The organism is Bacteroidales bacterium (genome assembly GCA_017521245.1).
Lineage (GTDB): Bacteria > Bacteroidota > Bacteroidia > Bacteroidales > G3-4614 > Caccoplasma_A.
Window position 1 is genome coordinate 1 of the sequence record JAFXDI010000023.1, and the last position, 57,671, is coordinate 57,671.

Here is a 57,671-nt window from a genome sequence, read left to right on the forward strand (position 1 = left end):
CGCAACTTGTGCAAACGTATTGGCTTCTCGCGAAGTAGCAAGCGAAGTTGTATTAATCGATATCAAAGAGGGTCTTTCAGAGGGTAAAATGCTTGATATGTACCAAGCATCAGTTACTACTGATTTCAAAACTAAACTTACTGGTTGTACAAACGACTATGAGAAAACAGCTAACTCAGATGTTATTGTTGTAACTTCAGGTATTCCTCGTAAACCAGGTATGACTCGCGAAGAGTTAATTGGAACTAACGCAAACATTGTTAAGAGCGTTGTTTCTCAAGCATTAGCACAATCTCCTAACGCTATCTTCATCATCGTATCTAACCCAATGGATACTATGGCTTACTTAACTTTAAAATCAACAGGTCTTCCTAAAAACCGCGTAATTGGTATGGGTGGAGCATTAGACTCTTCTCGTTTCCGTTGCTACTTAGCAAAAGCGGCTGACGCAAACATTCACGATGTTGATGGTATGGTTATTGGTGGACACGGAGATACTACAATGATTCCTTTAACATCAAAAGCAACTATTAAAGGTGTTCCTGCTTCACAATTCCTTTCTAAAGAGGAACTTGAGAAAGTTGCTGCTGATACAATGGTTGGTGGTGCAACATTAACAGGACTTCTTGGAACTTCTGCATGGTATGCTCCCGGAGCTGCAGCAGCATCAGTTGTTGAGGCTATCTTGGGCGACCAAAAACGTATCATTCCTTGCGGATGCTACCTTGAAGGAGAGTACGGACAAGAGGATATTATGATTGGTGTTCCTGTTGTTATTGGTCGCAATGGTATTGAGAAAATCGTTGAGATTGAACTTACAGAAGATGAGAAAGCTAAATTTGTTGCTTCTGCTGACGCTGTTCGCAAAGTTAACCAAATCCTTACAGATACTGGCGCTATCTAATAGAAGATATTTAGCAAATTTTATATACAAGAGAACGGCAGTCGATCGACTACCGTTCTCTTTCTTTTGATTACACCCACCTCCCAAATATCTTCAAAGACAATAACTAATTGATACCATTTACTATTTTGCCAATCCTCAACAGAGGGATTATCAGGTAATGGTCCTACAACATTGATTCTCATGATAATATCCTCGCACATATTTAAAGAGATAATATTGCTATCATGAAACTCACATCTCTGTCTCCCCAAATCTCCCTAATCTTATCAAATCCTCTAATCTTTAACTTTGCTCCTTCAGAAAAGCCATTACTTATATAATCTTTTCGATTCTCAAGAATAATAATTCTATATAAAAAAATGGCAAACCTTCAGAGATTTGCCATTTGAAGTTAGTTAATATTTAAACTCTTAGAAATTTCTAAATCCCATTATCTTACGCACCTCTGCAAGTGTTTTTGCTGCACTCTCACGAGCCTTCTCTGCACCCATTTTCACAACCTTACGCATATACTCCTCATCTTTTATAATCTCATTGTAGCGTTCACGCATAGGAGTTGTTACTTTTAATATATCCTCTGCTATCTGTTTCTTTAAATCTCCGTAACGGATTGAACAATCGGCATACGCTGCTTTAAATTGTTCAACAACTTCAGGTTCTGACACAAGACTCATTACTGTAAATAGGTTCTCTATTGGTTGAGAGAGTGGAGAGTTTGGTGCTTGTGGACCTTCATCTGTTACCGCTTTCATAACCTTTTTACGTAGGGGTTTATCCTCATCTATCAAGTAGATGCAGTTACCCTCTGATTTTCCCATCTTACCGCTACCGTCAAGACCAGGAACTTTTATTGACTCTGAACCGAAGTTATAACTCTCAGGCTCTGGGAAGAACTCTACTCCATATATATTATTGAAACGGCGTGCAAAACGGCGAGTCAACTCCAAGTGTTGCTCCTGATCTTTACCCACAGGCACTTTTGTCGCTTTGTGAATAAGTATATCCACAGCCATTAGTGATGGATAGGTTAATAGTCCAGCATTTACGTTTTCGGGTTGTTTGCGAACTTTATCTTTAAACGATGCAGTACGCTCCAACTCTCCAATATATACGTGCATATTCAACAATAGGTACATTTCCGAAATCTCGGGAACATCGCTTTGGATGAATATTGTCGACTTCTCAGGATCAAGTCCCGCTGCAAGATATTGAGCCAATATACTCTTAACATTATCGTGCAATTGAGCAGGATCTGGGTGTGTTGTTAATGCGTGAAGGTCTGCAATAAAAAAGAAACAATCGTTCTCATTCTGCATCTTCACAAAGTTACGCAACGCTCCATAGTAGTTTCCCAAATGGAGGTTTCCTGTTGAGCGAATACCGCTCACAACTATATCTTTCATAATTCTTTCTCTACTCTTTTTTAATTAATGAGGAACGACTTGCATCGCTCCTCTTTTATATATGTTATTATTTTATATTGACAAATCTTCAATTGGGAGTGGTTGACGGAACGCCTCTTTAAACGAGATTATTGACTCGGTACGAGCCAACCCCAATGGTTGTAATTTATCGTGAATTATATCCAATAGGTGAGCATTATCACGTGCATATAGTTTAATAAACATATCGTATTGTCCTGTTGTATAGTGACACTCAACCACCTCGGGTATCTCTCTTAGTTTTGCAACCACATCTTCAAATTGATCAGGTGTTTGAAGATATAAACCCATATAGGCACATGTTCCAAAACCAACCTTTGCAGGATCAACAAAATAGTCAGTTCCTTTTATTATACCTAAATTCACCAATCTTTGTACTCTTTGATGAATTGCTGCACCAGATACTCCACATTCACGAGCCACTTCAAGAAATGGAACTCTGGCATTTGCTGAAATTAATCGTAAGATTTTATAGTCCAACGAGTCTAATTGTTGTCTTGCCATATCTTTTATTTTTTAATTACAATTTAATAGTACAAATATATAATATTTTTGAATATAAATGTATCTTTAATTAATAATTTTTGAAATTTTGAGTATGAAATTATAATTTTCAAACAATTTATATGAATTTAACACCTATATTATTATAATTTATAAGTAACAATTTAATTTTATGCAATTAGCAAATAGTCCTAATCTCAGGGATTTATAGATTTGATAATATGTTTTTACAGATTCAGTTTTGTAGAATAAAAATATTTGATTACCTTTGCACCCGATTCAGACAAGATTCGGGATGTAGCTCAGCCCGGTTAGAGTACACGTCTGGGGGGCGTGTTGTCGCTGGTTCGAATCCAGTCATCCCGACAAAATAGAAATGCTAATTGGTTAAAACCGATTAGCATTTTTTGTTTTACCTGCTATCTTTAATTTCTTATAATTTAAAGAGTAAGCGTATAAAGCAATATTCCCATTACTAATAACAAGAATAGCAATAATATAGGATATATTATGCAAGCAAAGATTTTTTTTAGTACTGAAAAATCCAATGGATTCTCAATCCATTCCTTTATAAGTTTCTTGTATAAAAAAAACATATACACAAAAAACAGCATTAACGGGAAAACCATTAATACAAAAAATAATATTTTACCCATCATATTGCTAAACTAAATTGACAATCCAAGTTTCTGCATAAACTTTTGGATATTAACAATATAGCGAATATGTATTCCCTCGCCTATTGTTTTATTATCTTCTGTTGCCAGAACAGAGAATGTTAGTTTTCTGCCCTCCTGTTGCAAGAGAGTTGCGGTTGCTTTTATGTTTGCTCCTATTGGAGAGGGCGAAAGGTGTTTAATATTTAACTCCGAGCCAACGGTGGTTTCTCCCTCTGATAGTATTTTCTCTGCCGCTTTCATTGCTGCGTTCTCCATAAGAGCTGCCATTGACGGAGTAGCAAATACAGGAAGCGTTCCCGAGCCTACAAACTCGGCGGTATTCTCTTTTTGAACTTGAACTTCTGAAGTGCTACTTATCTTATCCATTATTGTTTTTTAGAAAAGTGATAAAATTGTGGGAACGGAACCGTCCTCATCATCCTCTTTAATATTCTCAATTTCAATATCTTCCTCTAACAAATCATCTATTTTTGGTTCCTCTGCAATAATAGGTTCCTCTTCAACCGTACTATATGTTTGAGGCTCCTCTTTCTCCATCTTCTTTGAAGCCTTTTTCGATAAAGTCTCATTCTCCTTCGCTTCAAGAAATTCTATATAGTTGCGTATTGCCATAAGTTCAGCTCTGACATCTTTTAGACGATTCACAACCTCTATTGTGGTGTTCTCTAAATCAGGGTTATCTTTGAGACGTTTTTTTGCACCATCAAGAGTTAAACCTTTCTCTTTTACAAGATGATATATTAGTTTTACAACCTCTAAATCAGAGTTGCTATAAAGGCGAACTCCTCGCGATGCTCTACGAGGTTTTATCTCTTTAAATTCTCGCTCCCAGAAACGAAGTGTCGATTCATTTGTGCCTACAATTTCGGCAACCTCACTTATTGAGTAAAACTGTTTTTTTGGGTATTCTGAACGTTCGCCTGCCATATTTTGAGTTTATTTTATATAAAACTGCTATTTTTTGATAGATATTATCAACTTATTTGTTCATAATTTACGCAAAATTAATATTTTGAATTATTTTTGCAAATTGTTTGAGGACTTTTTATATGGAACATATAACTTGCCACTTAAACTTTCATTTTTTTGAATAAAATAAACTAAACAAATATGCTTACATCAAAAGAAATTCGCGAATCGTTTAAAGAATTTTTCAGATCAAAGGGACACGAGATTGTTCCTTCGGCTCCTATGGTTATAAAAGGAGATCCCACTCTAATGTTTACAAATGCAGGTATGAACCAATTTAAAGATATTATTCTTGGTAATGCCCCTATCAAATACCCCAGAGTTGCAGACTCTCAAAAGTGTTTGCGTGTAAGTGGTAAACATAACGACCTTGAAGAGGTTGGTTTGGATACTTATCACCACACTATGTTTGAAATGTTAGGTAACTGGTCGTTTGGTGATTACTTCAAAAAAGAGGCTATCGATTGGGCTTGGGAATACCTTACTGAGGTTCTTAAACTTGACAAGAATCGTTTGTATGCTACCGTTTTTGAGGGTTATGCACCCGAAGGTTTGGAGCGTGATGATGAGGCTGCTGGTTATTGGGAGAAACACTTACCTGCTTCACACATCATAAACGGAAACCGTAAAGACAACTTCTGGGAGATGGGCGATACAGGACCATGCGGACCTTGCTCTGAGATTCACATTGACCTCCGCTCTGATGCTGAACGTGCAGAGAAAGATGGTCGTGAACTTGTTAACGAGAGTCACCCACAAGTTATTGAGATATGGAACTTGGTATTTATGCAATACAACCGCAAAGCAGATGGTTCATTAGAGGGACTTCCTGCTAAGGTTATCGACACAGGTATGGGATTTGAGCGTTTGTGTATGGCTATACAAGGCAAGACTTCGAACTACGACACTGATGTTTTCCAACCTATCATTCTTGCAATTGGTCAACTTTGCGGTAAAAAATATGGCGAAGATGCTCAAGCAGATATTGCAATGCGTGTTATTGCCGACCACGTTCGTACAATCTCATTTGCTATTACTGATGGTCAATTACCTTCAAATGCAAAAGCAGGTTATGTAATACGCCGTATCTTACGCCGTGCTGTACGTTACGGATACACCTTCTTAGGACGTCAATCGGCATTTATATACTCACTTATTCCTACTCTTGCCGACCTTATGGGAGATGCTTATCCCGAACTTGTTTCTCAAAAGGAACTTATTATGAAGGTGGTTAAAGAGGAAGAGGAGGCATTCCTTCGTACTCTTGCTACTGGTATTAAACTTTTAGATAAGGTTATGGCAGATGCTAAAGAGGCTGGTAAAGATAAAATTGGCGGTAAAGAGGCATTTACTCTTTACGACACATACGGATTCCCATTAGACTTAACCGAACTTATTCTTAAAGAGAACAATTTAGGAGTTGACATTGAGGAGTTCAACAAAAATATGCAGGCTCAAAAAGAGCGCGCTCGTAACGCTGCCGCTACTGAAACTGGCGACTGGGTTATTGTTAAAGAGGGAGATCAAGAGTTTGTTGGTTACGACTTTACAGAGTGCGATGTTGAGATTTTACGCTATCGTAAAATGAAACAAAAAGATAAAGAGTTTTATCAAATCATATTAGACAAAACTCCTTTCTATGCCGAAATGGGAGGTCAAGTTGGTGATACTGGTACTCTTACTGCCGACAATGGCGAGGTGGTAAAAATCATAAACACTGTATCGGAAAACAACTTGGGTATGCAAATTACCGAGAAACTTCCCGAAGACCTTACTTGTGGCTACGTTGCAAAAATTGATGTAGAGAAACGTTTGGCTACTGCATGCAACCACACAGCAACCCACCTGCTTCACGAGGCACTACGCGAGGTATTAGGCTCTCACGTTGAGCAAAAAGGTTCGTATGTAAACCCAAAAACTTTACGTTTCGACTTCTCTCACTTCCAAAAGGTTACTCAAGAGGAGTTACGTGAGGCAGAGAAACTTGCAAACAAAAAAGTTCGCCAATGTATAGCTCTTGATGAGCGTAGAAATATGCCAATTGCAGAGGCTAAAGCAATGGGTGCAATGGCATTGTTCGGCGAGAAGTATGGCGATGCTGTTCGTGTTATCAAATATGGCTCATCAGTTGAACTTTGTGGAGGTACTCACGTTGCCAACACAGGTATGATTGGTCAAATAAGAATTATCTCAGAGAGTTCAGTTGCAGCAGGCATCCGCCGTATTGAGGCTATCACTGCTGAGGTTTGCGAAAAATCACTTTACGATCTTGAGGACCTATTGAGCGGACTAAGAGAGATGATGAACAACGCTCCCGATATTAAGACCTCTATTAAAAAGATGATGGAGGATAACAGCTCTCTACGTCAGCAAGCACAAGAGTTTGCAAAAGAGCGTGGAAAACGTTTGAAAGATGATATTATCAAAAACATTGATGAGCGTTCAGGCATAAAAGTAGCATCAATTGTCAACGTTGTTGCTCCCGAAACTATTAAAGATATTGCATTCCAATTAAGAGGAGAGTTTACAGAGAACTTTGCATTTGTTGCAGGAACAATCTCTGGCGAAGACAAGCCTTTGCTTACTGTTATGTTAAGTGAGGATTTGGTCAACAAGGGATTAAATGCTTCGGCTCTTGTTCGTGAAGGTGCAAAACTTATTCAAGGAGGCGGTGGCGGACAACCTCACTTTGCTCAAGCAGGAGGAAAGAACAAAGAGGGTATAAGCCAAGCAGTAGAGGCTATTATTAATGCTATTGTTGGATAATAACTAACAGTTATCAGCAGTCAGGTTTGAGAACAAAACCATAAAATAATAATCAACCAAAATAAAAGTAAAATATAGATGAGAAGATGGCGTATTGAAGACTCTATGGAGTTGTATAATATCAACGGCTGGGGCCTTAAATATTTCACTATTAACGACAAAGGGCATGTAGCAGTTACTCCCAAAGAGGGAGGTGCGAGTGTCGATTTAAAAGAATTGATGGATGAACTTCAGGTGCGTGACGTTACTGCTCCTGTATTGGTTCGTTTCCCTGATATTCTTGATAATCGTATCGAAAAGATATCGAACTGCTTCAAGAGAGCAGCAGATGAGTATGGTTATACTGCACAAAACTTTGTGATTTACCCTATAAAGGTAAACCAAATGCGACAAGTGGTTGAGGAGATTGTCAGTCATGGTAAAAAGTTCAACATAGGTTTGGAGGCAGGCTCTAAGCCCGAACTACATGCTGTGTTGGCTACAAATGCAGGTAAGGATTCATTGATTATCTGTAACGGTTATAAAGATGAGAACTATATTGAGTTGGCTCTTCTTGCTCAAAAGATGGGACGCAGAATATTCCTTGTTGTTGAGAAGATGAACGAACTTGTTCTTATTGCCGACATTGCCAAACGTTTGAACATACGCCCAAATATTGGTATCCGCATTAAACTTGCAAGTAGCGGTAGCGGTAAATGGGAAGAGTCGGGAGGCGATGTAAGTAAGTTCGGATTAAACTCGAGCGAACTTTTAGACGCCCTTGATTTTATAGACAAAAAACAACTTCGCGACTGCGTACGCCTAATTCACTTTCATATAGGTAGTCAAGTAACAAAGATACGCCGTATCAAGAATGCTCTTAAAGAGGCATCACAATTCTACGTTCAATTGCGTAAGTTAGGATTCAATGTAGATTTTGTTGATATTGGCGGAGGTCTTGGCGTTGATTACGATGGTACACGCTCATCGGCAAGTGAGAGTAGTATGAACTACTCTATACAAGAGTATGTAAATGACTCTATCTGGGCATTGGTTGATGCCTCAAACAAGAACAATGTACCCCACCCCAATATCATCACCGAATCGGGACGTTCACTTACAGCCCACCACTCGGTATTAGTTTTTGAGGTATTGGAGACTGCTTGCCTTCCCAAATGGGAACGCGATGATGAGATGCCTGATGATGCTCATGAGTTAGTTAAGGAGTTATACCACCTACGCGACAAAGTATCATCTTCGCAACTTATTGAGACTTGGCACGATGCCCTTCAAATCAGAGAAGAGGCACTTGACCTGTTCAGTATGGGACTTTTAGACCTTCCAAACCGAGCTTTGGTTGAGCGTCTGTTCTGGAGTGTGGCAAGAGATGTTTATGCCGAATCGGCTTCACTTAAACACGTCCCAGAAGAGTTGAAGAAAATCTCCAGAATGTTACCAGATAAATATTTCTGTAACTTCTCATTATTCCAATCTCTTCCAGACCTTTGGGCTATTGATCAAGTATTCCCAATTATGCCTATCGCTCGTTTGGATGAGAAACCCGATTGCAATGCAACTCTACAAGATATTACTTGCGACTCTGATGGTAAGATTACAAACTTTATATCATACCAAAGTTTGAGTAACAGTCTGCCTGTTCACTCAATCAAGAACAAGAAGGAGTCATATTATATAGGCGTATTCCTTGTGGGTGCATATCAAGAGATTTTGGGAGACCTACACAACCTGTTTGGCGACACCAATGCAGTTCATGTCAGCGTGTATGACGACCACTATGAGATTGACCAGATCATAGATGGCGAGACTGTTGCCGAAGTATTGGATTACGTTCAATATAATCCTAAGAAGATGGTACGCTCGTTAGAGACTTGGGTTACATCTTCAATGAAGGCTGGTATAATAACTCCCGAAGAGGGACGCGAGTTCTTATCGAACTACCGTTCGGGACTTTATGGATATACATATCTCGAAAGAGATTAAACTATATAAAAGAGTATGCGATATTTCCTCGAGATTGCTTATGACGGCAGTGCCTACCATGGTTGGCAGGTGCAACCAAATGCCATAAGCGTACAACAGGTTATTGAGGAGATATTGCATAAACTTTTGGGTACCCCTACCCCCGTTGTTGGTGCTGGAAGAACAGATGCTGGTGTTCACGCCAAAAGAATGTTCCTGCACTTTGACACAGAGAAAGAGATATGCTCCGATGATTTTGTGCGTAGATTAAACTCTATTCTACCACAAGACATATCGGTATATGCCATACACCGAGTCAAGGATGATGCTCACGCACGTTTTGACGCAACATACCGCACCTACAACTACTATATAACAAATGTAAAGAGCCCTTTCACAAGACACTATTTTCACAGATACTTTGGCACTCTCGATTTTGATGCTATGAACCAAGCTGCAGAGAGGTTGAAGAGTTTTACCGACTTTACAAGTTTCAGCAAACTGCACACCGATACAGTTACCAATAACTGTTGTGTAATGGATGCCCATTGGGAGGAGTGCGAGGGAGGACACCGATTTGTCATAACTGCCGACCGTTTTTTACGCAATATGGTGCGTTCAATTGTTGGTACTCTTATTGAAGTTGGCAGAGGCAAACTTACAATAGAGGAGTTTTGTAAAATTATTGAGGCCAAAGACCGTTGCAAAGCAGGAACATCAATGCCCGGCAATGCACTATTCTTGGTTGATGTGGGATACCCAGAAGAGGTTGTTAGTTGTCAACTTCGTTACCCCTATGGGGTAGTTGTTAGTTAAAGTAGGAACGTAGTATGCTACGTACACTAAAATACAAAAGTAGAGAATGAAAAAAGTTACAATACAAGGAGTTACAGGCTGTTTTCACGAAGCAGCAGCAAGAAACTATTTTGCAGGAGAGGAGATTGAGACCGTACCCTGTCAAACATTTAAGGAGTTGTTCAATACAATGGCTTGTGAGAGCGACTACTATGGTATTGTTGCAATAGAGAATACCATTGCAGGCTCGTTGTTGCAAAACTATGAACTATTACGAGCAAGTGAGTTGCAAATCATAGGAGAGTATAAACTCCGCATATCGCACGTTTTAGCGGCTCTTAAAGGGCAAACTATTGAAGATATTACTGAGGTAAACTCTCACCCCATCGCTCTTGCTCAATGCGACAACTTCTTGGATGCTCACCCACGTCTGAAAATTGTTGAGAAAGATGATACCGCAGGCTCGGCAAAGGAGATTGCAGAGAAAAATCTCACAGGACATGCTGCCATTTGTGCCGATATTGCCGCTGAGTATTACGGACTAAATATACTTGAAAGAGGAATTGAGACTAACAAACGTAACTTTACCCGCTTCTTAATATTGGCAAATGCCAACAAAACAGAGAACAGTGCCAACATTCCCGGCATCAACAAAGCATCGTTAGTATTCAGTCTTCCTCACGCACACGGAAGTTTATCAAAGATATTGACAATCTTCTCGTTCTACGATATAAACCTAACAAAGATTGAGTCAATGCCAATTATCGGTTGCGAATGGGAGTATCGTTTTTATGTAGATGTTACATTTAACAACTATGTTCGTTACCGCCAATCACTAACCGCTATCACCCCACTCACTAAATCGTTTAGAATATTGGGAGAGTATAAGGAGTTTTAGTAATTAGGAATGAGTAATTAGGAATTGTAGCAAAGCCCTGTACTAATTCCTAACTACTCTCTTCTAACTACTAATTATTTACCTTCCCGTATGTGAAAAGAAGTGCCACTTACGTTTATGACAATCTTTTTTATCTGTTGCTATACGCGACTCGGTTGGGTATTCCAACTTCTCCAAATCGGCAATGTAGGTTTTAATATCGGCAAGTAGCATATCTGCCATATCGCGAGAGAAGCCTTGACGTACTACTATTCGCATTACGGTCATATCCTCAATATCCTTTGGCATTGTATAGGCAGGTACCATCCAACCACTCTGTTTTAGTCGGTCTTGCAGGTCAAATAGTGTCCATTTTGCTTTTTTTGCATAATCATCTTTGAGAGACCAAATGAACAACGGATTTTCAAGTGTTGTACTATATGCGTGGAATTGTGGCATTTTGGCAATCTCAGCGTGTAGATACTCTGCTACCGCCATACTGCTCTGCTGAATGGCTTTATATCCTTCAAATCCCAATCGGATGAATTGGTAGTATTGTCCTAAGATTTGTGCCGCAGGGCGAGAGAAGTTTAATCCTACTTGCGTTATATTTGCTCCAAGATAGTTTACACTGAACGACATCTCTTCGGGTAGATACGATTTATCTTTCCATACCACCCAACCCAATCCGGGATATACAAGACCATATTTGTGACCTGAGGTGCTTATTGAGAGTACCCACTTCAAACGGAAATCCCAACGCTTTTCGGGTTGTAGGAATGGTAATATAAACCCGCCCGATGCTGCATCAACGTGAATTGGCACGTTATGCCCTGTTGAGGCATTATACTTTTCGAGTGCTTGATTGAGTGCCTCCACATCATCATTTAGTCCTGTCCATGTTACTCCTTGAATTGGCACAACGCATATTGTATTCTCATCACACATTGATATGGCTTTCTCAATATCAAGTGTTATATGTTCGTGTGTTAGGGGTACAGTACGCATCTCAATTTGCCACAACTGTGCAAACTTTTCCCATACTACCTGATAGCCCGATGATATTACAAAGTTTGGTTTGTCGCATGGCTTTCCTGCTGCTTTTCGGCGTGCTTTCCAGCGTAACCACGCTGCCACTCCTCCCAACATACACGCCTCTGATGAGCCTATTGCTATTGCTCCCGTTTTCCATTTGTTCTGTTCAGGAGAGTTCCAAAGGTTTGCCATAATGTTAATGCATTTGGCATTCATCACCGCTACACGAGGATATTCTGTTTCATCAATGTAGTTAACCGCTATTGCCTCGTTCATAAGTCGGGTTGCATACTTATCCATATAGGTTGTTACAAAGGTGGCAAGATTTAGACGTGGCTGAGTTTGTGCAAAGGTCTCATCTTTTACCATCTGGTAGGCAATCTCGGGTGAGGTTGGATGACATGGGATTGTTTCACATGGTGCTGATTGCAACATTCGCTCCGATCCAAAGATTGGAGTTGTGCATCCACAACTGTCGGTGTGGCAACTGTTATTTTCTTTCATAATTAAAGTTTTTATTGTTTACCTCTTATAAACACCTTGTATTATAAAAGAGTTTTACAAATGCTCCTGATATCCTCTTATTTAACTTATTTATATAGAAAATAAGCGATGTCAAGTTTTTTTGACATCGCTTATTGATTGTTAGTTTTATAGAAAAATTCTACAAAGCGTTTATTGCACTATCTAATGCTATTATACGATTGTCTATTGCCTGTTTCATCCTCTCAACTGCTGAATCAAAATCCATTAACTCATCGCCATTAGGATAGTTGTGGCGCGAATCTATTGGCCACATTTCATGGTTTACCGCCTCCGACTCACGAATTAAATCGGCTTGTTCATCAATGAATGTATCAATATTTTCAAATATGGGTTTTATCTCTGCCCAACGTGCTTTTATGGCTGTTCGGAACTCAGCAGAGTTCATTAACTGTCCATACCATAGAGAGTTTGTTAGCAACAATCCTGTTTTGTTTGGATCAAATGTTCCCCAGTCAAAATCCCAGATAGGTCCTGCACACAACTTACCTCCGGCATCTTTATACATATAGCAACTTTTGGGATGCTTGGGCTCTTCGTTTGAAGTAACCTCATGTATCAACAAATAATCGATATAGGTTGAGTAATCAATTTTGCTGAATACGGTCTCAAAATCATTATCTACAAGAGCATTCTCAACATCTCCTATATAGTTGTCAATATATGTAAAATATGGATGTGTCCACTCTGTTATTATCTCCTCATCGGGATCTTTTATAGTTACAGGGTAGCCATAGACTTGCGACATAAAATAGTTTATCTCTGCTTGATAGTTGGTGTCAAATTCCAATAGATAACCTCCATCTTCGCCTGTTGCTGTACCATCCTCAAACTCGGTGATATTTACTCTGTTTTTGTCAATCTTTATCTGCTCACACAGGTAGTAGTTTCCTTGATGAGAACCATTTAAATAGAACTCCACAAACTCACCTCTTGGTGCCCAATCCATTATCTGACGTGCCATCTCAAATGCTACTGCATTACGCATTAGGGTGCGGTCCATCCAGTTTGCCAACAATACCCAACGTTTATGTTTTGGCATACCTAAAACCTCTGCTTTACTATCAAGTTTAATGGCGTATGGCTTTTTAGGGTAGTTCCATGTTGAGTTTCCACGTCCTCGGAAGTTAGTTGTGGTATTCATAACCTCCTCGCCAAATTCATCTTCAATGCGGATTATGCACTCCTCTGTCCACACATCTTTACTTGTAATTGCTACTCCATTAGGTGTTTCAACATATACTTTTGGAAGAGTTTTTTTTATCTCTTTAAAGTTGGCTTTCACCTCTGTTGTTGAAGTTACGACCAACTCCATAGGATTTTCGTTTCCAGCATCTGCGCCGTCAATAGTCCAATTTACAAATTTGCAACCCTCCGCCGGTGTTGCTGTAAGGGTAACTGTATCATTTGCATTTACTGTTGTTTTAGAAACCGATACCGTTCCCAATGTGCTGTTTGAAGATGTGGCTAATACTGAATATAGTGTCTCTGTCATCTCAAATTGAGAGTCAAGGTATGCAATACGATCTCGTACATACTCTTTTAGGAATTCAACCTCTGCCTCGTACGAGCCACGTGCTGCAAGTTCGTTGTAAACTATTGTATTTAATATATTCCAAACCTCAAAGTTATTCTTTTGCGAAGCATCAAGATAGGAGGCAGTAGTTGTGATATAGTTTGTCATAAATGCCTCTAATCCTGCGGCTCTCAACTCTGCCCAACGTGTTTTTACTGCCGATACAAAACCAGCATCTTGCCACCAACGAGAAATCCACGTTTTGGGTTCGTGTGCGTATGTTCGCATCATAAGGGTTGTTGCATCGCCCAAACGATTATCGTTGTTGAAGGCTATATCAAAGTCCCATAGTGGTCCAAATTTAAATACGTCATCTCGCTCTTTATACATATAGGTACTCCACCATGCGTCAGAGTTTCCGAATAATTCACATGCTATGTACCAATCTACCATTGAGGCTTCATCTATGTATTTTCGCCATCCTAATTCTGCATCGGTAAAGTTGGTGCTGAACAGTGCATCCTCCATCTGTTGGGTGTAGTTACTAATATAGTAACTTTGGTCAGAGTTTATCTCATCATCTTTGGGGTATTTAATTGTTACCTTCATTCCTCGTGTGGTTTGGAACCATGAGATTTCACTATCGGCAAAGCCGTCAACTTCAATTAGGTATCCGCCTGTTATTTCTGCATCACTCATTGTGGTTGTGGTCTCTTGCTCAGTTACTGGTACACGTTTTTTCTTTACCTCTACTTGGTCGGTTAGCATATAACTTCCCAAATTCTCACCATTCAACACTACATCAACAAATGTTACCGATGGGGTAAAACCAAAGTTCATCATATTTCGTGCGGTCTCAAAGGCAAGGGCGTTACGCATTAGTGTTTTATCAGCATAGTTGGCTAACAATACCCAGTTTTTCTCTTTGGCTTCGTTACCCAAGAATTTGATTTTTTCATCAAATTTCAAGCGGTATGGTTTCTTTGCCATTCCCCATGTTGAGTTTCCTCGTCCTTTTATCTCAGTGAGAACCTCTGTTATATTATCCTCTTCATTCTCTGCTCCACGTACTGTTACGTATGCGTTTACATAATCTTCTTTACTTGTTACTCCTACTCCACCCTCTGTATTGATATAGATTGTGGGAACGGTTGTGAGTTGAGAGTACATATCTGTAAAGGTTGCTACATACTCAGCGTTACCTCTTGCTGTTATAGTGTAGGGATTTTCGGTTGATACTACCTCGCCATTTAGTGACCAACTCTCAAATTGAAAACCTGCATTGGCTGTTGCGGTAAGTGTTACTTCCGTTCCTTCAAGAGGATTTGGATTAGATACTTCAACACTTCCTCCTTTAGCAACTGTTGCTGATACGGTTACGGTCTCTGCTTGACGGAAACATACCTCAATCTCTGTGTTGGCAGATATAGTTGCTACGTAAGGGTTATCTGTTGATATTTGCAATCCGTTTATTTTCCAACACTCAAATACATATCCTGCATTGGCTGTTGCCAACAAGGTTGCTTTGTCAACGTTTTCATCTACAACTGATGCTGTTCCTGCCAATTGAGGTGTTGATTTAAATGTTACATCGTATAATAAATCGGTTGCTCCAACCCGAAGCGTTAAATCACATACAACTCCACCATTGTTTTGTATTGAGTTTTTAGAGTCGGTTGAGCCACAAGGATCGAGCGATTCCCAGTCAATTTTAAAACGCATACGATATTCGCCCGATTCGAGATTTTCAGGTAATGTCCACGATGGAATATTGTTTGCATATACTCCACATGAGTTTGAAACAACATTTCCTTTACTGTCAGTACCAACATTACTATCATCGGCAGAATAGAAGTTATAACTTACCAACTCTCCATCGTTGTTTCCGTAGGGATTTGATGTAGTATTAAAAACGCCATCTCTGTTATAGTCAATATATACAAATGCATGCATCCAAGCTCCTGTCCAATCCATTTCCGAGAAGTTTAGTGTCTCGCCCTGTTGGGTGTGTAGATAAAATTCTGTTTTGTCTTTATATACTGCATCACGAGTTGAAGATTGGATATTTGAGAGTGATAAACTATTTGTTCCATCAGTAAGAGTAAATGAGTTCAACTGACGACTACTTAACATAGTTCCTTCTGGAGTACAATATTGCAACTGACTCTCTTCAAAGTTTGCAACGTATGTTACCGCTCCGTTTACCACTACTGAGCAACTATTGTTTGTTGAAACAACACTTCCATTAAGTGTCCAGTTTACAAATTGGTATCCACTATTTGCCACCGCTTTTAGGGTAATTGACTCTCCCTCTTTAAAGAGGTCTGATGTTGTTTTATCATTGATTAAGACATATCCTGCTTCAGAGTTGTTTGCAGTTACTCCAACTTGGTAAAGTGCAACCTTATCGAATTTTATACTATCTACTTCAGAGATAAGATAACTATTTAATATCTCTCCATCTTTATAAATTTTTACAACTCGTTCATATTGCTGAGCAAGTATAACAGTTGCAAATGTTGCCAAAGCAACAATTAATGTGATAAATTTTGTTTTCATATTTCTTTTTTTGAGTTGTTTGTTGTTAGAGTCTTTATTTGCTAAAAACAAAGGTACTAAGTACCGTACAACTAAAAACTAACAAATCTGCGATTAAGCAAGAGCAGAAGCATACTTGTTTGAGTTATGCCAAGCGGTAAGCAGATTCAACAAACGAATGTTTGTTAACTTATTTTAAAATCTTCTCTGTTACTATTTGCCCGTTTGCTTGTACTACTACAACATATATACCTCTTGGATATGCACTTATATTGTACGACACACTATTTTCATTGGGTATTTGTGCCATCATTTGCACTCCTTGCATATTATATACCTGCACCATTGATATTGGCTCTGGGGCTACAATTTGCAGTTCTTCTACTCCTGACAGATATTTTATCTCTATCTCTGCACTCTCAATTTCGTTCTCCTCTATTGAAGTTATATCAGTATCTCCAAAGGTTATAACTTCAATATCATCAATTAGCATTGGGCTTGCAACACCTTTCATAGTTAATAGAACTTCATCTTCTGAAGGAAAGGTAATTTTATCTATCTCATCAATAGATATTGAGGTTGCCTTGCCTGTTGAATTTAGATAGATATTCATATAACTATCCTCCGATGCTATTACTGATAAAGTAATTGTCATCATCATTGTTGTTATTAAAATTTTTAATCTCTTCATAATATATAGAATTTATCAATTTACTAAAACATTACCGATGTTGATACTCCTGTAAAAAGTTCGTGCTGCATCTGTTGTGGTGCAAGTCGTGATGAAGATAGGAGATTGTAATCGCAGTCTAATGAGAATCGCATATTCTCTGTTGCAAGATATGAAAGCGAAACTCCCGTTACAAAGCCAAAACTTCCGTCATTTTTTTCGATACCTCGCTCTTGCCACGATGCACAACCTGAATAGAAGTTATAACCAAATAGAGTTTTTGAGCCTATTGCCCATCGTGATGAGAGTTGTGTTTCGTAATATGCTCCTACATATAGCGACAACTCTCCCATCCAATCTTCCATTATCTCTTCATTAACCGCAAACATATTATTGCTTACGGCAACTCTTCCTCCTACTCCGATGTTTTTGTGAGGGAAATATACCCCCTCAAAACCTACACGATTGCCAACCTTAATATCAATCTTTTCACCATTTGAGGCTGTATAGTTGCCAAACACTGTTGACACCCCTATCATTGAGGAGAAACGAGAAGGTTTTCTGCCATACTCCCATTTTGGGGGTACTGCTTTATATAGCAACCCCTTATCTTTGAATATAAGATCGGCAAAATAGTATCCAAGTTCGGCCGATACTATTCCTATCCCTGCTCCTACAAAAAGGTCGCTTACCCAATGTTCAGAATTAAATTGACGTCCCATTGCGGTAAGTGATGCTACTGTATATGATGCAACTGGTATCCATGGCGAAAGATGGCCATACTCTTTATTTAAAAGTGTAGCTGACATAAATGCTGTTGCTGTGTGTCCTGATGGAAACGAATGGTTATCCTCTCCGTTTGGGCGAGGAGAGTCTATTGTATGTTTTAATAACTCAACCGAGCCTACCATAAGAGCAACAGAGAAGAGATCGGATGTTATCATTCTGCCCCACGATGAACGACCTTTTACCCCTGCCACCTTCATTATATATTTAGTTGCAATGGAAAGGTATTGGATGTAATCATCAAATGGGCATTTTGTTCCTCGTGTTTTGGTCATTTGGTATGTTGCAAAACGATTATCTTCGGGCTTAGTTGCCACACCTGCCACTACCATTGGGAGCGCTAATGCTGTTATCTCAAATGCTTTTGATGATGTGATATGGTCAAATTTTGTAACTTCATAGATATTTAAACTCTCTTTCTCCTCTCCATCTTTTGGAATGGTTGATAATTCTTGAGGAGTTGTGTAGATTGTTATTCTGTTTAATGCACACAGAGGAGTTGCTTCTATAAAAAGCAATAGCAAAAATATTAAAATAGATACCCCTCTCATTAAACCTTATATTTGACACCCAAATATAATTATTTATATTTGACCTACAAATAAATCATATATAGTTTATTATCCTTTAATAGGAAATAGAACTATTTTTTAACAGAAGGAACTATTTACTCTCTTTTTTTAACGGAGATAGTTGTTGTTCGTTGGGTGTATATACCTTTTTTGTTTTCTTTCGGGGTGTTCGTTTTTTTTCTTTGACGGTATCCGTTGGGACAACTCTATTTTTGAACTCCTCTATCTCTGTTCTATAATCTTTTGCGACAACTTCACTTTCTCTCTTAGAGTAAAACTTCACTGCCAATAGCAACGCTATGATAATTGTTAATGCTATTGCCGCTATACGCTCTGCCTTTGTAAAGTTCCAGAATTTGTCCGACATACACCTATATTTTAAACACACCTGTTAATGAAAGGAATATGAATATTATAGCAATAGGAGCTATAAATTTTATACTAAAGAGTATTAGTTTATATATTAGTGATGGATGTTTTCCTCCGCCCAACTCAGCAAGAAAATCTCTCTTCTTCATTACCCATCCTACATATATTGCCAACAAAAATCCTCCTATGGGAAGCAATATATTTGCTGAGAAGTAATCAGATAGTTCAAAGAAATTCATATCGAATAGTTTTATTTCTCTTAGTAAACTAAACGATAGTGATGATAACACACTCAACACGGCTACAATAAAAAGTATTACTATTGATGCTTTTTTACGTCCAACTTTAAATTCTTCTGATATATATGCTATTGCTACCTCAAGTAGTGATATAGTTGATGTTAATGCCGCCACCGCAGCAAAGATAAAGAACAATACTGCCCACAGGTCTGGCATAAACATCTGCTTAAACACATTGGGCAGGGTTACAAATATTAAATCAGGGCCTTGAGTTGGACTTATTCCAAACGATGCCATAATTGGGAATATCATAACCCCTGCGAGTATAGCAACTAACATATCCAATAGAGCAACTGTTAATCCTGTTTTGGGCAATGATACGTTTCGTTTAAAATAGGAGCCGTATGTTATTAGTATTCCAAGACCTATACTTAACGAGAAGAATGCCTGTCCCATCGCAGCCAACACCACTCCTCCGTCTATTTTAGAGAAATCGGGATTGAAAAGATAGTTTAATCCCTTTGCTGCGCCCGGTAATGTGAGCGCATACCCACAAAATACAAGCAATATCAAAAATAGTAGTGGCATCATTATATTTGATGCTTTCTCTATACCCTTAGTTACTCCTCGCGATATAATCAGATAGTTTATAACAAGTAATGCTCCCATCCAAACAAGAGGTCTCCATATATTGGTTTTAAAAGCATTAAAACTATCTGATATCTCAGTTGCCGACAATGCAAAAAGTTCCCCTTTAAATGCTTGATAGACATACTCAACTACCCACCCTGCAATAACCATATAGTAACCAAGTATGAGTGTTGAGGCAAGAATACCTATATACCCTATAACGTGCCATTGCGACTTTGGTGCCAATACTTTTAATGCTCCCGCTGCATTGGTACGAGATTTACGTCCAATTGCAAACTCGGCACACATTAGGGGTATTCCTAATACCAAAACACAACATATATATACCACAAGAAAGGCTCCTCCTCCATTCTCAGCTGTCATATAGGGAAATCGCCATATATTACCTAACCCAACAGCTGATCCTACTGTTGCCGCTATAACTCCTATTTTTGTCGCAAATTGCGCTCTTTCGCTCATATTTTTTTATTTTACTAACGGCAAAGTTAATTATTTTAAGTTATAAACACAATTGTATTATATATATTTAATTAGGGAATAAAATAGGAGAAAGAGTTTTAGACTTTTATTGTATATTCTACTACTACAATATTTTTAAACTTTTTGCCGTACAACACGCCTGTAATGAATTTTTTGCTTGTAGTTTCTCCAAAATATTTTGACGATGACGGCTAACGGTAAATATACTTATATTTAAATTTGCTGAGATCTCCTTGCTTGAGAAGCCGAGATCTATCATTTTAAGGATCTCTTTCTCTCTGTCAGACAAGATATTATCAGAGTCAATATCATCAATATAGATAGTTTTTGAGGTAACCGGATTTACTATAACAGAGCGTTCATTACCAATAGCTGGGGTATATAGACACATAGCATAACGTATAGCTTTACTCTCTTTAAAATAAAATATTCGATGTGTTACCTCTACTAACACTCCAACTCGGTTTCTCATCCTGATTATATTCTGCATAAAGCAATCACTCTCTTTACTATTACGCTTCATATAATCAAAAAACTTTAACTCTTCAAGATGTTTTCGCTCTAAATCATTTGGCATTATTCGACAAAAGACCTCATTTTCCCATATTGAGTTTATGCTTTTAGCCTCACCCTTTTTTCCTATGCCTAAGTACTCTGCATAACCGCCATAAAAGATATGACTCTCCACTCTTTTCAAATCACTCAATACAACAAGTGCATTTTCTGCAACTGAATATGCTTTTGCAATTGCAAGATAATTTGAAATATCACAATTGCAACTTTTCTCAAATTCTTGATATAATAATTTCTTGTCTAAAACTACATTCATTATGGTTATTTTTTACCATTGTATTGTATTAAATAGATATGTACATTTGCAAATGTAATAATTTTAATGGTTATTTTATGAAAAGTAAAATTTTAATTCTTCTGCTATTGAGTATGAGTTTTGGTGTATCGGCTCAAACTCTTGAAAAGATGCAATGGTTTAACGAGCCCGAAAGTTGGAGTATAAACAGTGAAACAATTACAATGGATGTGACTCCTCATAGTGATTACTGGAGAATATCGCACTACGGATTTACGGTTGATGATGCTCCATTTTTTTACACAACAAGGGGTGGAGAGTTTGAAGTTAAGGTGAGAATATGGGGCGACTACAAAGTTAGATTTGATCAGGCTGGTTTAATGCTTAGGATTGACCATGAGAACTATATTAAGACAGGTATTGAATTTGTTGATGGTAAATTTAATATTAGCACAGTTGTTACTCACAATACAAGCGACTGGAGTGTTATTGAGCTGGATAAACCTATTGAATATATTTGGATTAAGGCTGTTAGAAGATTGGATGCTGTTGAGATATTCTACTCTTTTGATGATAAAGAGTACACTATGATGCGTAATTGCTGGCTACAAGACAACACTCCCGTTATGGTTGGCGTTATGGCTGCAAGTCCCGATGGAGAAGGATTTAAAGCCTCATTTGATAATTTTAAAATTAAACACCTACCCGACCAAAGACGTATGGAGTGGTTAGAGAAGAACTAATTTTATATAGATTAAAACTAAATTTAAGATTATGAAAGTGACGCAGATATTATGCGTCACTTTTTATATAGTAAATTGGCAATATTGAGAGGGTACAAGAACAAAAAATAAGGGTTACCGTTTGGTAACCCTTATTACTCTATTGATGTTTAATCAATTAACAGCACTCGCATTTACCTGCACTACCAAGAACGTTCTCAATTTTGTGCATGTATTGTTTTTTCATATTCTCGCGAGCAGGTCCAAGATATTTTCTTGGGTCAAACTCAGCTGGTTTGTTAGCGAATACCTCGCGGATTGCTGCTGTCATTGCAAGACGGCTGTCAGAGTCGATATTGATTTTACATACTGCTGACTCAGCTGCTTTACGCAACCACTCTTCTGGAATACCGATTGCATCTTTCAATGCACCGCCGTATTTGTTGATAGTTGCAACCTCTTCTTGAGGTACTGATGATGATCCGTGAAGCACGATAGGGAATCCCGGAAGTTCTTTCTCAACACCCTCTAATACGTCGAAACGTAGTGGAGGAGGAACTAAACGTCCGTTCTCATCTTTTGTACATTGCTCAGGTTTGAATTTGTTTGCTCCGTGTGAAGTACCGATTGAAATTGCCAAGCTATCGCATCCTGTTTTAGTTACGAAGTCAACAACCTCCTCAGGACGAGTGTAAGTGTGGTGTTCTGCACATACCTCATCTTCAACTCCTGCTAATACTCCAAGTTCTCCCTCAACTGTTACGTCAAATTGATGAGCGTACTCTACTACTTTTTTAGTTAGAGCAACGTTCTCTTCGTATGGAAGGTGTGATCCGTCAATCATTACTGAAGAGAATCCCATATCGATACATGATTTACAAGTCTCGAATGAATCACCATGGTCAAGGTGAAGAACTATTTGAGGTTTCTCACATCCTAACTCTTTTGCATACTCAACTGCACCTTCTGCCATATAACGCAAAAGTGTTTGATTTGCGTATTGACGTGCTCCTTTTGATACTTGTAGGATAACTGGAGATTTTGTTTCAACTGCTGCTTGAATAATTGCTTGTAGTTGCTCCATGTTGTTGAAGTTGAATGCGGGGATTGCATATCCGCCTTTGATGGCTTTTGCAAACATCTCTTTGGTGTTTACCAAACCAAGGTCTTTGTAGCTAATCATTTTGTTTAATTTTTATAATGTTAGTAAAAAAATTGATCTAATTGGTGTACTATTTTCAAATACTTTACAAAGTTACTATTTTTTTATGAATTATAGCCTATGTGAAGTTTAAAAATATATACTATTCTATCTGTTTTTACTTATTGATAACATTCTCTCCAATGCTTGTGTTGTTATATTGCGAGATATTTTTCCATTCTTGGCGAACGATATTTCTCCTCGCTCCTCTGACACTATCACTGCTACTGCATCTGTCTCTTGCGTTATTCCTAATGCCGAACGGTGTCTTAAGCCTAACTCTCGCGGGATATTGGGTGCATGCGATACTGGCAATATACAACTTGCAGCGATTATCTTTCCGTCTCCTATAATTATGGCTCCATCGTGAAGCGGAGTTCCTTTATAGAATATTGTCTCTATTAATCGAGACTCTATCTCGGCATTTATCTTCTCTCCTGTTGCCTCATATTTTACCAATGGCATATCTTGTTTTACCACTATTAATGCTCCTGTTTTTGTTTGAGACATATTTTTACAGGCATATACTATATGCATTACATATTCCGGAACTTCATTAGTCTCGTTCTTTTTGGCCTTAAAGAAATTAGTAAAGCGTTTCCAACTCTTGTGCGAACCTAGTTCACTCAAGAATATACGTATGTCATCCTGAAAAAGAATAACCAATATTATCACTCCTACATTTACCAACTTGTCCATTATTGAACCAAGGAGTTGCATCTCAAATATGCGAGAGACTAATATCCATATTACTATGAAGGCTATTATTCCTCCAAATATCTTTATTGTTCCTGATACTCGCATTACTCTATATACATAGTAGAGTATTATTGATACCAAGAATATATCTATTATATCTTTTATTCCAATAGAGGTAAACATATATTATTTTGATAGTTCAAATATTCGTACTGTCTCTACGCACTCGCTTACATCGTGTACCCTAAGAATGTTCGCACCCTTAGTTAATGCCATAGTGTTTAACGCTATCGTACCGGGCAATGCCTCTTGAGGTGTTGTATTAAATAGTTTGTATATCATCGACTTCCGAGATACTCCCACCAACAAAGGTAGTTTAAATTGTGCAAAATCTGCAAGATTTTTTATGATATTATAGTTTTGTTCTAAACTTTTTGCAAATCCTATTCCGGGATCTAATATGATATCGTTTACTCCCAATAGATGCAACTCTGTTACTTTTCTTGAAAAATACTCAATAATATCAACAATAATATTATGGTACGAGGTCTCATTCTGCATTGTTTGGGGAGTTCCTCGCATATGCATTAATATGTAAGGCACCTTTAGTTGTGCTACTGTCTTAAACATATCAGCATCACCTTCTCCTCCTGTTATATCGTTTACTATATCAACACCACACTCTTCAACGGCATATCTTGCAACTCCGCTACGGAATGTATCTACCGATATTATTGTTTTTGGGTATCTCTCTCTTATCTGTGGCAGAACTGATTTCAACCTCTTGATCTCCTCCTCTTCTGATATATCATCTGCTCCCGGACGCGATGAGTATGCTCCCACATCTATAATATCTGCACCTTCTCCTATAATCTGGTCAGCTCTACGAAGAGCATCATTATATTCAAGATTTCTGCTCGACTCATAGAATGAATCAGGTGTAATATTCAATATACCCATAACAAGAGGTCGTTCCAACGACACTAACTCTCCTCGTATATTAATAGTTTGGGGCATTGTATTGTTTATCTATAATAAAGTTCCACTACAAAAAAGGAGTTTTTAACTCTCCATTGCGAAGATAATATTTTGATTTGAATTACGTAACATAAAACGAGAGGAGATTGATCTTTAGAACAAATCTCCTCTCGTTTTGACTATTTATTTAACTCTATTATAATTGACTCATTGCCTCTTTGATGCTGTGCTCAGGATTTATCTCTAAGATTTTACCCCACCATTTGCGAGTCTCAATATATTTTGCTCCTTGTGGATTCTCAGCATACTCTTTTAGGTAGTTGTAGTATCCAAGATATTGATAAGCCTCAATGATAGTGTTGCTCTTATCTCCTTTAGCCTCTAACATTTCAACTACTTTCTCGTAGAATGGTTTTGCCAATCCTAACTCAGTCTCAGGGTCCATTCCTGAGTGAGCACGTGCTCTCCACATATTTCCACGATAATCCTCTGGTGCGCGCTCTGCAACTACTGCAAATGCATTATCTGCTTTTTTGAACAACTCAACTTTTGTCTCCATTACTGTGTCTGCTTGCGCAGCAGAGTAGTATGCACGTCCTAAGTTGAAGAAGTCCATAGTTTTAACCTCGTCTCCTGCTAAATCCATATATTTTGCCATAGCATCAGCACTCTTAACCATCTCGTCTGCTGCTTTGTAAGCATCGCTTAGGTCTTTTATCAAAGTTGCATCCTCAGGATTTTTAGCAACTGCTTTCTCTAACAATGCAACATACTCTTTTGGACGATTTACTTTTTTAAGTGCATTTCCGTAAATTGAGTAGTCTTGAGCAGTTAGAAGATCAGCATTTGCCTCATCGTTCATATATCTTGCTCCACACTCTGCTGCTTGCTCAAAGTTCTCTAGTGCATTGTTGTTGTACATTGCAAAACGATTTAACAAAATATCGTTGGGATTTTCAACCAAAGCCTCCTCAATAATTGTTAATGACTCTTCATATTTTTTATCGAAGAACAATAATGCTGCGTGACGTGAAAGGTCTGATGCAAAGTGGTTAGGATTTGACATATATGTTGCATATGCCTTAACTGCCTGAGTAAAACGTCCTGCGTTGAACAATGCCTCAGCATACTCGCGTTGCGCAATTGCCGATGCTTGGTTAAGGTTCAATAGAGCCTCCAATTTTGAGATAGCAAATTTTGGGTTAATAGGATAGTGCATCTTTGCATATTTTACGTACGCCTCAACACAATTTTGGTCAAAATAGATTGCATTCTCATACTCACCTGCTGCTAATCCTGTATCACCATTCTTCAATGCAATATCTCCTTGTAATACATACAAAGGTGCATACTCTGGATTTGTACGGTTTGCCACATCGACATACTTTTTATATTGTGGCATTCCTGCTTCAAAGTATGCTCTTGCAATGTTTGTGTTAACTCCTGCTTTTTCAGTTTTTGATAATTTAACTGCTTTTTTAAAGTTTGCCTCAGCCTCTTTGTCATTTACACCTAAAAGCAATTTTCCTAATCCAATGTAGTTGTAAGGATATGCAGCATCTTGTTTAACACCTTCGTTGAAACATTTTGATGCCACCTCTTTGTTTCCTAAAGCAAACTCTGCCTCTCCTAAATAGTAAAGGGCTGCTGCCTTGTCTGTTGCCGACAATCCTGGCAATGTATTGTCAAGGATTATTTTTGCACGATCAGGTTGTCCTGCTTTGAAATACTCAACTCCATCTGCATAGTTTTGAGCAACTACTGTGCTAACTAAACTTGCACTAAATAGAAGTGCTACGAATAAAATTGATTTCTTTAACATAATCTTCTTTCTTATTTGTGTTATTACTTATATTTCTTTTTTAAGTCTCTTCCCTAATATTAGTCCGATATTTTAACAGGTTTTATTACGACCTGTTGTGTTGTTGGCATCATTCCTGCCTTTAAGATAATAAGTTGACCTTTATCTGAAGCAAGGAAGTTTGAAAATCCTCTTACCAAGCCTGTTCGTGATGATGTATTCAGTGCATACACATGACGAGTAAACGGATAGTAATCAAGTGCTATATATGCTTGATATGGTTGGTACGAGTTTATTGGTGTTGCGACTCCATCTCTACTCATTGCAACTACTCGCACCTTATCAGAGAAACTCATATTGGTTGAATCCTTCTCGTTTCCAATCCAACTTGCACCAATTACCCCTATTGCTCCCGGTGTTGCAGCCACATAGTCAATAACTTTCTCATTTGTACCTTGTGCATATATATTTTTACTTGCTAAAGGCTCGCCCTTACATATTGAATCAAGAGCATATCGCACTGTACTTGAGTTCTTATTATCAAATGTCAGAGACAACTCTTTTAACCTTGACTTTGGATTTATCTCTTTCCACGATGTTATTTTTCCTGTAAGAATATCTTTTACCTGCTTTACAGTCAACATTGAATCGGGATTACTCTTATTAATTATAAGTGCTATCGCATCTTTTGCTATACAGAAAGATACTGGTATCATCTTTTTACTTCTGATTAAATTTTTCTCTTCCATTGAGAAATCTCTTGTTGTTATGGCAAATCTAACACTATCGGTCAATAGCAGATCCATAACTTCAACTTCAGAAGTGTATATGGGAATGATACTTGCTTTGGGGTAGGTAAACTCAAACAGGTCAATCTCCTCCTCAATAATGGGAGCAAATGACTCATCTGCCGACATTATGATTACACCTGAGGTTGGTGTGTCTAATACCTTCTTTTTTTGCTCTTTGTTACTACACGAAAATAGGGCAAGAACTGCAACAAATAATATGTAAACTGCTCTCTTCATAATTTTCACGATTTTTTGTAACCTCTATACTTTATAAAACGATATGCTCTAAAAATAGCATATACTACAAATATTGTTGCGAATATATAACGTGTTAAAGGTGCAAAATTATTAAATAAGTCGGTAAATACCAAAAGATATGCAAAACCGAAATATGCTATAATCATTATTATTCCAAAGATATAACCCAAATTTATTGTTATAACTTTTTCATCTTTAACTTCTTCGTTATTATTCTCCATATATAGTTTAAAATTATATTCTTGTTTTAAGTTGCATCTAATCTACAATATTGTCGATGCCTATCTGTTTTATGGTTTCTTGTCTTTTTGACAAATAAAAACCTTAAGCGTTTAATTTGTGAGAGGATTTATCAATTTCTTTATTGAACTTTCTCTTCACTCCGTCCTTGTCTGCTATAAACAAGTTGCTGTTTTATTTTGTTTAAGCATACATCTTTTTTGATAGTATACTAAGAGCTTTTACCGAGTTTAAACTTATCCCATTTAGGAGCAGTTTTTAGTACTCTATTTTTTGAAAATCCGCACGTCCGTACCTTTTAGGGTACAAACGTGCGATATTTCAAGTATTCTTATTTTAGTTTGAATACTACATTAGTTTAAATTGTACAGGAAGTGTAAACCATACGTTAACTGCATGTCCGTTTTGTTTACCGGGGATGAAGTTAGGTATTGATTTTACTACGCGAACTGCCTCTTTATCAAGAGTTGCATCAACTCCACGTAATACTTGAACTTCTCCTACAGAACCGTCTTTCTTAACAACGAAGCGAACAACTACCCTTCCTTGAATACCGTTCTCTTGAGCGATTGATGGGTATTTAATGTTGTCACTGATGTATTGAAGAAGTGCTTTTTGACCTCCGGGGAATGTAGGCATTTGCTCTACAACCTCAAGTACTTGATTATCCTCTTCCTCTACTACAGGTTTAATTGCCTCTTTAAAGTCAGCAATGTCTTGACCATTCTCCTCGTCATTTCCTTCAACGTCGGCAATAGAGATTGTTACCTTAGACTCAATCAACTCCTCTTGTGATTTGATCTCCTCTTCCTCACTTACCTCTTCGTCCTTCTTAATTACAGGAGCTGTAAACTTAATAGAACTTTTTAGTGGTGGTGGGGGAGGTGTTTCCATCAAAGGTTTGTACTCTTCGTTTTTCTTAACCTCTGCCTCTTTCAAGTCAGACAACTCTGTTACTTGAGTCATTACTATCTCCTCCTCTTCCTCAGGTCTGATTTTATCAATCAAATCACCGATTACTCCAGGTAAGAAGAACGCAGCAGCGGCAATCAAAACAACCGATAATGTTGCAATATTGTGACGTTTTGGTGAATCCTTACGCAAATCGTATGCGCCATAAGCCTTATTTCTACCTTCAAAAATAAGGTCGCACCATTCTTGTGAACTGATATTTGCCATTGTTCTTATTTTTTAGGTATTAATTATAATTTAGACGTATCAATTTGGCTTGATAATTCACCTTTTGATTCATAATTATCAATCAAAAATTGGTCTCCCTCTGTTATATCTACGATTGCATATTTGCTAATTCCGCAAAGGTGCATTTCGTCAAGTGCATCGATAAGGTTTTTGTAATTTGATTCATCAGATCCTTTAATCATAACAACTGGAGCAGTTTTTACGTTTTTAATCTCTGATGCTTTTGCATTAAAGTCCTCATCGGTCATTCCAGTCTCTAACTTCTCTTGCTTCAAGTCCTCTAATTGAGTTACTATCTCACGGTTTCTGTCTTGCAATACTGCACGTAATCCATCAGCAGCGAAAGTAGTTTCGCTCAATGTTTGATAGTCAGTATAGTCAGGTTGTCCTGAATAATAGTAAACTTTATCTTGTCCTCCAAGTAAGATTGTTATAGCACGTGAAGCAGCGACCTTAGTTTGGTCCTCTTCTGTTATATTCTTATCGTTCGAAGGCATACTTATCTCCATGGTTTGTGGCTTTTTCAAAGTTGTACAAAGCATGAAGAAGGTAATCAAAAGCATGTTCATATCAACCATGGGGGTAAAGTCCACGTGGATATGCATTTTTTTAGGTTTACCTTTTTTGCCGTCTCCTGAATCTTTTTGTTGTACTTCTGCCATATTACAATTCTCTATTTAATAACGACTCTATCCTCATCAGATATTTTTTTGAGGTTTGTTATAAGGTTATAACGGTTCTCACGAATATCTTGTAAAGAAGTCATTAAGTTTCTGATAATAGGATAGGGTGTTCCTGCAGCAGCTTTGATAGCAATTCTTAAGTTGCTATTTGCAGCACGTGCACTTTTTACCCACATCTTAACTTCATTCTTATCGTCAATTCCTTCTGCATTTTTTGTAGTATCGCAAGGGATACCGGCAGCGATTCCCATTACCTCTCCTTTAAGAGCTTTGTCTTGTTCGTGAGATTGAAGAGCTAAGAACTCTTTCAAATCTTTAATAGGGAATCCAAAAGTAGGAAGAACTTTAAAAGATTGGATGTCTTTATTTGACAATTCTATTCCATACTGTGCTGCAACATCTCCAAGAACCGCTTCCTTATCTGCAGGTCTATCAAGACTCATGTATATTTTACCGTCTTGGTCGATCAAAATTTGCAAAATATCTGTCTCAGGAATCTTAATTTCCGATACTGAATCGGGAGTTGAAACCTGAACTGGCTCTTTTTGCACGAAGGTTGAGGTCAACATAAAGAATGTAAGCAAAAGCACAGTAACGTCACTCATCGCGGTCATATCGATGAGCGTACTCTTTCTTTTTACTTTTACTCTTGGCATATTCTTAATATGTTAAATGATTATTTCTCGTGTGTAGCCGCGTATGTTCCAACGATAGAGAATCCTATTTCGTCGATAGCGAATGTTAAGTTGTCAATTTTACTTGTAAAGAAGTTGTAAGAAATTACAGCCAAAGCACCAGTTGCGATACCGAATGCTGTGTTGATAAGTGCCTCAGAAATACCGGCAGATAGAGCAACAGAGTCAGCAGCACCGTCAGAAGCCAAAGCAGAGAATGATTTAATCATACCCATAACGGTTCCAAGTAGTCCGACCAAAGTACCAAGAGTTGTCAAAGTTGCAATGATAGGCAAGTTTTGGTTAAGTGCAGGAAGTTCCAATGCTGTAGCCTCCTCAACCTCTTGTTGGATAACTGCAAGTTTTTGCTCTTTAGTTAAACGAGTATCGTTCTCCATTTGCTCGTATTTAACAAGTACTGAAGTTACAACGTTAGCAACACATCCTTGTTGTTTGTCGCAAAGCTCTTGAGCACCTTTAATATCGTTAGCAGCCAATTTCTCTTTGATAGCAGCAACGAATTTTGCAGTTTTACCTTTACCCATTGCTTTCATAAGAACGATTGCACGCTCAACACTTAATACGATAACTGTTAAGAATAATGTTTGTAGAACTGGTACAATGAAACCTCCTTTAAAGATTGTTCCCAACATGTTCTCTGGGTGTCCAAGATCTGAGTCTCCGATTCCGTCACCGTTTACGTCTGTAAAGTTAGCAGGATCTCCTAAAAGGAAAATAAATACACATACTGCCACAACAGCACAACATAAAATTACCAAAAAGGCAGATTCAATACCTTTAAATCTTTTAGCTTTAGTTGCCATAATAGAAATAAATTAATTTGTTAAGTTAATAATAAAAATATTTGATAGTTCTCTCTGTTTTTATCCTCTATATAGTTATGTATATAAAACGTGACTACTCCTTTTTTATTGTTGCCACACCTCAATATACGCCTCGTACGAACCTCTATTTTGGTCATACGAAAGCATTTACGATTTAACTACACCATGCACCATTCAAAAAATAAGTGAAAACAATGCACTATGCAGCGGTCAAAGTTACTTCATTATTTTGAATTACAAAAATTTTAGAGCCTTTTTTGAAGATTTTATCTCCGTTTTGATACATTTTTATTCATTATATAAAAAACGAGAAATAGACGACCGTCTATCTCTCGTTAATGTTTATTTGAAAATTATTCTCTTTTACTATTTTCTATCGCCCAATAATCGCAATAGATAAAGGAACAGATTTATAAAATCTAAATAGAGCGTCAATGCTCCTAACAGAGCTATTTTTTGAGTCGCCACCTCGTCGCCTTGGTGATACTCTAACATTGCTTTTATTTTGTTGGTATCGTAAATTGTCAAACCTACAAATATCAACACCCCTGCGTATGTTATAATCCAGTACATAGTACTGTTTGCCCAAAATATATTTACTACCGTTGCAATGATAAGACCTATCAGCAACATAAATAATATACCACCTAATTTAGATAAATCTTTTTTAGTGAAATATCCGACAAGACTCATAACTCCAAATGTTCCTGCCGTCACAAAGAATGTTGTTGCCACCGACTCTTTTGTGTATACTGCAAATATTACAGAGAGTGTTAATCCATTCACCAATGAGTACAAGAAGAACAATAGCAAGGATGTCGAAAACGACATTTTATTTATTCTTGCGCTTATAATCATCACCAATGCAAACTCTGCTATAATCAATCCCCAAAACAAAATTGGGGAAGAGAATATCGAATACATCAACTCTGTTGATTGTGCAACATATAGTGCCACAACTCCTGTTACTCCTAATGCAAGAGTCATCCACATATATACACTTTTCATTAATGCTCCCACCTGTGTTGCAGAATGTGAAGGCACATAATAATAGTTATTTCCCATCTTATAAAAGTATTAATATTATTCTAAAATCTATTACACAAAATTGAGATACAAAGTTCATCAACTTTGCCCCACAAAGTTAATACTTTATATATTACCTGCAAAATGAGATCTTATATTGTTCCAACATCTTACTTGCATTGAATAGCACAAACCTTTTTTTCTTAAAAATAGTTTGTTGGACGGCGAGGGCGACCTAATGCTTTGTTCAAAGTCATTTTAAGCAGTGTTATCATATCATCACACTGCATGGCCAAATAAGCTGCTTTCTCATTAAGTTTATCTAAGTACCACTGCGACAAGAGATAAGCAATCATCATCTCTTTCATATAGTGAATTACAGAATCTTCGCAACCCGCCCCTATGGTTACTTTAAAACTAAACTCAGTCTCATTTTCGTCAGCAAACTCATCGCCACCCGAAGAGTACGGCAGAAGAATATCTCGCAATTTATAAAATACCATACGCAATTTATCTCTACTCCACGGATAGTCATCACTACTTAATACCAACTTATCTACTACCCCATTATCTTCTCCTGCAGGAGGCGACACCGATAGCGCTGTATAAGATGAACGACGAGTAAGTTCATTCAAAATCTCTCCTTTGTTAATTTTTAAATTGATTGAAATCTTTTTCATAACTACCTTTTTTTTGTTTTTATTATTTAAACTGTCTGTTTCTCTGCTTTAAGTTTTGCTAAATCCCTTCTTGCTTTTCTCTGACTTCGATAGTGCTGATACAATATCAACTTTGCCGTTTGTACTCCAAAGAAAAAACGCGATGCTCTACTCTCTGCCAGCACTCGGTATAGAGCAGTTCGATAATCACAAGAGGGGTGGCGTTGCATATAATCCGAAACTTTTAAAGCCATCTCTTCATACATAGCCATTTTACATCCGTTTTTACATCTGATTGCTTGATGATCTAAAACTTTTCGCACGTTTCGAGCTGCCTCATCAAAAGTTATATAGTAACGTCCCTTTCCACTATAAAGAGTTTTCATTATTATCTTATCGCGCTCCTCAAAAGGTGCCATATCTCCCAACTCCTTCAACTCCTCTTCAAAAGCTTTAATAAAATCGTGCATTTTCTCTTCTTTAAACCTGTAACTTGTCATAACTCCTAATTTATATATCTACCTAATTAATATTTTTGTTTTGCAAAGATAAAACCTATATTGTAATTTTACAATACATAATGTGGTATTATTACCATTTTATATAATTTTACCAATACAACTTATTGAACTTCGGTAGTTTAATTCATAGCAACATTTTTATTTTTTAGAGATAAGACAAAAAAAGAGCAACTACATTATTGTAATTGCTCAATCAACTAAAGTCGGGGCAAGAAGATTCGAACTTCCGACCTCCACGTCCCGAACGTGGCGCGCTACCAACTGCGCTATACCCCGAAATGCAATGCAAAAATACTCTTTTATTGTAAATCTGCAAAAAAATATATTTTATAAATTATAAATTAGATGTATTGATATTTTTGAAAACCGGCACGTTCATTTCGCTATATCGAGAAGAATCTTACAGCATTATCGAATGTAGCTTTTTGAATATCATCAGGCGACATTTCAAGCACCTATGCTACCTTATTTATAGTATTAACTATATAAGAAGGCTCGTTTCGTTTCCCCCGATATGGCACAGGTGTTAAGTACGGAGCATCAGTTTCAACCATTAACCTATCAATACCTATCTCCCTTATGGTATCATCTAATTTTGCATTTTTAAATGTTGCTACCCCATTTATACCAAAATAAGCATCACCAACCTCTCGCACTCGTTTAACCTCATCCGGTGTTCCGCCAAAACTGTGCATAACAAATCTTTCAATAGGATTTTGTTTTAGTGTCTGGAGCGTATCTTCAAATGCCTCTCTGTTATGTATTATAATAGGTAACGACATACTATTTGCCCACTTTATTTGCTCAGCGAAGACATCAATTTGTTCTTTACGATATGTAGTATCCCAATATAAATCAATACCAATCTCACCTACCGCCTTATAATCTCCCTGCAACAACTCATCATAAACTTGTTGCAGTTGTTGTTTATAATCTTCTCCTACCGATGTGGGATGCAATCCCATTGCAGCAATACAGCAATCCGGATAGCTGTTTAGAACCCTCTTTAAGGGTGCAATTGTCTCAATATCTACATTGGGCAGCATCATTACTACCCCACTCTCTCTTGCCCGCTGTACTACCAAGTGACAATCTTCATCAAACTCGGGTAGATATATATGGGTATGGGTATCAAATATCATATCTTACGTTCAGTTAGCGAATTGGCAAATGCTTTTAACTCTTCGTTATTGGGTATGTTATTGAGATATGCCAATGCCTTTTGACTATAATCCGATATTTTTTCACGAGCCATCTTATCTATTCCCAACTCTGTATATATGGCAGTTACCTGTTCAATCTTATTATCATCTTGCGGACCTTCCAACAGAGTTAACAATCTCTCTTTTGTATCTCCTTTTGCCATAGTCATAGCAGAGATAAGCATATAGGTTTTTTTGTTATTAAGTATATCTCCACCTATTTTTTTACCAAAAGTTTTGGCATCGCCGTAAACATCTAAATAGTCATCTTGCAATTGGAATGCCAATCCTATATTCTCTCCAAATTTATATAGTGCTTCTGATTGTTCAGTAGTTGCACCTCCAATTATTGCACCCATCTTCAAAGCACAACCTATCAATACCGCAGTTTTTAGGCGAATCATATTTATATACTCCTCAACGGTCACATCCTCACGACTCTCAAACTCCATATCATATTGTTGCCCTTCGCATATCTCTAATGCAGTTTTATTGTAAAGGTCAAGCACCTCTTTATGTACATTTGAGGGAACTTCACACACCTTTTGTGTTGCAACGATTTGCATTGCATCACCTGAAAGAATTGCGGTATTTTCGCTCCATGCAATATGAACAGTGGGACGTCCTCTGCGAATCTCAGCCTTATCCATAACATCATCGTGCAAGAGAGTAAAATTATGAAATATCTCTAAACCTAATGCAGGAGATATTGCACTATTAACATTCCCACCAAACATATCACACGCCATTAGTGTTAAGAGAGGTCTTACACGTTTGCCGCCCATATCTAACTGATATTTCACAGGTTCATACAATCCAAATGGTGTTTTTGGATATTCAATGTTAGCAACCGCCTTGTTTATTAGCTCTATATACTCTTCGACTGTTTGCACGACTATTATAATATTCTGGGGTAATTATTTATTCTGTAACTCTCTTTTGAAATTCGTTCATCAACCACTCATCCTGCTCTGCAATACTCATATTTGAGTTGTCTAACACAAGTGCATCATCAGCTTTTCGTAACGGGCTTACTGCTCGAGTTTGGTCAATACGGTCACGCTCCTCAACATTAAAAAGCACCTCTTCAAAGGTTACTTCATTATTACCCTTTGAACGCATCTCATCTAAACGGCGCTGTGCTCTTATTTGTGGCGAAGCAGTTACAAATATTTTTAGTTCGGCATCCGGGAATACTGTTGTTCCAATATCTCTGCCATCCATTACAATACCTTTGTCATCGCCCATCTTTCGTTGAAGAGCAACCATTGCCTCACGCACCAAAGGAACTGCCGCAACAATACTCACTTTGCCCGAGACCTCCATCCCGCGTATCTCCTTCTCTACATTCTCGTCATTGAGCATAAGATATTGGGCTCCTGATTCATCAAGGCCAAAGGTTATTGAGATATTGTTGATTACGGCTTTGAGAGCCTCTTCATCAACCTTATCTCCTTTAATCATATTGTTTCGCAAACAATATAGAGTTACTCCGCGATACATTGCTCCTGTATCAACATACACATACCCTATTCTCCTTGCCAACTCTTTTGACATAGTACTCTTTCCACAAGATGAGAATCCGTCGATGGCTATCGTAATTTTTTTCATATATAACGTTGCTTTTATCGTTTAAAATCGTTTAAACGCATATTGATGTTGAACATAAACATTGTTCCCTTAGCATGGCGATTTGCCACTGAAATACCAAGTCCTACCATCTTTACCTGTACTCCTGTTCCGAATGTAAATCCCGATAAGAAATTTCTTCCGTAACGAAGCATATCGGTATGCGTTTTGTAATTATATCCCAAAGCTATATAAAAATTTCGACTTGGAATATACTCCACTCCAAAAATCATATGGCGAAACAGATTTGAAAAGAAGGTATCTTTTGTCTCAAGGATTTCTCCTCCCGAAAATTCATCGGTACGAGGTTTAGTATATGGCAAGTGCCACTTGCTCAGGTGATCAACAGTTACCGACCATCTTATAGGTACACTACGCATCGTTTTTGAGAATCCAAATTGTATATCCCATGGCAAGCGTTCGTGAGTTTCGGTAAATCTTTTTAATTGACCTCCTAAATTTTTAAACACCAATGACATTGAAAACTCTTTGTTTGGATTGTAGTAGTTAAGACCAACATCTACTGCAAGTGCCAATGATGAGTAGTCGGCATAAGCCGAATATATTAATTTTGCTTGAAATCCACCTCGCCACCTTGCACCAAAATCATGAGTGTAACCACCGTTTATCACCATATCTTTTGCCGAGAATGTTCCCAATATATTACCTTGAGCATCGGCTTCGGTTAAATTACCATAACCAACATATTGCAATCCTGCCGACCACGCAGCCCTATCACCTGCCGCCTTTGCAAACATTGCTCCAGCAGAATTGGTTCCCGCCATATATCGCATATAGTTAAGGTCTATTATCATATCCATCTCTGGACCTAACAATGCGGGATTATAACGAACCATAGAGACATCCTCTTCAATGATAGAGATATTGTTTCCGCCCAACGAATTGGCATGTGAAGACACAGGCAAACCGAGAAAATCAAATGCCGATTTTCCCTCTTGCGACTTTACGGTTGGCGCTATCCAGAGCGCTATCACAAAAAAAACAATTCTCTTCATTATATTGTATTATCCTAATAATCTTACCAATAAGTCAGATATAACAATCCTTAAAAATCCCTCCAAAGGGCAAAACTACAAAATAATAACGTAAAAATATCGTTTTGATTATATCAAGAGATAAAAATTATCGTATAATTAGTTAAATTTGCGATGAAATTGATTTTAAAATTAAAGATAATAGTATATGAAACTTTCATTAAAAACTACACTTGCAGTTATTTTTGCGTTACTCACTTTTAGTAATATAAGTGCATACGACTTTAAGGAGGTTAGCGGAAGCGATACCATCTACTACAACAAAACTAAAAACCCAAAAATTGTTTATGTTACATACAAAGACGCCAATGAGGGTTGTTATGTAGGAGATATTGTAATTCCCACATACGTTACAAACGAGGGGACAAAATATATTGTTGGTGGCATAGACAATGGTGCTTTCAAAAATTGCTATGCTTTAACAAATATATCTCTTCCAATAGGTATTGAGTACATTGGTGACGATGCATTTAGAAATTGCACTACTATTACTCAAATCACTCTACCCGAGTATATTACCAAGATTGGATACTACTCTTTTGGCAATACAGGTTTGAAAGAGGTTAAGATTCCTGCCGTTGCAAAGATTGAGGGTATGGCATTTAAAGGATGCAAAAACCTTAAATATGTAACCCTACACGATAGTACAAAAGTTATTGACGACTTTGCTTTTATGGATTGTCACAAACTTGAAAAAATTAACCTACCAGTAGGATTGGAGCGTTTAGGTAGAAGTGCATTTTTTAATTGCTACAATTTGGGAGAAGAGGTTACTATATGGCACAAAACAAAACTTATTGGTTTGTACGCATTTGGCAACTGTCACAAATTAAAAGTTATTCGTTGTAACGGAACAGCATATATTCCCTATTGCGAAAAGTTCGCCTTTGGAGATATTCGCCCAATTAACAAAACACTTATTGTTCCACCTAATACCAAGAATGGTTATATTAGAATACAAGAGTGGCAAGATTTTACCAATATCATAGAGGAGTAATTATAAAAAATAATTATGTCAATTGTTGAGATAGATAGTAAGTCGGGGTTTTGCTTTGGAGTGGTAACTGCCATTCGCAAAGCAGAAGAGGAACTTGAAAAAGGCAATACACTGTATTGTTTAGGAGACATTGTGCATAATAACGAAGAGGTAGAGAGACTTAAACATAAAGGATTAGTTACAATAAACCACGAAGAGTTTAAGCAACTAAAAAACGCAAAAGTTCTGTTAAGGGCTCACGGAGAACCACCCGAAACATATCGCATTGCAAAAGAGAACAATATTGAAATTATAGATGCCACATGTCCTGTTGTGCTTCGTTTACAGCAACAGATAAAAGAGTCGTACATAAACGGAGACAGGGAGAACGAAGAGATTGTTATTTATGGCAAACGTGGGCATGCCGAAGTAAATGGTCTTGTTGGGCAAACCGAAGGCAATGCCATTGTAATTGAGGGTAGCGAGGATTGGAGTCTTGTTGACACTTCAAAAAAGATTCTCTTATACTCTCAAACCACAAAATCAGTTGAGGGACTAAATAAGATGGCAGAGGGTTTGCGTAGTTTACAAATAGGCGGTAATACACTTGAATATCACGACACTATTTGCCGCCAGGTTGCAAACAGAATACCAAATATTAGAGAGTTTGCGACCAAACACGATGTTGTTCTTTTTGTGTGTGGCGAAAAGAGTTCAAATGGCAAAGTGTTGTTTGAAGAGTGCAAAAAAGTTAACCCCGACACTCATATGATTTCAAATATTTCAATGATAGATAATCAATACCTATGCAACAAAAAGAGCATTGGAATATGCGGAGCCACATCTACTCCAAAATGGCTTATGGAAGAGATTGCCGAATATGTAACAAACATAGTTAATGGCAAACTGTAAGAATTAGAGCAAAGGTAGAAAAATTTTGAGTATCCAAACATTGAAGGAGAAAAGTTATATTATCCTATTTTTCTCAAATTTTAAAACGGCATTCTACTCTTTTCTTGTAATACTATACACTTTTATAAAATATTTATTATCTTCGCAGTAAATAATTTACTACAATGAGCGAGAAAAAGAGATGTATAGGCATACTCACCTCAGGAGGTGATGCCCCCGGTATGAATGCGGCTATCCGTGCCGTAACACGCACAGCAATTTACAATGGTTTCAGTGTAAAAGGCATTTATAGAGGTTATAAAGGTCTTATCGATAACGACATCGTTGACTTTAAAACTCAAAACGTAAGTAATATCATTCAAATGGGTGGTACTATTCTAAAAACCGCTCGCTGTAAAGAGTTCACCACTCCCGAAGGAAGAAAGATTGCTTACGACAATATGAAAAAACATGGTATAGATGCCATAGTAGCAATTGGTGGTGATGGAACATTAACTGGTGCAAGAGTATTTGCTACTGAATTTAACTTCCCTATTATTGGTATTCCCGGAACTATCGACAATGACCTTTATGGTACAGATCGCACCATTGGTTACGATACTGCTCTAAACACAATAATGGAGTGCGTGGATAAAATCAGAGATACTGCCACTTCGCACGAGCGTTTGTTCTTCATAGAGGTTATGGGACGCGATGCCGGTTTCCTTGCTCTTAACGGAGCTATTGCCGCTGGAGCAGAGGCTGCAATCATACCTGAGATTTCAACAGAGGTTGACCAACTTGAGGAGTTGATTAATAATGGCTTCAGAAAATCAAAAAACAGTAGTATTGTATTGGTTGCAGAGAGTCCTCACACAGGAGGTGCTATGCACTTGGCAGAACGTGTTAAAGAGGAATTCCCCAAATATGATGTTAGGGTATCTATCTTAGGACACCTTCAACGAGGAGGCTCACCTACTGCCGAAGACCGTATCCTTGCAAGCAGAATGGGAGAGGCAGCAATCTCGGCTCTATTAGATGACCAACGCAACGTAATGATTGGTGTAAGGAACAACGAGATTGTTTATGTTCCTTTCTCAAAAGCAATCAAATACGACAAACCTATAAACAGAGACCTACTTAACACTCTAAAAACTCTTTCTATCTAAAAAGAGTTATTTAGTGATAAGTAATGGTATAGATTAACTAATAAACGAGAGATGCCCAATAGCAAAATATCGGAAGAGGAGTTGATTGAAGGGGAATTTCAGAAACTGCTTTCGGAATACTTATCTTCAAATCACCGCAAAAGAACCGAAATAATTGAGCGTGCTTATCACTTTGCAAAAGAGGCACACCAAGGTGTTCTACGACAATCGGGAGAGCCATATATTCTACACCCGATTGCCGTAGCACGTATTGCGTGTAAAGAGATAGGATTGGGCTCTACTTCAATTTGTGCCGCTCTACTTCACGATGTGGTAGAGGACACAGAATACACCATCGAAGATATTGAGAATCTGTTTGGTAAAAAGATTGCTCAACTTGTTGATGGACTGACTAAAATAGCAGGTGGAATATTTGGAGATAAAGCATCGGAACAAGCCGAGAACTTTAGAAAGCTGCTCATTACAATGTCGGAGGATATTCGCGTCATATTGATTAAGATGGCTGATCGTCTCCACAATATGCGTACCCTCTCATCGCTATATAAAAGCAAACAACACAAAATAGCAGGAGAGACTCTGTACATCTATGCTCCTCTTGCTCACCGATTGGGATTGTTCGCCATAAAGACAGAGTTAGAAGACCTAAGTTTCAAATATGAGCAACCCAAAATCTACAACGAGATAAAGCAAAAGATTACTGCAACGGAAACAGAGAGGGAGGCAGAGTTTAAAAACTTCGCCGTTCCTATTGTAGAGAAACTCAACGAACTTGGTATAAGTTACGAGATAAAAGCAAGAATAAAGAGCATATACTCTATCTGGAAGAAGATGGAGAATAAACATATTCCATTTGAAGAGGTATACGACCTTTATGCTGCAAGAATAATTTTTACTCCCAAAAGAGAGGAAGATGAAAAACGCGAATGTTGGGAGATATACTCTATAATAACCGACATATACCGACCTCATCCCGACCGCATCAGAGATTGGATTAGCAGACCTAAAGCAAACGGCTATCAGGCTCTACACGTTACGGTTATGGGCAAAGATGGCAACTGGGTTGAAGTGCAAATTCGTTCAAAGAAGATGGATGAGATTGCCGAGCGAGGTTTTGCCGCTCACTGGAAATACAAAACAGGAGAGAATACCGATTACAACGAGCGTGAAAACGAACTCGACACATGGCTCAAAACCATTAAAGAGATATTGGAACATCCCGAGCCTAATGCACTCGATTTTCTAGACACTATAAAACTAAACCTATACGCATCTGAGATTTTTGTATTTACGCCCAAAGGGGATATTAAGACATTCCCCAAAGATGCGACTGCTCTTGACTTTGCATTCACACTTCACTCTGATATTGGATACCATTGTATTGCAGCAAAGGTAAACCACAAACTTGTTCCTTTAAGTCAGAGATTACAGAGTGGTGACCAAGTAGAGATTTTAACATCCAAATCGCAACGTCCCAAACAGGAGTGGATCAACTTTATTACAACTGCAAAATCTAAAACCAGACTTATTGCTGCTCTACGAAAAGACCGAAAGAACATAGCATCAAAAGGAGAGGTTATGTTTAAGGCTTTTATAGAAGCACAAAGCGATAATATAGACACCGAAGCTCTGATAAAACGACTTATAAATCACTTCAAGATAAATCGCAGAGATGAGCTCTTCTTTCTTATAGGTAACGGAGATATTACCCTTGATGCCAATATCCTTAAAGTTACAGAGGAGAAGAGCGACAACATTATTATCAGATACCTTAAAAAGCCTTTCTCAGCCCTTACCTTAAACAAAACAGCCGAGAAAGAAAAAGAGAAAGAGGAGGATGACAACGAATTTATTGATCGCACATCAATATTCTATATACGTCCCGAAGAGGAGGGAAAACGATACACCTTTGCTTCGTGCTGTACCCCTATCCCCGGTGAAGAGGTTATTGGTTATGTTAACGACAACGAAACAGTTACAATTCATAAAGTTGATTGTTCTGTTGCCACTCGTCTAAAAAGTAGTTTTGGAGAGAGACTTGTTGCCGCACGTTGGATTGAGGGTATTGGACAAAAACCTGTTGCCGCAACAATTGAGATAAACGGAATAGACTCCGTTGGAGTGTTGAATCATATCACGCAAATTATATCACGCGATATGGCAATTAATATTCGTGCCATAACCATTGAAACTAAAGATGGGCTCTTTACAGGAAAACTCTCAATAATGGTTAATGACGCTAAAAAGATTACAGCTCTATGCTCAAGTCTTAAAAAAATTGCAGAGGTTAAATCTGCCACAAGAATTGATTAAACACCATATTGTCACAAGATAGTTATGAGTAAAGATAAATTAAAGAATACAAGCAGAATAATATGGCAAACTCTATTTTTTATATTTGCCGTTTCACTAACAATAACTTTTATCCCTCGCGAAAAACAATTTCGCTATCACTTTGAAAAGGGCAAACCTTGGAGATATGGACTACTTACCGCTCCTTTTGACTTTCCCATATATAAAAGCGAGCAAGATATTGCAATAGAGAGAAACAACATTATAAACTCTCATATCCCTTTCTTTTTAAGTGACAAGGAGAGGCCTGTAAATGAATTAGCAGACTTTAGGGCAAATAACAAATCTTCTGACATAGACTCTATGGCTATGTTTGCTCAAATAGAGGGATTACTTAAAAAGGTTTACGAAAAAGGTGTTGTAGATATTGAAAATTACGACTCTTTAAAAGGCGACAAAACCAAAATTAGAATAAAAAATGGAGGAATAGCAACAGAATATAGCGTTGACAACCTATTGACTCCCAGAATGGCATACGAATATATTTTAAGAAACTGCAAAACCCCTGAAACAAAAGAGGTGGCGAGCAATATAAATTTAAATTTATATATAGAACCAAATCTTATATATGACACTGAATCAAATAACAGAACCATTAATCAACAGATAGACAACATTCTGCCAACTGCTGGAATGATTCAGAAGGGAGAAAGAATAATAGACAAAGGCGTAATTGTCACTCCCGAAATACTCAGAGTCTTAAACTCTTTTGAAAAAGAGACATTAAAGAATAAGGTAGATGTAAATGAAGGTTGGTACACTCTTAGTGGTGAAGTATTATTGGTTTTAATAATATATTCGTTCCTATACCTCTATTTAGGACTCTTCCGCAAGAGAATATTCAGTGATATCAGAAAGTTGTCTCTATTGATGCTGATGATATTGATTATAGTAATCTCTTCGTACCTACTATCGCAACGTTGGTTATTAGGAGTATATATGGTTCCGTTTGCTGTGTTACCAATAATTGTTGTAACCTTTATGGACACAAGAACTGCGCTATATGCAAGCATTGTTGCAATAATGTTATCGTGTTGGTCTTCGCCATTCCCAATAGAGTATGTTCTTCTTCAATTAATTGTTAGTATGACTGCAATTAACTCACTAAAAGAGCTTACAAAACGCTCACAAATGTTCCGCAGTATTGTATTAATGTTTATTGCATATTGTGTGACATATATTGCATACGTACTAATGACCGAAGGTGACTTTGCGAAGATAAACTTCTCGATGTTCCTATTCTTGGGTATAAACTGTTTTATGCTTCTCTTCGCCTACATATTTATATATATGATAGAGAAGTTATGGGGATTCACTTCAAACGTTATGTTGGTGGAGTTGGCAGACCTCAACTCTCCCCTTTTGAAAACATTGTCGGAGAAGTGTCCGGGAACATTCCAACATGCTACTCAAGTTGCTAACCTTGCAGCCGAAGCTGCCAAAGCAATAGGGGCAAATGCCTTACTTGTCAGAACAGGAGCTCTATACCACGACATAGGCAAGAGCGCAAACCCTATGTTCTTTACAGAGAATCAACACGAGATAAATCCACATAAAAATCTATCATACAAAGAGAGTGCAAGGATAATAATCTCTCACGTAAAAGAGGGTATGAAATTGGCAAAGAGTTATCATATACCAGAATCAATAAAGGGATTCATTACAACTCACCATGGTGTTAGTAAAGCAAAATACTTCTACACTATGTACAAAAACGAGCATCCCGAGGAGGAGGTTGATGAGACACTATTTACTTACGAAGGGCCCAAACCAAGAACTAAGGAGGAGGGTATTTTAATGATAGCCGATATTATTGAGGCTAAATCTCGTTCTCTTAAAGACTTCTCCCAAGAGTCGTTAAGCAGAATTGTTAATGGTACTATCGATGATATCGTTGCAGAAGGTCAGCTATCAGACACTCCTCTAACTTTCCGCGATGTAACCGAAATTCGCAAAGTTCTGATTGGCAGATTAGAGGCAATATACCACCCTCGCATAAGTTATCCTGAAGCTAAGAAATAGGGTTATATCTATAGTACTCTTTACTGCTATATTGTTAATGGTCTTAGCTATAATTGTAGCTGTGGCAGCGTTTTACCTTATTGTGTTTATTATTGCTTTTATATACAACAGTTATCTTATTGCTTCGGGTAAAATGAACAGAGAAGAACTCGCTCAAAAAGTAGCAATAGATAGTGATAAACGCAAAAAGGAACGATCAGAAAGAAGAAAAAAGAGAAAAGAGAGGTATGAAAGATGGCTCTCCTTCCCTACTCGGGTTCCATGGCAATAAAGTATAAGAAAACCTACTAGAATAAAAAAGCAAATATATAAACCTATGTAGGCTATCTTAACAAGATAAATTGCTTACATTTAACAACATTATTATAGATATACTCACTAATTACACCTATCATTATAACAAAACTATCTAAATAAGATAAGAGATATAAATCTACAACTGGTTGATATCTTGTATTTATTTTTCGGAATTATCAATTTATTAGCACAAAAAAAAGAGGAGTCTTACAACTCCTCTTTTCATATCTAATGCCTAACGGCAATTATTTCTCTGCTTTCTTTGCTTTTTTATTCAATATTGAATATGCAGTAGGCACAGCCAAGAACAATGTTGAGATTGTTCCTGATATAACACCTAATGTCATTGCAAAGATGAAACTACGGATTGTATCACCTCCCAATATAAACATACAAAGCAGTACCAATATTGTACTCAATGATGTATTTATTGTACGAGACAATGTTGCATTAAGAGCATTATTGAACAATAGTAGTTTCTCGCGTTTTGGATATAAACCTGTCTCCTCACGGATACGGTCAAATACCACCACCTTATCATTTACTGAGTAACCGATAACTGTTAGAATTGCTGCAATAAATGCTTGGTCAATCTCCATTGAGAATGGCAATAATCCGCTGAATAGAGAGTAGAATGCCAAGATAAACAACGCATCAAATGTCAATGCAACCAATGTACCGATACTGAATGCGATGTCGCTAAAGCGAACTAACACATAAAGAGCAATTGCTATCAACGATAGGATAACTGCCCAAATTGCTCCGTATGCAATCTCTTTTGCAATTGAGTTATCAACTTTCTCGATACTTGCAACAATTCCTGACTCTTGTGATTTGAACTCATCTAATGTTACATCACCAAGTTTTGGTTGTAATGCTTTATATAGTTTGTCCAAAATCAAAGTCTCAACTTCAGGATTGCTGTCTGTAATCTTGTAGTTAGTTGATACACGAACTTGGTTGTCGTTACCAATTGTGATAACAGATACTGCTGCTCCCTCCTCATCTGCAAATTGAGCACGTACCATTGCAGCAATCTCTTGTGTATTTGCTTTCTCGTTAAGTGCAATTACATAGTTACGACCTCCTGTGAAATCAATTCCTTTATCCAATCCTAATGTAGTAAGAGATGCTACTCCAACCAATGAGATAATTGCAAATGTTATGAAAGAAACTTTACGATTCTTCAAGAAGTTGAAGTTAGTATTTGTTAGGAAATTCTTAGTTAAAGGAGTTGAGAATGTAAGGTTCTTAATCCAGTTCTTTGATAGCGCAAATTCATAGAACAAGCGAGTCAAGAATACTGCAGTAAAGAACGATACAATAATACCTATTATAAGAGTTGTTGCAAATCCTTTGATAGGACCTGTTCCGAACACAAATAGAATAATACCTGTAATGATTGATGTAATGTTTGCGTCAAAGATTGCAGAGAAGGCATTTTTGTAACCATCGGCAATTGATGCTGCAAGTGATTTTCCACCACGCAACTCCTCTTTTGCACGCTCATAAATTAGTACGTTAGCATCCACTGCAATTGCAAGTGATAGCACAAGTCCGGCAATACCTGACAAAGTTAACACTGCTTGGAACGATGCTAAAATACCAATTGTAAAGAACAAGTTGATGATAAGAGCAACGTTTGCGACCAATCCAGGAACTACTCCATATACAGCAATCATATATATCATCAATATCACAATTGCCAATATAAATGAAACTATACCACTATCAATTGCCTCTTGTCCAAGAGAGGGACCGATTACTGCTTTTTGTTTAACCTCAACAGATGCTGACATCTTACCTGATTTCAACACTGTTGCAAGGTCTCTAGCCTCATCAACTGTAAAGTTTCCACTGATTTGTGAGTTACCACCTTTAATCTCAGTATTTACAACTGGGAATGAATATACATGACCATCAAGCACGATTGCGATACAACGACCAATGTTGTCTCTTGTTATTTGAGCCCATTTTTCAGCAGCAACCTCATTCATGCTCATGCTAACCACTGATTGGTTAGTAAAACGATCAAAATCATCACTTGCTGTGTTTATAATGTCCTCTTCTCCAAGTGATGCTTTACCTGCTGGAGTTGCTTTCAATGCAACCAATTGGTAGATTTTTGAACCCTCCTCAATAGGTTTAACGCTCCAACGAAGTACCAAGTCTGCCGGTAACATATCTTTTACTTGAGGTAAAGAGAACATGCTATCGATAGCAGCCATATCGTTCTCACGAGCATATCCTAATACTGGACTTCCAGGAACATTTGAGGGAGAAAGAAGAGAGAAGATTGTTGTTGCTTTAACAGAATCGTTCTCTACATTTGACATCTCTTGCAATTTTGTATCAGCAGCCATCAATGATGAACTAACTTGATCAAAATTGTAAGTTTCCCAGAACTCTAAGTTTGCACTTCCTTGAAGAAGTTTCTCAACACGCTCAGGTTCTTTTACACCGGGTAACTCAATTAAGATACGACCTGAACCTTTAATTTTTTGGATATTGGGCGAAACAACTCCATATTGGTCGATACGTTTACGAAGTACCTCTACTGTACTATTTACAATATCATCCAACTCAGTTTCCAATACGGCTAAAACTTTATCGTTTGAGTCGCCCGGACCAATTTGTCCTCTATTAGATGAGTTGGCAAAAATTGAAGCCAATTGAATGTCCGGATCAATTTTTTGATATTCATCCATGAAAATTTCAAGGAAGTTTCCACCATCTAATCTTTGAGCGGCTGCTCTTTCTACTGCCAAGTTAAAGTTTTCATCCGGATTGTTTCTTGAAAGTTTACGAAGTACCTCATCAACAGAAACTTGAAGAGTTACTGTCATACCTCCTTTTAGGTCCAATCCAAGACCTACACCCATCTCTTGACATTGTTTAAATGTGTACCAAAGATATACCTTCTCAGTAGAGATTGAGTCAAGGTAATCAGCATACTTTTGCTCATCTCCTGCGGCAAACTCTTCGGCTTTCTTAATTTGGCGGTTCGTTACTACCGAGAATGATAGGTAAAAGATACATACCAAAGTCAATAGCACCGCAAAAACTCTAATAAATCCTTTGTTTTGCATAATATTTAATGTTTCAGTTATATTCCTATTACCCCCTTTAAGGGGATTTTAATTCAATATCGTGCAAAGATAGAACTTTTTTCGTTTATGACAATAAAATAGTTAATATAAATCAACATTTAAGGGTGATATTCTTATTTTAAACAATAAAATGGTATATAAAATGAGAGAAAAGTGAGCGTTTATGATTAACTTTACACCCGAATTTTAAAAATTAGGAATGAAAAATAACAGAATACAATTTTTTACACGACTTTTTTCGGTAATATTATCCTCTATAATTGTTGTTTCGTGTGCAAGTATTGGCACTCCTTCCGGAGGTCCTCGCGATTACGCACCACCTGTTTTCAAAAAAAGCAACCCGGAGCCAAATCAAACCGAGGTAAAAAGCAGAAAACTCACTTTGGAATTTGATGAAGTTCTTCAATTAGACAATCCTTCGGAAAATGTAATTATATCTCCTCCTCAAAAAGAGATGCCTAAAATTAAAGCAAACCTGAAGAGGATTGACATAGAGCTTATTGACTCACTGCTCCCAAACACTTCGTACACCATTGATTTTGGAAGTGCCATAAAGGACAACAACGAAGGCAATATATTAAATGGTTTTAGTTTGGCCTTTTCAACCGGCAAGATATTAGACACGCTTCAAATATCAGGAACAGTTTTAAATGCAAGCAACTTAGAGCCTGTTACCGGAATGACTATCGGACTACATCCTGCCGATAACGATACTGCATTTACAACTCTGCCATTTTCAAGAGTTACACGCACCGACCTATACGGAGGATTCTCCATAAAAAATCTCGCCGAGGGCAGATATAAAGTGTATGGAGTAATAGATGCCGATCGCAACTATATGTTCAATGCACCAACAGAGAATATAGCTTTTTACGATGAGATTATCATCCCTTCAGCTAAGGTAACTACCCATACAGACACAATCTTTAGCGATAGCACTCGCACCGTTATAGATACTATTATGACTCATAGTACAACCAAGTTCTTTCCCGATTCAATAGTACTGTTTGCATTTAACGAAGGGCAAAAGCCTCTATATCTTGCAAAGCATGACAGAAAAGACAGAGAGAAGCTAACCGTTACACTTTCAGACGCAACCAGAAAGTTAATGAAACTCACGCCTGTAAATTTTGAGGCAAAAGAGGATTGGACCATAATAGAGCGTAACGTAACAAATGACACCCTTACCTTCTGGATAGAAGATTCTCTCATATATAATCTTGATACACTACAAGTTATTGCTGATTATCTTAAAACCGATTCTATTCTAAATATAGTTCCAGCAAGTGATACCCTTAATTTTATATATAGAGAAGGGCCAACATCAAATAAAAACTCAAATAACGAAGAGGCAACACAATCTCGACGCCGCAGAGCAAAAACCGACACCATTAGGGTTGAAAGTTTAGAACTTGACAAGTCGATCTCTGGATTAATAGATATTTTCACATCACCTGCTATAAGGTTTGAAACTCCGCTAAGCAAGCTTGACAAAGATAAAATATCACTTAAAACCATCGTTGACTCCACTTGGATCGATGTCAGCGATTGGAGCATAGACAAAGATACTCTATCTCCTCGCCGATATATCATTAAGCACAAATGGGAGTTTGACAAAAAATATCTTCTATCTCTTGACTCTGCTTGTGCAACATCTATTTACGGACTATCAAACGACAGCATAGGTATTGATTTTAAAGTAAAGAAGAGTTCAGACTATTCAAATTTATACGTTGAGACAATAGGTGTTCAATCGGGGGCATTTGCCGAGTTATTAGACACAAAAGATACTCCCGTCAGATTTGCCACCATAAAAAACGGAGGGGCAGAGTTTCCCTTTGTAAAACCCGGCAAGTATTATATAAGATTGGTTATTGATAGTGATAACAACAAAAAATTCACTACTGGCAATTTTAAAAAGAGATTGCAACCCGAAAAGACATACTACTACTCTAAACTCATTGAGTTAAAGGCAAATTGGGATATTGAACAGACTTGGGATGTTTTCGAGAAACCTTTTACTAAGCAAAAACCTTACGACTTGATTAAGAACAAGCCTAAGAAAGACAAAAACAAACCTAAGAAAGTAGAAGAGGATAACGATCCCATATACTCAAACAGACCATCTGCTAAATTTTAACAGCGGATTTTTAGACATTGACTACACTATCACTTAAAACAAAAAATTATAGTCGATAAATTATAGAAGTACCCATAAAAATGAGTACCTTTGCAAAGTTTTATAAAAAAAGTAAATAAAATAGACAAAATGGAATACAATTTTAGGGAAATTGAGCAACGTTGGCAAGAGTTTTGGCAAAACAACGACACATACCGCGTAAAAGAGGATGAATCAAAACCCAAGTTTTATGTTCTTGATATGTTCCCCTACCCTTCGGGAGCAGGGTTGCATGTTGGACACCCACTCGGATACATAGCATCTGATATATTTGCACGTTACAAACGCCTAAAAGGGTTTAACGTACTTCACCCAATGGGATATGATGCATACGGATTACCTGCTGAGCAATACGCTATTCAAACAGGACAACACCCTGCAATAACAACTCAAAAAAATATAGAACGTTATCGTAATCAATTAGACAAGATAGGTTTCTGTTTTGATTGGAATAGAGAGGTTCGTACTTGCGACCCCGGCTACTATCGTTGGACACAATGGGCATTTGTACAAATGTTCAATAGCTACTACGACAACACAGAAGATAAAGCAATGCCTATTAAGGATTTAATTGACAAATTCAGCAAAGAGGGAACTTATAATCTTAATGTTGCATGTAGCGAGGAGTTAGAGTTCACTGCCGAAGAGTGGAACGCCATGAGCAAAGTTGAGCAAGAGAAAATCTTGTTAAACTATCGTATAGCATACCTTGGAGATACAATGGTTAACTGGTGTCCAAAATTGGGAACAGTTCTTGCAAATGATGAGGTTAGCGAAGGAGTTTCAATTCGTGGAGGTTACCCTGTTGAGCAAAAAGTTATGCGTCAATGGTGTTTGAGAGTATCGGCATACGCTCAACGTCTATTGAACGGACTTGACAAAATTGATTGGAGCGACTCACTAAAAGAGACACAACGCAACTGGATTGGAAGAAGCGAGGGTGCTGAGATGCAATTTAAAGTTGCAAACTCAGACGTTGTCTTTACTATATTCACAACTCGTGCAGATACTATATTTGGTGTAACATTTATGGTGTTGGCACCTGAAAGCGAGTATGTAAACCAAGTTGTTACAACAGAGCAAGCAGAAGAGGTTAAACAATACTTAGAGAGCATTAAACACAGAACAGAGCGTGAACGTATTGCCGACCGCAAAGTTACCGGAGTATTCACAGGTGCATACGCTATCAATCCTCTTAACAACAAAGAGATACCCATCTATATCAGTGATTACGTTTTAGCAGGATACGGAACTGGAGCTATTATGGCTGTTCCTGCGCACGATAGTCGCGACTACGCTTTTGCAAAAACATTTAATCTTCCTATCATTCCATTGATTGAGGGGTGCGATGTTTCAGAGGAGAGTTTTGATGCAAAAGAGGGTAAAATGATGAACTCTGAAGGCAACGGACTTAACCTTAACGGACTTGAAGTAAAAGAGGCTATCGCCAAAACAAAAGAGTTTATAAAAGAGAACAATCTTGGAAAGGTAAAAGTAAATTATCGTTTGCGTGATGCAATATTCAGCCGCCAAAGATATTGGGGAGAGCCATTCCCAGTTTACTACAAAGAGGGAATGCCTTATATGTTACCCGATGAGAAGTTACCACTACAACTTCCTGAGATTGACAAATATCTGCCAACCGAGAGCGGAGAGCCTCCATTGGGAAGAGCAAAAAACTGGGAGACAGCAGAGCACTATCCATTAGAACTCTGCACAATGCCGGGATTTGCAGGCTCATCGGCATACTACTTACGCTATATGGATCCACACAATCCAACAGCACTTGTATCAAAAGAGGCAAATGAGTATTGGAGAAATGTTGACCTATACATAGGAGGAACAGAGCACGCAACAGGGCACTTAATTTATAGCCGTTTCTGGAATAAATTCTTATTTGACTTAGGAGTTGTCTGCGAGGACGAGCCATTCAAAAAACTTGTAAACCAAGGAATGATTCAAGGACGTTCAAACTTTGTATATCGTATAAAAGATACCAATACATTTGTCTCACTAAACCTAAAAGGCAACTATGACACAACACCTATTCACGTTGACGTAAACATTGTAAGCAACGACCGCTTGGATATTGAGGCATTCCGCAACTGGAATCCCGAATACAAAAATGCGGAGTTCATCTTAGAGGATGGCGAGTATATTTGTGGATGGGCAGTTGAGAAGATGTCAAAATCGATGTTCAATGTTGTAAATCCTGATGATATAGTTGAGCGTTACGGAGCAGACACACTACGTTTATACGAAATGTTCCTTGGTCCTTTGGAGCAAAGCAAACCTTGGGATACAAACGGAATTGACGGAGTTCACCGCTTTATCAAAAAACTTTGGAACTTGTTCTACGACAAAGAGACATTGGCCATTACCGATGAAGAGGCTACACCAGAGGAGTTGAAAGCACTTCACAAACTTATCAATAAAGTTGGTTCAGATATTGAGAACTTCTCATTCAACACTTCGGTAAGTGCATTTATGATTTGTGTAAATGAGTTAACATCATTGAAGTGCCGTAAGAGAGCAATCCTAAAAGAGTTGGTAATACTACTTGCACCATTTACTCCTCACCTTTGCGAAGAGTTATGGAGTCTGTTAGGATTTGAGCCATCAGTTTGTGATGCTCCATGGCCTGTATATAATGCCGAGTTTACAAAAGAGAGTACAATAAACTATGCAATATCTTTCAATGGTAAGATGCGTTTCAATATGTCGTTCCCTGCTGATGCAGCAAAAGAGGATATTGAAAAAGCAGTATTGGAAGCTGAACAATCAGCAAAATGGATTGACGGCAAAACACCTAAAAAGATTATTGTTGTACCAAACAAACTTGTAAATATTGTAATATAGAATTACAAATAAAACAACATAACTAAAGAAAGCATCGAGAATACTCGGTGCTTTTTTTATCTAACAACTGAAAACTAATAGCTTAAAACTGGCAACCGACAGCTGAAACCTATTGCATTATTAATAAATTTTATATTATTTTGTAACTTGGCATAAGTTTAAATTAGAAATTTAAAAACAATATAACCAATAAATTATGAGATCTAAAGCAATTCTATTTCTTGCATTGTTTGTAACACTATTTGCAACTAATGCAAAAGCCGCCTATGATGTTTCTCATGGGGCAAACGTGAATATCTCACACTCAACGCACTATCCCATAGCAGTAAACATTAGTGGGACAGAGAGTCCCGTTCAGTTACTAAACAACATTGCAACCGCACCCAGATGTGCGGCATACTTTGACAAGACAAGCACTGTATTTGAAGTAAGAGCAGGAGAAACTGTTACTCCAAATATCTCAATCAACGGAGACTGGATGCATGGTTATGTATATGTCGATTGGAACAACAATGGGCAATTTGACGTTAACATTACCGGAACAGGACCTTACACTAAAGGAACAAACAATGAGTTGATGTGCTGGTCACTATACGGACACAACACCGATGGAGATACAGGATACAACAGCGATGGAGTATATCAATCAAGCGGAAATGTTCTTGCTCCGGGTTCTTTCACCGTTCCTGCTGGATTATCAGAGGGAGCAACTTTCCGTATGCGTTACAAAGTTGAGTGGAACAATATTGAACCCGCCGGATCATCAAGCAATAAATTCTTAATAGACGGAGGTTCTATCATTGACGTTACTCTTAAAATTGTAGCAAGCAGTGGCAATATTGATACAGATGAACAATATCCTATTAATGACTACACAGAGCCTCGCGTTGGAACAACTCCCGATGAAGCTGCGTGGTCAACAATTGAGGACGGATTAAACGCAACATGGGCATCACGCGACGTACACTATAAATTGCACGAAGTTCCCGAAGTTACAAAGAAGAGCGAAGCAACAATCTACGCTTGGCAAGGAGAACGTGCAAACATTCAAGCATTGCTTTATAGCAAAACAGATCAAGGCTATTTGAGTGTTCGTATGACAACATGGAAGAAAGGCGAAACAGCAACAACCATAAATGCAGGTGAGGCTCGTTTTGTAAACTATGTTATTACAGATGATTACAAACAATGTGGTGATCATCCCATTAACTTAACACCATGGTTGGTAGCCGATGTCATTGACCAAGACAAACCACACGCAGTTCCAGCAATGGAGACCCGCCCTGTATGGTGTAAAATAGAGGTTCCTCGCAATATAGAGGCAGGAACATATAACACAACTTTGGAGATTGTTGATGAAAACGAGCAAGTAGTTGAGACATTAAAACTATATATAAACGTAAACAGTCGTTCAATTCCTGAGGTTAAAGATCAAAAATTCCACTTAGACTTTTGGCAACAACCATACGCAGTAAGTCGTTACTACCAAGTTGACCGCTGGAGCGATGCTCACATTGAAGCACTTCGCCCATACCTTGAGGCATTAGGTAAAGCAGGACAAAGAACAGTTACTGCAATTCTGTTCTACGAACCTTGGGGAGTTCAATCACACGACAAATTTGACCCAATGATTCAAACAACAAAGAAAACAGATGGAACATGGAGTTATGACTATACAATATTCGACAAATATGTAAACCTATGTGCCGAGTATGGTATTGACAAACAGATAAACTGTTTCAGCATGGTACCATGGGATATGAGTTTCCGCTATTGGGACGAGGCAACAAATTCATACCAAACCATTTCAACCACAACAGGAACAACAACATACCAAGACCTCTGGAATAGTTTCCTATCATCATTCAAAGCACACCTGCAATCAAAAGGGTGGTTTGACAAGACAAACATTGCTATGGATGAGCGTGCAGAGGCAGATATGTTGAACGCATATAACATTGCAAGTGGTTTAGGATTTAAGATGGCATTGGCAGGAAACTATCACTCATCATTGAGCGACAAACTTCAGGATTTCTGCGTAGCATTAGGACAAGACAAGAGTTTCACCGATGCACAACGCCAATATCGTAAATCAAACAACATGGTAACAACCGTATATACAAGTTGTGCCGATGTTGAACCAAACATCTACTCAAACTCACTTCCAGCAGAGGCAACATTCTTACCTATCTACGCTGCGGCAAACGATTTGAGCGGATACCTACACTGGTCATGGATGAACTGGGCAGAAAACCCATTAAAAGATACACGTTTCCGTTTGTTTGGAGCAGGAGATACATATTGCTACTACCCAGGCAATCGTTCAAGTGTAAGATTTGAACGTTTAGTTGAGGGAATACACCAATATGAAAAGATACAAATTCTAAAAGAGGAGTATAAAAACGACTCTGAAAAATTGGCTACACTTAACGGATTGTTAGACAGATTTATGAGCAGTTCGGTTGCAGGAGAGCAATGTGCTAAATATGTTAATGATTTGGAGAACTTCCTCAATGGACTCGATGTTACGATACCAACACCTCAGGATGTAACAACAGGATACTACCATATAGTGAGCCGTGCAACTGCTCGTACCGAGAATATCTATAACGATGCATTCCTAAGCGGTAACACCAAGAAATTTACACTTCAATCAGACAGTAAAGTTACTACCAACAATGGTATATGGCATGTAACAGTTAATAGCAACACACTTGGCATTAAGAACGGAGACGGAAACAACTTGATTGCAGGAGCAAGTTACTATGGAAATGTAGTAGGTAATTTCAGTCAACTAACAATTGGCTCAACTTACGATGTTGGCGAGTACCGTTACTACTTCTTTAATGAAGCACTAAACTGTACAAACGGAGATGTAAACTTCAAAGTAAACAATATCGACTACGTAACAACATGGACAGACGGTCCAGCTACTGCCGATGACCTACAATGGCGTTTTGAGCCAGTTGATATGGAAGGCAAGAGAGCATACACCGTAGTTTTGAACGGAGCTGCATCGGGAGCATACGTTACATATACACACGGCATAGTAGTTGAGAAAGCATTTAACGGAGGATTCTTTATTGCTCCAGAAAATGTTGCCGCAACAGCATTCTCGGTTGTTGTTCCCAACGAAATTGTATTAGGAGCAGATATTCAAGTAGCAAACGGCACAATTACAGTTTCTAACATTGTATTAATGGAAGAGCCTGAAAAGATTGAGTTGTTCAACACGAGTAGAGGTAGTATGACTATCCCTCCCTATCGTATTCCGGGTATCGCAAAAACAAGCACAGGACGCCTAATAGCAGTTGCAGGACGTTTGGTCTGCGGAACAGACCCCGGATACGGACAAGTTGACGCAGTATGTCGTATAAGTGATGACAACGGAAAAACTTGGGGAGCAGAAAAAGATATTGCTGTTGGAACAGGACGAACATCAGCAACCGTAAACTACTTTGATACAGCCTTTGGAGATCCTGCCATTGTTGCAGACCGTACAAGCCAAGAGGTAGCAGTTATAGTAGTTGCAGGATGTACAGTATATGGCAATGGTAACACAACTCGTAGTAACCCAAATAAGATAGGAATAATACACAGTACCGATAACGGAAACACATGGGGGACACCTGTTGATATTACAGAACAAATCTACTCATTGTTTGACAGCGGTAATCCAATTGAATCGGCATTCGTAGCAGGAGGTAAAGTATTCCAAAGCCGTATAGTTAAGAAAGGGCAATACTACCGTTTATACGCTGCAATGTGTGCTCGTCCCAACGGAAACCGAGTAATATACTCTGACGACTTTGGACGTACTTGGCATGCACTTGGAGGAGCAAGTGCACTACCGGCACCCAGCGGTGATGAGCCAAAATGCGAAGAGACACCAGACGGACGCGTAATACTCTCAAGCCGTACAGCAGGTGGTCGTTACTATAATATATTCACCTACACCAACACAATGGAGGCTGAAGGAAGTTGGAGTACCGATGTTAAGAGTACATTCTCCGGTTCAGGTAAAACTCCGGGAAACAACTCAACCAATGGAGAAATTTTGATTGTTCCCGTTAAACGCAACAGCGACAACAAAGAGATGTACTTGGCATTGCAATCTCTTCCAACCGGAAGCAGTCGTACAAATGTTGGAATCTTCTACAAAGAGCTCACAGAATATTCTGATTATAGCAATGTGGCAAACCTTGCAACGGGTTGGGACGGATACTACGAAGTAAGTTCAACTGCTTCGGCATATAGTTCAATGGATCTACAAGCCGACAACAAAATAGCCTTTATCTACGAGGAGACATTAACAAAACATGGTACAGCACAAAACCCAGTATCAACAAGTTTCCCAACAGGAGCAGGAACTCACAACTATGATGGATTCGACAACTTCTATATTGGCTACAACTTGGAGTATATAACCAATGGAGCATATAGCGTTAAAACAGACGTAAATCGTGGAAACATTGTAAAGAAATATCTAACATCATACGTTGCAAATGCTGAGGCATCAGAAGAACTTA

44 protein-coding genes and 2 tRNA genes (1 of these 46 running past the window's edge) are annotated in these 57,671 nt (G+C 37.9%); 16 read left to right on the forward strand and 30 right to left on the reverse strand.

What is annotated here, in order from left to right; all coding sequences use genetic code 11:
* Nucleotides 1-19: 19 nt before the first annotated feature.
* Nucleotides 20-904 carry a malate dehydrogenase gene (locus IKK64_04655; GenBank protein ID MBR4119352.1) on the forward strand — a complete coding sequence of 295 codons (885 nt, stop codon included), beginning with the start codon at nt 20-22 and terminating at the stop codon, nt 902-904.
* A 413-nt stretch (nt 905-1,317) separates the two neighbouring features.
* On the opposite strand, the gene trpS is transcribed toward IKK64_04655, so the two are convergent.
* Together trpS and IKK64_04665 are read right to left on the reverse strand one after the other, a co-directional pair.
* Entirely contained in the window at nt 1,318-2,310 is a 993-nt protein-coding gene (gene trpS / locus IKK64_04660; GenBank protein ID MBR4119353.1) for a tryptophan--tRNA ligase, read from the reverse strand.
* A gap of 72 nt (nt 2,311-2,382) precedes the next feature.
* A complete protein-coding gene (locus IKK64_04665) occupies nt 2,383-2,853 on the reverse strand; it encodes an Lrp/AsnC ligand binding domain-containing protein (protein MBR4119354.1) in 471 nt (156 codons plus the stop codon).
* A 291-nt stretch (nt 2,854-3,144) separates the two neighbouring features.
* On the opposite strand from IKK64_04665, the gene IKK64_04670 reads away from it, so the two are divergent.
* Nucleotides 3,145-3,219 (forward strand) — tRNA-Pro (locus tag IKK64_04670).
* Between the two features lie 302 nt (nt 3,220-3,521).
* On the opposite strand, the gene IKK64_04675 is transcribed toward IKK64_04670, so the two are convergent.
* The gene (locus IKK64_04675; GenBank protein ID MBR4119355.1) at nt 3,522-3,902 is read right to left on the reverse strand and encodes a thioesterase family protein; all 381 of its coding nucleotides are present in this window, start codon (nt 3,900-3,902) and stop codon (nt 3,522-3,524) included.
* Nucleotides 3,903-3,908: 6 nt separating this feature from the next.
* The gene (locus IKK64_04680; protein MBR4119356.1) at nt 3,909-4,460 is read right to left on the reverse strand and encodes a MerR family transcriptional regulator; all 552 of its coding nucleotides are present in this window, start codon (nt 4,458-4,460) and stop codon (nt 3,909-3,911) included.
* Between the two features lie 183 nt (nt 4,461-4,643).
* Here IKK64_04680 and alaS point away from each other — a divergent pair, with 183 nt between their 5' ends.
* From alaS to IKK64_04700, 4 genes are all read left to right on the forward strand, one after another.
* Nucleotides 4,644-7,268 (forward strand): alanine--tRNA ligase, encoded by a 2,625-nt coding sequence (alaS, locus tag IKK64_04685; protein ID MBR4119357.1) that lies wholly within the window; start codon nt 4,644-4,646, stop codon nt 7,266-7,268.
* Nucleotides 7,269-7,346: 78 nt separating this feature from the next.
* On the forward strand, nt 7,347-9,248 hold the full coding sequence (speA, locus tag IKK64_04690) for a biosynthetic arginine decarboxylase (GenBank protein ID MBR4119358.1): 1,902 nt from the start codon (nt 7,347-7,349) through the stop codon (nt 9,246-9,248).
* Between the two features lie 15 nt (nt 9,249-9,263).
* Entirely contained in the window at nt 9,264-10,043 is a 780-nt protein-coding gene (gene truA, locus IKK64_04695; protein MBR4119359.1) for a tRNA pseudouridine(38-40) synthase TruA, read from the forward strand.
* A 46-nt stretch (nt 10,044-10,089) separates the two neighbouring features.
* Nucleotides 10,090-10,920 carry a prephenate dehydratase gene (locus IKK64_04700; protein ID MBR4119360.1) on the forward strand — a complete coding sequence of 277 codons (831 nt, stop codon included), beginning with the start codon at nt 10,090-10,092 and terminating at the stop codon, nt 10,918-10,920.
* A gap of 78 nt (nt 10,921-10,998) precedes the next feature.
* Here IKK64_04700 and IKK64_04705 read toward each other — a convergent pair whose 3' ends face one another.
* From IKK64_04705 to IKK64_04735, 7 genes are all read right to left on the reverse strand, one after another.
* Nucleotides 10,999-12,438 (reverse strand): glutamate decarboxylase, encoded by a 1,440-nt coding sequence (locus IKK64_04705; GenBank protein ID MBR4119361.1) that lies wholly within the window; start codon nt 12,436-12,438, stop codon nt 10,999-11,001.
* A gap of 160 nt (nt 12,439-12,598) precedes the next feature.
* Nucleotides 12,599-16,552: a CotH kinase family protein gene (locus tag IKK64_04710; GenBank protein ID MBR4119362.1), complete on the reverse strand. Its 3,954-nt coding sequence runs from the start codon at nt 16,550-16,552 to the stop codon at nt 12,599-12,601.
* A 169-nt stretch (nt 16,553-16,721) separates the two neighbouring features.
* A complete protein-coding gene (locus IKK64_04715; protein ID MBR4119363.1) occupies nt 16,722-17,222 on the reverse strand; it encodes a T9SS type A sorting domain-containing protein in 501 nt (166 codons plus the stop codon).
* Between the two features lie 23 nt (nt 17,223-17,245).
* Entirely contained in the window at nt 17,246-18,505 is a 1,260-nt protein-coding gene (locus IKK64_04720; protein MBR4119364.1) for a phosphatase PAP2 family protein, read from the reverse strand.
* Nucleotides 18,506-18,650: 145 nt separating this feature from the next.
* Complete coding sequence (locus tag IKK64_04725; protein ID MBR4119365.1) at nt 18,651-18,926, reverse strand: hypothetical protein; 276 nt, start codon at nt 18,924-18,926, stop codon at nt 18,651-18,653.
* Nucleotides 18,927-18,930: 4 nt separating this feature from the next.
* On the reverse strand, nt 18,931-20,277 hold the full coding sequence (locus IKK64_04730) for a sodium-dependent transporter (GenBank protein MBR4119366.1): 1,347 nt from the start codon (nt 20,275-20,277) through the stop codon (nt 18,931-18,933).
* Between the two features lie 124 nt (nt 20,278-20,401).
* On the reverse strand, nt 20,402-20,689 hold the full coding sequence (locus tag IKK64_04735) for a helix-turn-helix transcriptional regulator (GenBank protein MBR4119367.1): 288 nt from the start codon (nt 20,687-20,689) through the stop codon (nt 20,402-20,404).
* Between the two features lie 515 nt (nt 20,690-21,204).
* On the opposite strand from IKK64_04735, the gene IKK64_04740 reads away from it, so the two are divergent.
* Nucleotides 21,205-21,849: a DUF1349 domain-containing protein gene (locus IKK64_04740; GenBank protein MBR4119368.1), complete on the forward strand. Its 645-nt coding sequence runs from the start codon at nt 21,205-21,207 to the stop codon at nt 21,847-21,849.
* A gap of 157 nt (nt 21,850-22,006) precedes the next feature.
* Here IKK64_04740 and IKK64_04745 read toward each other — a convergent pair whose 3' ends face one another.
* The 18 genes from IKK64_04745 to porQ all read right to left on the reverse strand — a co-directional run bounded on the left by IKK64_04745 (nt 22,007) and on the right by porQ (nt 37,251).
* A complete protein-coding gene (locus IKK64_04745; protein MBR4119369.1) occupies nt 22,007-23,011 on the reverse strand; it encodes a class II fructose-1,6-bisphosphate aldolase in 1,005 nt (334 codons plus the stop codon).
* A 126-nt stretch (nt 23,012-23,137) separates the two neighbouring features.
* The gene (cdaA, locus tag IKK64_04750) at nt 23,138-23,911 is read right to left on the reverse strand and encodes a diadenylate cyclase CdaA (GenBank protein MBR4119370.1); all 774 of its coding nucleotides are present in this window, start codon (nt 23,909-23,911) and stop codon (nt 23,138-23,140) included.
* Between the two features lie 3 nt (nt 23,912-23,914).
* Nucleotides 23,915-24,757 (reverse strand): dihydropteroate synthase, encoded by an 843-nt coding sequence (folP, locus tag IKK64_04755; GenBank protein ID MBR4119371.1) that lies wholly within the window; start codon nt 24,755-24,757, stop codon nt 23,915-23,917.
* A gap of 145 nt (nt 24,758-24,902) precedes the next feature.
* Nucleotides 24,903-26,528 carry a hypothetical protein gene (locus IKK64_04760; protein ID MBR4119372.1) on the reverse strand — a complete coding sequence of 542 codons (1,626 nt, stop codon included), beginning with the start codon at nt 26,526-26,528 and terminating at the stop codon, nt 24,903-24,905.
* Nucleotides 26,529-26,587: 59 nt separating this feature from the next.
* On the reverse strand, nt 26,588-27,535 hold the full coding sequence (locus IKK64_04765; GenBank protein MBR4119373.1) for a substrate-binding domain-containing protein: 948 nt from the start codon (nt 27,533-27,535) through the stop codon (nt 26,588-26,590).
* A 5-nt stretch (nt 27,536-27,540) separates the two neighbouring features.
* Nucleotides 27,541-27,777: a hypothetical protein gene (locus tag IKK64_04770; GenBank protein MBR4119374.1), complete on the reverse strand. Its 237-nt coding sequence runs from the start codon at nt 27,775-27,777 to the stop codon at nt 27,541-27,543.
* Between the two features lie 367 nt (nt 27,778-28,144).
* Nucleotides 28,145-28,975 (reverse strand): energy transducer TonB, encoded by an 831-nt coding sequence (locus tag IKK64_04775; protein ID MBR4119375.1) that lies wholly within the window; start codon nt 28,973-28,975, stop codon nt 28,145-28,147.
* Nucleotides 28,976-28,998: 23 nt separating this feature from the next.
* On the reverse strand, nt 28,999-29,658 hold the full coding sequence (locus tag IKK64_04780) for a biopolymer transporter ExbD (GenBank protein ID MBR4119376.1): 660 nt from the start codon (nt 29,656-29,658) through the stop codon (nt 28,999-29,001).
* An 11-nt stretch (nt 29,659-29,669) separates the two neighbouring features.
* The gene (locus IKK64_04785) at nt 29,670-30,335 is read right to left on the reverse strand and encodes a biopolymer transporter ExbD (GenBank protein MBR4119377.1); all 666 of its coding nucleotides are present in this window, start codon (nt 30,333-30,335) and stop codon (nt 29,670-29,672) included.
* A gap of 20 nt (nt 30,336-30,355) precedes the next feature.
* Nucleotides 30,356-31,177 carry a MotA/TolQ/ExbB proton channel family protein gene (locus IKK64_04790; protein ID MBR4119378.1) on the reverse strand — a complete coding sequence of 274 codons (822 nt, stop codon included), beginning with the start codon at nt 31,175-31,177 and terminating at the stop codon, nt 30,356-30,358.
* A 387-nt stretch (nt 31,178-31,564) separates the two neighbouring features.
* Nucleotides 31,565-32,263, reverse strand: coding sequence for a Bax inhibitor-1/YccA family protein (locus IKK64_04795; GenBank protein ID MBR4119379.1), 699 nt, complete (start codon nt 32,261-32,263; stop codon nt 31,565-31,567).
* Nucleotides 32,264-32,427: 164 nt separating this feature from the next.
* Nucleotides 32,428-32,904, reverse strand: a complete 477-nt coding sequence (locus tag IKK64_04800; GenBank protein ID MBR4119380.1) for a hypothetical protein — start codon at nt 32,902-32,904, stop codon at nt 32,428-32,430.
* A 26-nt stretch (nt 32,905-32,930) separates the two neighbouring features.
* Nucleotides 32,931-33,383: a hypothetical protein gene (locus IKK64_04805; protein ID MBR4119381.1), complete on the reverse strand. Its 453-nt coding sequence runs from the start codon at nt 33,381-33,383 to the stop codon at nt 32,931-32,933.
* Nucleotides 33,384-33,607: 224 nt separating this feature from the next.
* A tRNA-Pro gene (locus IKK64_04810) sits at nt 33,608-33,680 on the reverse strand.
* A gap of 179 nt (nt 33,681-33,859) precedes the next feature.
* Complete coding sequence (locus IKK64_04815; protein ID MBR4119382.1) at nt 33,860-34,543, reverse strand: TatD family hydrolase; 684 nt, start codon at nt 34,541-34,543, stop codon at nt 33,860-33,862.
* Nucleotides 34,543-35,499, reverse strand: a complete 957-nt coding sequence (locus IKK64_04820) for a polyprenyl synthetase family protein (GenBank protein ID MBR4119383.1) — start codon at nt 35,497-35,499, stop codon at nt 34,543-34,545. Before IKK64_04820 ends, IKK64_04815 begins: the two co-directional genes overlap by 1 nt.
* A gap of 28 nt (nt 35,500-35,527) precedes the next feature.
* Nucleotides 35,528-36,217: a (d)CMP kinase gene (locus tag IKK64_04825; GenBank protein ID MBR4119384.1), complete on the reverse strand. Its 690-nt coding sequence runs from the start codon at nt 36,215-36,217 to the stop codon at nt 35,528-35,530.
* A 14-nt stretch (nt 36,218-36,231) separates the two neighbouring features.
* On the reverse strand, nt 36,232-37,251 hold the full coding sequence (gene porQ, locus IKK64_04830; protein ID MBR4119385.1) for a type IX secretion system protein PorQ: 1,020 nt from the start codon (nt 37,249-37,251) through the stop codon (nt 36,232-36,234).
* Nucleotides 37,252-37,438: 187 nt separating this feature from the next.
* On the opposite strand from porQ, the gene IKK64_04835 reads away from it, so the two are divergent.
* The 6 genes from IKK64_04835 to IKK64_04860 all read left to right on the forward strand — a co-directional run bounded on the left by IKK64_04835 (nt 37,439) and on the right by IKK64_04860 (nt 44,968).
* On the forward strand, nt 37,439-38,287 hold the full coding sequence (locus IKK64_04835; GenBank protein ID MBR4119386.1) for a leucine-rich repeat domain-containing protein: 849 nt from the start codon (nt 37,439-37,441) through the stop codon (nt 38,285-38,287).
* Between the two features lie 15 nt (nt 38,288-38,302).
* Nucleotides 38,303-39,178, forward strand: a complete 876-nt coding sequence (locus IKK64_04840) for a 4-hydroxy-3-methylbut-2-enyl diphosphate reductase (GenBank protein MBR4119387.1) — start codon at nt 38,303-38,305, stop codon at nt 39,176-39,178.
* Between the two features lie 164 nt (nt 39,179-39,342).
* A complete protein-coding gene (gene pfkA, locus IKK64_04845) occupies nt 39,343-40,326 on the forward strand; it encodes a 6-phosphofructokinase (protein ID MBR4119388.1) in 984 nt (327 codons plus the stop codon).
* Nucleotides 40,327-40,377: 51 nt separating this feature from the next.
* A complete protein-coding gene (locus tag IKK64_04850; GenBank protein ID MBR4119389.1) occupies nt 40,378-42,636 on the forward strand; it encodes a bifunctional (p)ppGpp synthetase/guanosine-3',5'-bis(diphosphate) 3'-pyrophosphohydrolase in 2,259 nt (752 codons plus the stop codon).
* Between the two features lie 24 nt (nt 42,637-42,660).
* Nucleotides 42,661-44,697, forward strand: coding sequence for an HDIG domain-containing protein (locus tag IKK64_04855; GenBank protein ID MBR4119390.1), 2,037 nt, complete (start codon nt 42,661-42,663; stop codon nt 44,695-44,697).
* 61 nt (nt 44,698-44,758) lie between these two features.
* Entirely contained in the window at nt 44,759-44,968 is a 210-nt protein-coding gene (locus tag IKK64_04860; GenBank protein ID MBR4119391.1) for a hypothetical protein, read from the forward strand.
* Nucleotides 44,969-45,239: 271 nt separating this feature from the next.
* Here the strand turns inward: IKK64_04860 and secD are convergent, their stop codons facing one another.
* On the reverse strand, nt 45,240-48,083 hold the full coding sequence (gene secD, locus IKK64_04865; protein MBR4119392.1) for a protein translocase subunit SecD: 2,844 nt from the start codon (nt 48,081-48,083) through the stop codon (nt 45,240-45,242).
* Between the two features lie 220 nt (nt 48,084-48,303).
* On the opposite strand from secD, the gene IKK64_04870 reads away from it, so the two are divergent.
* The 3 genes from IKK64_04870 to IKK64_04880 all read left to right on the forward strand — a co-directional run.
* Entirely contained in the window at nt 48,304-50,244 is a 1,941-nt protein-coding gene (locus tag IKK64_04870; GenBank protein MBR4119393.1) for an Ig-like domain-containing protein, read from the forward strand.
* A 129-nt stretch (nt 50,245-50,373) separates the two neighbouring features.
* Nucleotides 50,374-53,142: a leucine--tRNA ligase gene (locus IKK64_04875; GenBank protein MBR4119394.1), complete on the forward strand. Its 2,769-nt coding sequence runs from the start codon at nt 50,374-50,376 to the stop codon at nt 53,140-53,142.
* A 196-nt stretch (nt 53,143-53,338) separates the two neighbouring features.
* Nucleotides 53,339-57,671 carry the 5' portion of a DUF4091 domain-containing protein gene (locus tag IKK64_04880; GenBank protein ID MBR4119395.1) on the forward strand. Its footprint extends 1,616 nt past the window's final position, so only the first 4,333 of its 5,949 coding nucleotides appear in the window; the start codon lies at nt 53,339-53,341; its stop codon lies beyond the right edge, outside the window.

Coding starts and splice junctions, on each gene's coding strand:
- IKK64_04870 (MBR4119393.1), top strand. CDS start 48,304: ATGAAAAATAACAGAATACAATTTTTTACACGACTTTTTTCGGTAATA.
- cdaA (MBR4119370.1), bottom strand. CDS start 23,911: ATGTTTACCTCTATTGGAATAAAAGATATAATAGATATATTCTTGGTA.
- IKK64_04795 (MBR4119379.1), bottom strand. CDS start 32,263: ATGGGAAATAACTATTATTATGTGCCTTCACATTCTGCAACACAGGTG.
- pfkA (MBR4119388.1), top strand. CDS start 39,343: ATGAGCGAGAAAAAGAGATGTATAGGCATACTCACCTCAGGAGGTGAT.
- IKK64_04800 (MBR4119380.1), bottom strand. CDS start 32,904: ATGAAAAAGATTTCAATCAATTTAAAAATTAACAAAGGAGAGATTTTG.
- alaS (MBR4119357.1), top strand. CDS start 4,644: ATGCTTACATCAAAAGAAATTCGCGAATCGTTTAAAGAATTTTTCAGA.
- IKK64_04765 (MBR4119373.1), bottom strand. CDS start 27,535: ATGAAGAGAGCAGTTTACATATTATTTGTTGCAGTTCTTGCCCTATTT.
- IKK64_04770 (MBR4119374.1), bottom strand. CDS start 27,777: ATGGAGAATAATAACGAAGAAGTTAAAGATGAAAAAGTTATAACAATA.
- IKK64_04780 (MBR4119376.1), bottom strand. CDS start 29,658: ATGGCAGAAGTACAACAAAAAGATTCAGGAGACGGCAAAAAAGGTAAA.
- IKK64_04790 (MBR4119378.1), bottom strand. CDS start 31,177: ATGGCAACTAAAGCTAAAAGATTTAAAGGTATTGAATCTGCCTTTTTG.
- IKK64_04855 (MBR4119390.1), top strand. CDS start 42,661: ATGAGTAAAGATAAATTAAAGAATACAAGCAGAATAATATGGCAAACT.
- IKK64_04680 (MBR4119356.1), bottom strand. CDS start 4,460: ATGGCAGGCGAACGTTCAGAATACCCAAAAAAACAGTTTTACTCAATA.
- IKK64_04725 (MBR4119365.1), bottom strand. CDS start 18,926: ATGTCGGACAAATTCTGGAACTTTACAAAGGCAGAGCGTATAGCGGCA.
- IKK64_04745 (MBR4119369.1), bottom strand. CDS start 23,011: ATGATTAGCTACAAAGACCTTGGTTTGGTAAACACCAAAGAGATGTTT.
- IKK64_04700 (MBR4119360.1), top strand. CDS start 10,090: ATGAAAAAAGTTACAATACAAGGAGTTACAGGCTGTTTTCACGAAGCA.
- truA (MBR4119359.1), top strand. CDS start 9,264: ATGCGATATTTCCTCGAGATTGCTTATGACGGCAGTGCCTACCATGGT.
- IKK64_04740 (MBR4119368.1), top strand. CDS start 21,205: ATGAAAAGTAAAATTTTAATTCTTCTGCTATTGAGTATGAGTTTTGGT.
- IKK64_04775 (MBR4119375.1), bottom strand. CDS start 28,975: ATGGCAAATATCAGTTCACAAGAATGGTGCGACCTTATTTTTGAAGGT.
- speA (MBR4119358.1), top strand. CDS start 7,347: ATGAGAAGATGGCGTATTGAAGACTCTATGGAGTTGTATAATATCAAC.
- IKK64_04735 (MBR4119367.1), bottom strand. CDS start 20,689: ATGTGTCTATATACCCCAGCTATTGGTAATGAACGCTCTGTTATAGTA.
- trpS (MBR4119353.1), bottom strand. CDS start 2,310: ATGAAAGATATAGTTGTGAGCGGTATTCGCTCAACAGGAAACCTCCAT.
- IKK64_04835 (MBR4119386.1), top strand. CDS start 37,439: ATGAAACTTTCATTAAAAACTACACTTGCAGTTATTTTTGCGTTACTC.
- IKK64_04710 (MBR4119362.1), bottom strand. CDS start 16,552: ATGAAAACAAAATTTATCACATTAATTGTTGCTTTGGCAACATTTGCA.
- IKK64_04730 (MBR4119366.1), bottom strand. CDS start 20,277: ATGAGCGAAAGAGCGCAATTTGCGACAAAAATAGGAGTTATAGCGGCA.
- IKK64_04785 (MBR4119377.1), bottom strand. CDS start 30,335: ATGCCAAGAGTAAAAGTAAAAAGAAAGAGTACGCTCATCGATATGACC.
- IKK64_04805 (MBR4119381.1), bottom strand. CDS start 33,383: ATGACAAGTTACAGGTTTAAAGAAGAGAAAATGCACGATTTTATTAAA.
- IKK64_04825 (MBR4119384.1), bottom strand. CDS start 36,217: ATGAAAAAAATTACGATAGCCATCGACGGATTCTCATCTTGTGGAAAG.
- IKK64_04760 (MBR4119372.1), bottom strand. CDS start 26,528: ATGTTAAAGAAATCAATTTTATTCGTAGCACTTCTATTTAGTGCAAGT.
- IKK64_04705 (MBR4119361.1), bottom strand. CDS start 12,438: ATGAAAGAAAATAACAGTTGCCACACCGACAGTTGTGGATGCACAACT.
- porQ (MBR4119385.1), bottom strand. CDS start 37,251: ATGAAGAGAATTGTTTTTTTTGTGATAGCGCTCTGGATAGCGCCAACC.
- IKK64_04840 (MBR4119387.1), top strand. CDS start 38,303: ATGTCAATTGTTGAGATAGATAGTAAGTCGGGGTTTTGCTTTGGAGTG.
- IKK64_04850 (MBR4119389.1), top strand. CDS start 40,378: ATGCCCAATAGCAAAATATCGGAAGAGGAGTTGATTGAAGGGGAATTT.
- secD (MBR4119392.1), bottom strand. CDS start 48,083: ATGCAAAACAAAGGATTTATTAGAGTTTTTGCGGTGCTATTGACTTTG.
- IKK64_04665 (MBR4119354.1), bottom strand. CDS start 2,853: ATGGCAAGACAACAATTAGACTCGTTGGACTATAAAATCTTACGATTA.
- IKK64_04875 (MBR4119394.1), top strand. CDS start 50,374: ATGGAATACAATTTTAGGGAAATTGAGCAACGTTGGCAAGAGTTTTGG.
- IKK64_04715 (MBR4119363.1), bottom strand. CDS start 17,222: ATGAAGAGATTAAAAATTTTAATAACAACAATGATGATGACAATTACT.